48 protein-coding genes and 1 pseudogene (1 of these 49 cut by a window edge) are annotated in these 57,228 nt (G+C 70.1%); 13 read left to right on the top strand and 36 right to left on the bottom strand.

Going from position 1 to position 57,228, the window contains the following annotated elements:
* Positions 1-135 precede the first annotated feature (135 nt).
* Complete coding sequence (locus tag IEY61_RS16760; protein ID WP_189045414.1) at positions 136-1,176, top strand: App1 family protein phosphatidate phosphatase; 1,041 nt, start codon at positions 136-138, stop codon at positions 1,174-1,176.
* A 130-nt stretch (positions 1,177-1,306) separates the two neighbouring features.
* Here the strand turns inward: IEY61_RS16760 and IEY61_RS16755 are convergent, their stop codons facing one another.
* The 4 genes from IEY61_RS16755 to IEY61_RS16740 all read right to left on the bottom strand — a co-directional run bounded on the left by IEY61_RS16755 (position 1,307) and on the right by IEY61_RS16740 (position 6,595).
* Complete coding sequence (locus IEY61_RS16755) at positions 1,307-1,837, bottom strand: hypothetical protein (protein WP_189045309.1); 531 nt, start codon at positions 1,835-1,837, stop codon at positions 1,307-1,309.
* Positions 1,838-1,974: 137 nt separating this feature from the next.
* A complete protein-coding gene (glgB, locus tag IEY61_RS16750) occupies positions 1,975-4,077 on the bottom strand; it encodes a 1,4-alpha-glucan branching protein GlgB (RefSeq protein WP_189045307.1) in 2,103 nt (700 codons plus the stop codon).
* Complete coding sequence (locus IEY61_RS16745) at positions 4,065-6,134, bottom strand: alpha-1,4-glucan--maltose-1-phosphate maltosyltransferase (RefSeq protein WP_189045305.1); 2,070 nt, start codon at positions 6,132-6,134, stop codon at positions 4,065-4,067. The genes glgB and IEY61_RS16745 overlap by 13 nt, the downstream gene beginning before the upstream one ends.
* A 233-nt stretch (positions 6,135-6,367) precedes the next feature.
* Complete coding sequence (locus IEY61_RS16740; protein WP_189045303.1) at positions 6,368-6,595, bottom strand: winged helix-turn-helix domain-containing protein; 228 nt, start codon at positions 6,593-6,595, stop codon at positions 6,368-6,370.
* A 247-nt stretch (positions 6,596-6,842) separates the two neighbouring features.
* On the opposite strand from IEY61_RS16740, the gene IEY61_RS16735 reads away from it, so the two are divergent.
* The 3 genes from IEY61_RS16735 (at position 6,843) to IEY61_RS16725 (ending at position 8,488) form a co-directional block, all read left to right on the top strand.
* Positions 6,843-7,040, top strand: coding sequence for a hypothetical protein (locus IEY61_RS16735; protein ID WP_189045301.1), 198 nt, complete (start codon positions 6,843-6,845; stop codon positions 7,038-7,040).
* On the top strand, positions 7,037-8,230 hold the full coding sequence (locus IEY61_RS16730; RefSeq protein ID WP_189045300.1) for a helix-turn-helix domain-containing protein: 1,194 nt from the start codon (positions 7,037-7,039) through the stop codon (positions 8,228-8,230). Before IEY61_RS16735 ends, IEY61_RS16730 begins: the two co-directional genes overlap by 4 nt.
* A gap of 87 nt (positions 8,231-8,317) precedes the next feature.
* Complete coding sequence (locus tag IEY61_RS16725; RefSeq protein WP_189045298.1) at positions 8,318-8,488, top strand: hypothetical protein; 171 nt, start codon at positions 8,318-8,320, stop codon at positions 8,486-8,488.
* Positions 8,489-8,533: 45 nt separating this feature from the next.
* On the opposite strand, the gene glgA is transcribed toward IEY61_RS16725, so the two are convergent.
* Complete coding sequence (glgA, locus tag IEY61_RS16720; protein ID WP_229705962.1) at positions 8,534-9,730, bottom strand: glycogen synthase; 1,197 nt, start codon at positions 9,728-9,730, stop codon at positions 8,534-8,536.
* A 71-nt stretch (positions 9,731-9,801) separates the two neighbouring features.
* Between glgA and glgC the strand changes: the two genes are divergently transcribed.
* On the top strand, positions 9,802-11,034 hold the full coding sequence (gene glgC / locus IEY61_RS16715) for a glucose-1-phosphate adenylyltransferase (RefSeq protein ID WP_189045297.1): 1,233 nt from the start codon (positions 9,802-9,804) through the stop codon (positions 11,032-11,034).
* A complete protein-coding gene (pgm, locus tag IEY61_RS16710; protein WP_189045295.1) occupies positions 11,031-12,674 on the top strand; it encodes a phosphoglucomutase (alpha-D-glucose-1,6-bisphosphate-dependent) in 1,644 nt (547 codons plus the stop codon). The genes glgC and pgm overlap by 4 nt, the downstream gene beginning before the upstream one ends.
* A gap of 117 nt (positions 12,675-12,791) precedes the next feature.
* Here pgm and IEY61_RS16705 read toward each other — a convergent pair whose 3' ends face one another.
* From IEY61_RS16705 to IEY61_RS16675, 7 genes are all read right to left on the bottom strand, one after another.
* Complete coding sequence (locus IEY61_RS16705; protein WP_189045293.1) at positions 12,792-14,666, bottom strand: nucleoside-diphosphate sugar epimerase/dehydratase; 1,875 nt, start codon at positions 14,664-14,666, stop codon at positions 12,792-12,794.
* A 161-nt stretch (positions 14,667-14,827) separates the two neighbouring features.
* Positions 14,828-16,000, bottom strand: a complete 1,173-nt coding sequence (wecB, locus tag IEY61_RS16700) for a non-hydrolyzing UDP-N-acetylglucosamine 2-epimerase (RefSeq protein WP_229705961.1) — start codon at positions 15,998-16,000, stop codon at positions 14,828-14,830.
* Positions 15,997-17,226, bottom strand: coding sequence for a glycosyltransferase (locus tag IEY61_RS16695; RefSeq protein WP_189045291.1), 1,230 nt, complete (start codon positions 17,224-17,226; stop codon positions 15,997-15,999). The genes wecB (IEY61_RS16700) and IEY61_RS16695 overlap by 4 nt, the downstream gene beginning before the upstream one ends.
* Before the next feature lie 163 nt (positions 17,227-17,389).
* Entirely contained in the window at positions 17,390-18,685 is a 1,296-nt protein-coding gene (locus IEY61_RS16690) for a lipopolysaccharide biosynthesis protein (RefSeq protein ID WP_189045289.1), read from the bottom strand.
* 89 nt (positions 18,686-18,774) lie between these two features.
* Positions 18,775-20,160, bottom strand: coding sequence for a hypothetical protein (locus tag IEY61_RS16685; RefSeq protein ID WP_189045287.1), 1,386 nt, complete (start codon positions 20,158-20,160; stop codon positions 18,775-18,777).
* 69 nt (positions 20,161-20,229) lie between these two features.
* Positions 20,230-21,123, bottom strand: a complete 894-nt coding sequence (locus IEY61_RS16680; RefSeq protein WP_189045285.1) for a dTDP-4-dehydrorhamnose reductase family protein — start codon at positions 21,121-21,123, stop codon at positions 20,230-20,232.
* Between the two features lie 40 nt (positions 21,124-21,163).
* Positions 21,164-22,210: a polysaccharide biosynthesis protein gene (locus tag IEY61_RS16675; protein WP_189045409.1), complete on the bottom strand. Its 1,047-nt coding sequence runs from the start codon at positions 22,208-22,210 to the stop codon at positions 21,164-21,166.
* Between the two features lie 135 nt (positions 22,211-22,345).
* Here IEY61_RS16675 and wecB (IEY61_RS16670) point away from each other — a divergent pair, with 135 nt between their 5' ends.
* Complete coding sequence (gene wecB, locus IEY61_RS16670; RefSeq protein WP_229705960.1) at positions 22,346-23,551, top strand: non-hydrolyzing UDP-N-acetylglucosamine 2-epimerase; 1,206 nt, start codon at positions 22,346-22,348, stop codon at positions 23,549-23,551.
* Here the strand turns inward: wecB (IEY61_RS16670) and IEY61_RS16665 are convergent.
* The 9 genes and pseudogenes from IEY61_RS16665 to IEY61_RS16630 all read right to left on the bottom strand — a co-directional run bounded on the left by IEY61_RS16665 (position 23,499) and on the right by IEY61_RS16630 (position 33,002).
* The gene (locus tag IEY61_RS16665; RefSeq protein ID WP_189045283.1) at positions 23,499-24,848 is read right to left on the bottom strand and encodes a glycosyltransferase family 4 protein; all 1,350 of its coding nucleotides are present in this window, start codon (positions 24,846-24,848) and stop codon (positions 23,499-23,501) included. The two genes, wecB (IEY61_RS16670) and IEY61_RS16665, sit on opposite strands and share 53 nt — an antisense overlap.
* Entirely contained in the window at positions 24,841-25,650 is an 810-nt protein-coding gene (locus tag IEY61_RS16660; protein ID WP_189045280.1) for a GNAT family N-acetyltransferase, read from the bottom strand. Before IEY61_RS16660 ends, IEY61_RS16665 begins: the two co-directional genes overlap by 8 nt.
* The gene (locus IEY61_RS16655; RefSeq protein ID WP_308424576.1) at positions 25,635-26,246 is read right to left on the bottom strand and encodes a sugar transferase; all 612 of its coding nucleotides are present in this window, start codon (positions 26,244-26,246) and stop codon (positions 25,635-25,637) included. The genes IEY61_RS16660 and IEY61_RS16655 overlap by 16 nt, the downstream gene beginning before the upstream one ends.
* A 59-nt stretch (positions 26,247-26,305) precedes the next feature.
* Positions 26,306-27,361, bottom strand: coding sequence for a lipid II:glycine glycyltransferase FemX (locus tag IEY61_RS16650; protein ID WP_189045276.1), 1,056 nt, complete (start codon positions 27,359-27,361; stop codon positions 26,306-26,308).
* Positions 27,358-28,491: a DegT/DnrJ/EryC1/StrS family aminotransferase gene (locus IEY61_RS16645; protein WP_229705959.1), complete on the bottom strand. Its 1,134-nt coding sequence runs from the start codon at positions 28,489-28,491 to the stop codon at positions 27,358-27,360. The genes IEY61_RS16650 and IEY61_RS16645 overlap by 4 nt, the downstream gene beginning before the upstream one ends.
* 171 nt (positions 28,492-28,662) lie before the next feature.
* Positions 28,663-29,220, bottom strand: coding sequence for a hypothetical protein (locus tag IEY61_RS31250; protein ID WP_229705958.1), 558 nt, complete (start codon positions 29,218-29,220; stop codon positions 28,663-28,665).
* 49 nt (positions 29,221-29,269) lie between these two features.
* Positions 29,270-29,479, bottom strand: a pseudogene (locus IEY61_RS32165) (D-glucuronyl C5-epimerase family protein); the annotation flags it as partial.
* 595 nt (positions 29,480-30,074) lie between these two features.
* Positions 30,075-30,506 (bottom strand): hypothetical protein, encoded by a 432-nt coding sequence (locus IEY61_RS16635; protein WP_189045271.1) that lies wholly within the window; start codon positions 30,504-30,506, stop codon positions 30,075-30,077.
* Between the two features lie 90 nt (positions 30,507-30,596).
* Positions 30,597-33,002: a Tex family protein gene (locus IEY61_RS16630; RefSeq protein ID WP_189045269.1), complete on the bottom strand. Its 2,406-nt coding sequence runs from the start codon at positions 33,000-33,002 to the stop codon at positions 30,597-30,599.
* 62 nt (positions 33,003-33,064) lie between these two features.
* On the opposite strand from IEY61_RS16630, the gene IEY61_RS16625 reads away from it, so the two are divergent.
* Entirely contained in the window at positions 33,065-34,576 is a 1,512-nt protein-coding gene (locus IEY61_RS16625) for a deoxyguanosinetriphosphate triphosphohydrolase family protein (RefSeq protein ID WP_189045267.1), read from the top strand.
* A gap of 4 nt (positions 34,577-34,580) precedes the next feature.
* Here the strand turns inward: IEY61_RS16625 and IEY61_RS16620 are convergent, their stop codons facing one another.
* The 6 genes from IEY61_RS16620 to IEY61_RS16595 form a co-directional block, all read right to left on the bottom strand.
* Positions 34,581-35,732, bottom strand: a complete 1,152-nt coding sequence (locus IEY61_RS16620; protein ID WP_189045265.1) for an MBL fold metallo-hydrolase — start codon at positions 35,730-35,732, stop codon at positions 34,581-34,583.
* A gap of 50 nt (positions 35,733-35,782) precedes the next feature.
* The gene (locus tag IEY61_RS16615) at positions 35,783-36,802 is read right to left on the bottom strand and encodes a serine hydrolase (RefSeq protein ID WP_189045263.1); all 1,020 of its coding nucleotides are present in this window, start codon (positions 36,800-36,802) and stop codon (positions 35,783-35,785) included.
* A gap of 93 nt (positions 36,803-36,895) precedes the next feature.
* Positions 36,896-38,080, bottom strand: coding sequence for a zinc-dependent alcohol dehydrogenase (locus IEY61_RS16610; RefSeq protein ID WP_189045261.1), 1,185 nt, complete (start codon positions 38,078-38,080; stop codon positions 36,896-36,898).
* A 181-nt stretch (positions 38,081-38,261) separates the two neighbouring features.
* Complete coding sequence (locus tag IEY61_RS16605) at positions 38,262-39,023, bottom strand: succinate dehydrogenase/fumarate reductase iron-sulfur subunit (protein WP_189045258.1); 762 nt, start codon at positions 39,021-39,023, stop codon at positions 38,262-38,264.
* Positions 39,020-40,957: a fumarate reductase/succinate dehydrogenase flavoprotein subunit gene (locus tag IEY61_RS16600; protein ID WP_189045256.1), complete on the bottom strand. Its 1,938-nt coding sequence runs from the start codon at positions 40,955-40,957 to the stop codon at positions 39,020-39,022. The genes IEY61_RS16605 and IEY61_RS16600 overlap by 4 nt, the downstream gene beginning before the upstream one ends.
* 2 nt (positions 40,958-40,959) lie before the next feature.
* Entirely contained in the window at positions 40,960-41,652 is a 693-nt protein-coding gene (locus IEY61_RS16595; protein WP_268240654.1) for a succinate dehydrogenase cytochrome b subunit, read from the bottom strand.
* A gap of 77 nt (positions 41,653-41,729) precedes the next feature.
* Here IEY61_RS16595 and IEY61_RS16590 point away from each other — a divergent pair, with 77 nt between their 5' ends.
* Positions 41,730-42,662 (top strand): LysR family transcriptional regulator, encoded by a 933-nt coding sequence (locus tag IEY61_RS16590; RefSeq protein ID WP_189045254.1) that lies wholly within the window; start codon positions 41,730-41,732, stop codon positions 42,660-42,662.
* A gap of 32 nt (positions 42,663-42,694) precedes the next feature.
* On the opposite strand, the gene hrpA is transcribed toward IEY61_RS16590, so the two are convergent.
* Positions 42,695-46,681, bottom strand: coding sequence for an ATP-dependent RNA helicase HrpA (hrpA, locus tag IEY61_RS16585; RefSeq protein ID WP_189045252.1), 3,987 nt, complete (start codon positions 46,679-46,681; stop codon positions 42,695-42,697).
* Between the two features lie 130 nt (positions 46,682-46,811).
* Between hrpA and IEY61_RS16580 the strand changes: the two genes are divergently transcribed.
* Complete coding sequence (locus IEY61_RS16580; protein WP_189045250.1) at positions 46,812-47,177, top strand: cytidine/deoxycytidylate deaminase family protein; 366 nt, start codon at positions 46,812-46,814, stop codon at positions 47,175-47,177.
* 13 nt (positions 47,178-47,190) lie between these two features.
* Here IEY61_RS16580 and IEY61_RS16575 read toward each other — a convergent pair whose 3' ends face one another.
* From IEY61_RS16575 to trmB, 5 genes are all read right to left on the bottom strand, one after another.
* Entirely contained in the window at positions 47,191-47,550 is a 360-nt protein-coding gene (locus IEY61_RS16575) for a YciI family protein (protein ID WP_189045248.1), read from the bottom strand.
* Positions 47,551-47,680: 130 nt separating this feature from the next.
* Entirely contained in the window at positions 47,681-48,142 is a 462-nt protein-coding gene (locus tag IEY61_RS16570) for a DoxX family protein (RefSeq protein WP_189045246.1), read from the bottom strand.
* A gap of 126 nt (positions 48,143-48,268) precedes the next feature.
* The gene (locus IEY61_RS16565) at positions 48,269-48,913 is read right to left on the bottom strand and encodes a hypothetical protein (RefSeq protein WP_189045244.1); all 645 of its coding nucleotides are present in this window, start codon (positions 48,911-48,913) and stop codon (positions 48,269-48,271) included.
* A gap of 130 nt (positions 48,914-49,043) precedes the next feature.
* A complete protein-coding gene (locus tag IEY61_RS16560) occupies positions 49,044-51,548 on the bottom strand; it encodes a DEAD/DEAH box helicase (RefSeq protein ID WP_189045242.1) in 2,505 nt (834 codons plus the stop codon).
* Between the two features lie 96 nt (positions 51,549-51,644).
* Positions 51,645-52,268 carry a tRNA (guanosine(46)-N7)-methyltransferase TrmB gene (gene trmB, locus IEY61_RS16555; RefSeq protein ID WP_229705978.1) on the bottom strand — a complete coding sequence of 208 codons (624 nt, stop codon included), beginning with the start codon at positions 52,266-52,268 and terminating at the stop codon, positions 51,645-51,647.
* Positions 52,269-52,493: 225 nt separating this feature from the next.
* On the opposite strand from trmB, the gene IEY61_RS16550 reads away from it, so the two are divergent.
* Together IEY61_RS16550 and IEY61_RS16545 are read left to right on the top strand one after the other, a co-directional pair.
* Positions 52,494-53,180, top strand: a complete 687-nt coding sequence (locus IEY61_RS16550; protein WP_373293165.1) for a hypothetical protein — start codon at positions 52,494-52,496, stop codon at positions 53,178-53,180.
* 343 nt (positions 53,181-53,523) lie between these two features.
* Positions 53,524-54,138: a class F sortase gene (locus IEY61_RS16545; protein ID WP_373293166.1), complete on the top strand. Its 615-nt coding sequence runs from the start codon at positions 53,524-53,526 to the stop codon at positions 54,136-54,138.
* Between the two features lie 62 nt (positions 54,139-54,200).
* Here the strand turns inward: IEY61_RS16545 and IEY61_RS16540 are convergent, their stop codons facing one another.
* From IEY61_RS16540 to IEY61_RS16530, 3 genes are all read right to left on the bottom strand, one after another.
* On the bottom strand, positions 54,201-54,512 hold the full coding sequence (locus IEY61_RS16540) for an antibiotic biosynthesis monooxygenase family protein (protein ID WP_189045236.1): 312 nt from the start codon (positions 54,510-54,512) through the stop codon (positions 54,201-54,203).
* A 17-nt stretch (positions 54,513-54,529) separates the two neighbouring features.
* Positions 54,530-55,327 carry an exodeoxyribonuclease III gene (locus IEY61_RS16535; RefSeq protein WP_189045234.1) on the bottom strand — a complete coding sequence of 266 codons (798 nt, stop codon included), beginning with the start codon at positions 55,325-55,327 and terminating at the stop codon, positions 54,530-54,532.
* Positions 55,328-55,436: 109 nt separating this feature from the next.
* Positions 55,437-56,348 (bottom strand): proteasome assembly chaperone family protein, encoded by a 912-nt coding sequence (locus IEY61_RS16530; RefSeq protein WP_189045232.1) that lies wholly within the window; start codon positions 56,346-56,348, stop codon positions 55,437-55,439.
* A gap of 189 nt (positions 56,349-56,537) precedes the next feature.
* On the opposite strand from IEY61_RS16530, the gene IEY61_RS16525 reads away from it, so the two are divergent.
* Positions 56,538-57,228, top strand: the 5' portion of a protein-coding gene (locus IEY61_RS16525; RefSeq protein ID WP_189045229.1) for an EcsC family protein. Its footprint extends 131 nt past the window's final position; only the first 691 of its 822 coding nucleotides appear in the window; the start codon lies at positions 56,538-56,540; its stop codon lies off the right edge, out of view.

Genomic DNA, 57,228 nt, shown 5'->3' with positions numbered 1-57,228 from the left:
TGTTAACGCCTCGTGTATAGGAAGGGCCCCTTCTTAACAACCGGCGTACCGGGATCGCGGATGCGGCGAAACGGCGCCCGAGCCGGGCGGTACGCTCGCGTGGCCGGGGTCGCCGGGGTGTGGCAGGGTTGCAACGTGCCACCCACTCCCGCAGGCCAACTGGCCGTACCGAACCTGCACCGGGCCGCGCGGATCGAGGACGCCGTACACGCACTGGTGGAACGCCGGCTACGGCGGACCGGCTGGCGGATCAACATCATCGCGTACACCGGCTATGGTGCGCCGGGTTGGCTACGGGTGATGTGCCGGGTGCTGCTGGGACGGCCGGACACCCGCCAGCGGGGCCGGCTGGAGAAGGTACGGGGCTGGCGCAGCTTCGCCACCCTGCCGGCCAAGCACGTCACCGTGACCATCGAGACCGGCGGAGTGCTTCACGAGGCGCGGGCGGACCGCAGCGGCTTCATCGACACGGTGGTGGAGGCGGACCTGCCGCCCGGTTGGGGTTCGGTGCGGCTCAGCATGCCGGACGCCGAGCCGGTCGACGCGCCCGTACGCATTCTGGACCCGCAGGTCCGCTTCGGCGTCCTCTCCGACATCGACGACACGGTGATGGTGACCGCGCTGCCCCGTCCGCTGCTCGCCGCGTGGAACACCTTCGTCCTGGACGAGCACGCCCGGGCGGCGGTGCCCGGCATGGCGGTGCTGTACGAGCGGCTGGTGACCGCCCACCCCGGCGCCCCGGTGTTCTACCTGTCCACCGGCGCGTGGAACGTGGCTCCGACGCTGACCCGGTTTCTGTCCCGGCACCTCTATCCGGCCGGGCCGCTGCTGCTGACCGACTGGGGGCCCACTCAGGACCGCTGGTTCCGTAGCGGGCGGGAGCACAAGCGGGCCACCCTGGCCCGGCTGGCCAAGGAGTTCCCCGACGTACGCTGGCTGCTCGTCGGCGACGACGGCCAGCACGACCCGGAGATCTACCGGGAGTTCGCCGCCGCCCATCCGGACAACGTGGCCGGCGTGGCGATCCGTCGCCTCTCGCCCACCCAGGCGGTGCTCGCCGGTAGCCTGCCCCTTCCGCACGACCGCCCCACCGAGGGGCCGGTGGGGCAGAAGTGGCTCTCCGCCCCCGACGGCGCCGGCCTCTGGACCCTGCTGCGCGGCGCCGACCTGGTCTGAGCCGCCCCCCCAGATGCGGGGCGGGTCTTGCGGTGCGACGGGTCTTGCGGTGCGGGGCGGGCGGGGCCTTGCGTCCGGCCCTGCCTGCCCGCGCTCGTCGGCGTCAGCCGTCGGTCACGTGGGCGTCGGGTCAGCTGCCCGGCGTCAGCTCGACCTCGCCGGTGCAGCCGGCCAGGGTACGCCGCTCTTCGAGCAGGTCGATGACGGCCTGGCGGTTGGCGATCCGCGCCTCCGACAGCGCGTCCGGGTTCTGCCGCTGCCCCGCGATGAAGGCGAGGTTGTTGCGGACCGCACCGTCCAAGCCGTCGCAGTCCTCCGCCGCGCCACCGTTGAGCGCCGCGTTCGGGTCCGCGTCCGGCACCTCCACCTCGCCGGTGCAGCCGGCTGCCGCGCGGCGCTGTTCGAGCTGATCGATCACGGCCTGCCGGTTGGCGATCCGGGCCTCGGAGAGCGCGTCAGGGAACACCAACTGGTCGGCGATGAACGCCAGGTTGTTACCCACGGCGGTGTCGAGACCCTCGCAGCTCTCGCCCGCCTGGCTCGTGCCGGTCGCCACGGCGAAGGCCACTCCCAGAGTCACCCCGATCGCCGCGACCCCGGCGATCTTCCGCTGCCGCGGTGAGGTCCCGCCCCTCCCGGTCGTACGCCTGCTGTTCGCCATCGAACCTCCGCCTCGTCGCGTCCACCTGTTCGCGGTGGTACGGCGCACGGGCCCGGGCGGTTCATCCGGCGGTGTTGATGGCGGTGTTAATAAGGGGCCCTTCCTCTACCCGAGGCGTTAATAAGGGGCCCCTCCTTTCACGTTGGGCGGAGCCAGAGGGCGGCGAGTGGGGGGACGCGGAGCGCGGCGGAGGCGGGTTGGCCGTGCCAGGGGAGGGGCTCGGCGTGGACGGCGCCGAGGTTGCCGACCCCGGAGCCGCCGTAGTGGTGGGAATCGGTGTTGAGGATCTCCGCCCAGGCCCCGGCGGCCGGAAGGCCGAGCCGGTAGTCCTCCAGGGGCAGCGCGGAGAAGTTGGCCACGCAGACCAGGGTCGTGCCGTCGGGCGCGATCCGGATGAAGGAGACGGTGTTGTTGGCGACGTCGTCGTTGGCGAGCCAGCGGAAGCCGGCGGGGGAGGTGTCCTGCGCCCACAGGGCGGGGGTGTCCCGGTAGGCCCGGTTGAGGTCGGTGACGAGGCGCTGCACGCCGGCGCGGGCCGGGTCGTGCAGGAGGTACCAGTCGAGGCCGCGCTCCTCGCTCCACTCCCGGTCGTCGGCCAGCTCGCAGCCCATGAAGAGCAGTTGCTTGCCCGGGTGCGCCCACATGTACGCCAGCAGCACGCGTACGTTGGCCAGCCGCTGCCACTGGTCGCCGGGCATCTTGCCGAGCAGTGACCCCTTGCCGTGCACCACCTCGTCGTGGCTGATCGGCAGCAGGTAGTTCTCGCTGAAGGCGTACGCCAGGGAGAAGGTGAGCTGATGGTGGTGGTGCTGCCGGTAGATCGGGTCCTTCGAGGTGTAGAGCAGGGTGTCGTGCATCCAGCCCATGTTCCACTTGAACCCGAAACCGAGCCCGCCGTCGCTGGTCGCCCGGGTCACCCCCGGCCAGGCGGTGGACTCCTCGGCGATCATCACCACCCCGGGATGGTGCTTGTAGACCGTCGCGTTGGCCTCCTGCATGAAGGCGATGGCCTCCAGGTTCTCCCGGCCGCCGTACTGGTTGGGCGCCCACTGCCCGTCGGCGCGGGAATAGTCCAGGTAGAGCATCGAGGCGACCGCGTCCACCCGCAGCCCGTCGACGTGGAACTCGTCGAGCCAGTACAGCGCGTTGGCGACCAGGAAGTTGCGTACCTCCCGACGCCCGAAGTCGAAGACGTACGTGCCCCAGTCGGGGTGCTCGCCGCGACGCGGGTCGGGGTGCTCGTAGAGCGGGGTGCCGTCGAAGCGCGCCAGGGCCCAGTCGTCCTTGGGGAAGTGCGCCGGCACCCAATCCAGGATCACCCCGATCCCGGCGGCGTGCAGTCGGTCCACCAGGTAGCGGAAGTCGTCCGGGTCGCCGAAGCGCGACGTCGGGGCGTAGTAGCCGGTCACCTGGTAGCCCCAGGAGCCGCCGAACGGGTGCTCCATCACCGGCAGGAACTCCACATGCGTGAAGCCCAACTCGACCACGTACGCGGTCAGCTGCTCGGCCAGCTCCCGGTAGCCCAGGCCGGGCCGCCACGAGCCGAGGTGCACCTCGTACACGCTCATCGGTTCCTGGTGCGGCGTCCGCTTCGCCCGCCGGGCCAGCCAGTCCGCGTCGCCCCACTCGTACGTCGAGCGGTGCACCACGGAGGCGGTGGCCGGCGGCACCTCGGCGTACCCGGCGAGCGGGTCGGCCTTGTCCCGCCAGTGCCCGTCGGCGCCGAGGATCCGGTACTTGTACCGGGCGCCGGCGGACGCCCCGGGCACGAAGATCTCCCACACGCCGGTCGAGCCCAGCGACCGCATCGGCCAGCCGTCGTCGGGCGCCCAGCCGGTGAAGTCGCCGACCACGCGGACGCCCCGGGCGTTCGGCGCCCAGACCGCGAACGCCACGCCGCCGTCGAGCACCCGGGCGCCGAGCGCCTCCCACAACCGCTCGTGCCGGCCTTCGCTGATCAGGTGCAGGTCCAGCTCGCCCAGGCTCGGCGGGAAGCGGTACGGGTCGTCGTGGCGCACGCCGTCGACGTCGAGCCGGTAGTCGAGCACCTCGCCGGGGATGGCCGCCTCGAAGACGCCGGTGTCGCGCACCCGCGTCATCGGGTGCCGCTCCTCGCCGACCAGGACGCTGACGTCGCTCGCGCCCCGGCGCAGGGCGCGGATCAGCGTACGCCCGTCGGCCGGGTGCGCCCCGAGCACGGCGTGCGGGTCGTAGATCTCCCCGGAGATCAGCTGGTCCATCGGGCATCGTCCTTCGTCGCGGAGGCGGTGCCGCCCTGGGGCCCGGCGGTGCTGACCGGCGGCGTCGTGGCGCGGGCGTCCGGCTCGGGAACACCGGGGCGGCGCAGGGTGAAGACGTGGGCGGGTTGCAGGTACGGGTCGAGGCGTACCGTGTTGCGCTGCCCCCAGTCGTAGCTCGCCCCGGTCAGCTCGTCGTGCACGGTGAACCGGTCGTGCCAGTCCAGCCCCAGCGCCGGCATGTCCAGCGTGGTGTTGCCCCACTGCACGGTGTGCGAGTCGAACGAGCAGACCACCAGCACCGTGTTGCCGGTGGTCGGGTCCCGCTTGGACCAGCAGAGCAGCGCCGGGTTGTCGATGTCGTGGAAGACCAGGTTGCGTAGCCGGTGCAGGGCCGGGTTGTCCCGGCGGACCCGGTTGAGGGTGGCGATGAAGGGGGCGAGGGACCGCCCCTGCGCCTCCGCGTCGGCCCAGTCCCGGGGCCGCAGCTGGTACTTCTCGTTGTCGAGGTACTCCTCCGCGCCCGGCCGGGCCACGTGCTCGAACAGTTCGTAGCCGGCGTACATGCCCCAGGAGGGGGAGAGCAGCGCGGCCAGCACCGCCCGGATCTTGAACATCGGCGGGCCGCCGTGCTGCAACGTCTCGTGCAGGATGTCCGGCGTGTTGGGCCAGAAGTTCGGCCGCATGTAGTCGGCCGCCGCCACCAGCTCCGCGCAGTACTCGCGCATCTCGGCGGGCGAGGTCCGCCAGGTGAAGTACGTGTACGACTGGGTGAAGCCGACCTTGGCCAGCCCGTGCATCATCGCCGGCCGGGTGAACGCCTCGGCGAGGAAGAGCACGTCCGGGTCGACCCGCTTGACCTCCCAGATCAGCCAGTGCCAGAAGTCGACCGGCTTGGTGTGCGGGTTGTCCACCCGGAAGATCTTCACGCCCTCGCCGACCCAGTGCAGCACCACCCGCAGGACCTCCGCCCGGACGCCGTCGGGGTCGTTGTCGAAGTTCAGCGGGTAGATGTCCTGGTACTTCTTGGGCGGGTTCTCCGCGTACGCGATGCTGCCGTCGGCCCGGGTGGTGAACCACTCCGGATGCTCGGTCACCCAGGGGTGGTCCGGCGCGCACTGCAACGCCAGGTCCATCGCCACCTCCAGGCCCTGCTGCGCGGCGGCGGCGACGAAGCCGCGGAAGTCCTCCGCCGTACCCAGGTCGGGGTGGATCGCGTCGTGCCCGCCCTCCTCGGCGCCGATCGCCCACGGCGAGCCCACGTCGTCCGGCCCGGCGACCAGGCTGTTGTTGGGGCCCTTGCGGTTGACCCGGCCGATCGGGTGGATCGGCGGCAGGTAGAGCACGTCGAAGCCCATCGCCGCCACCCCGGGCAGGCGCTGGGTGGCGGTGGCGAAGGTGCCGGAGCGGGCCGGTTCGCCGTCCGTGGCGAGGACCGCGCCCTCGGAGCGGGGGAAGAACTCGTACCAGGCGGAGAAGAGGGCGCGCTCCCGGTCCACCCAGATGCGGTACTCCTCGCCGGTGGCGACCAGCTCCCGCACCGGGTGCTCCCAGAGCAGGTCGGCCAGCTCCAGCGCCGGGCCGGTTCGTTCCGACAGCGACCGGTCGGCGTCGCGCAGGGCTTGTGTCGCCTGGTCGAGTCGGGGCCGGTCGGCTTTGGGTACCAGCTCGGCGGCGGCACTCAGCACGCGTACGCCCTCGGCCAGGTCGTTGGCCAGCTCCACCGCGCCCTGGCCAGCGGCGATCTTCTTGGTGATCGCGTTGTGCCAGGTCAGATAGGGGTCGCTGAACGCCTCCACCGCGAAGAGCCACTCGCCGACGGCGTCGGGTGCGATGGTGACGTGCCACCGGTCCTGGCCGGGCTCGCCGGGCCGCATCCGGGTGAACGGTCGTGCCCGCCCGTCCGGGCCGAGCCACACCACGTTGCAGCCGAGCGCGTCGTGCCCCTCGCGATAGGCCAGTGCCGACACCGGCACCAACTCGCCGACGACCGCCCTGGCCGGATAACGCCCGCAGGAGACGACGGGGGAGACGTCTTCGATCGGAAACCGTCCACTCACCCGGTCCAACCTACTGCGACAGCCCGCTTCCCGCTCGTCCGACCACCAAACGAGATCTTGGGCCCTTACCGCCCGGGCGGCGCGATGATCCACACGCGCGGGCGGCGCGATGATCCACACAACTTCGCCGAAGTTGCTGCTTCCCGGGTGGGCTGACACCGCAACTCCGCCGAAGTTGTGTGGATCAACCGCCGCCGGGTCGAGGAGCGCGTGGGTCGGGCGAGTGGGCGGGATCAGGCGGGTGGTTCGTCCGCCACGAACGACCCCTTGCCCTGGTGGACCTCGATCCAGCCTCGCTCGTCGAGGATTCGTAGCGCGAACCGGATCGGCGTGGGGCTGGCGCGGTACTGCTCGCACAGTTGCGCGATGGACGGCAACTTGTCTCCAGGTTGCAGCGCGCCGGACTGTATCGACGCGATCACATCGGCGATGATCTGCTCGTATACGGGTTGTCTGGGCATGGCAACGGCCTCTCGTCAGCGCGTCGAGCATGCCACGCCGATCCTGCATCCTGTGCGTGCAGTGTTGACTGTGTATACACAGCACGCTAGGTTTGCCTTGGGCCTCTCGTCAGCAGCGGAGTGCCTTTCGAGTGGGCGGGGTGGTCTCCGGCTGCCCCGTCCTCACTTGCACCTTCCTTGACCCCGCTGTGGGTGCGTTTCTTGTCGTTCCAGCGACAACAAACGCACCCACAGGAAGGAGGAACAGATGCGTGAACGTCCACACGACGGGCCGTTGCCGTCGGCGAGCCCGGTTCCGGGGGCGCGGCCCCGGCACCCCGACGGCGATCGGGTGCCCTGTCCGCCCCGTCCCGCCCGTGCGCCGCTCACCCGGCGGCGGTACGCCTACCGGCTCGGCGCGATGGTGGTCGTACTCCTTCTGCTCATGATCTGGATCGTGCGGTGAGGAACGAGTTGCCGGTGGGCCGGCGGGTCGCCCAGTGGCGGGTCCGGCGCAACATGACGCAGCAGCAGTTCGCCGACCGCCTCGGCAAGTCCAAGAGCTGGGTCGACAAGGTGGAGCGCGGGGTACGCCGGCTGGAACGGGTGTCCAACCTCCGGGAGATCGCCGACGCGCTCCGGATCGACGTGCAGGTCCTGCTGGCGGAGCGGCCCGCGCATCCGGCACCCGCCGACGCCGGTGTGGAGCGGATCCGGGCCGCCCTGGCGCGGTACCACGTCGAGGGCGCACCCAGGCCGCCCGACCTGGCGCAGTTGCGGGCCAGCCTTGAGCACGCGAAGCAGAGCTACCGGCACGCCCGGTACCCGGTGCTGCTCGCCCTGTTGCCCGGCCTGCTCGACGCCGTGCGGGTGGCCCGACCCAATCGGGCCACCGACGCGCTGCTGGTGCCGGTGTACGGTCTCATCGCGCTGACGCTGGTCAAGGTGGACCAGGGGGAGTTGGCGTGGTTGGCCGCCGACCGGGGGATGGCCGTCGCCCTGGCCACGGAGGATCCGCAGGTGAGCGCCGTCGCCACCGTACCGCTGTGTCAGGCCCTGCGGTGCTGCGGCCGCAACGGGGCCGCGCTGCGGGCCGCCGTCGTGGCCGCCCACCGCCTCGTGCTGTCCGGCTCGGGCGCCGTCGTCGGTCTGGACGGGGCGGCCCCGCGCGGGGCCGGCGCCCGATCATTGCGCGGGACGCTGCTGCTCCAGGCCGCCCTGGCCGCCGCCGACCGGACGGACCACGACAGCGCCCGGAAGCTGGTCGACCAGGCCGCCGAGGTCGCCGAGGTCGGCAGCTACGGCGGCGGGGGATTCGGCCCCGCGGCGGTGCGGGCGGTCCGCGTGCTCGTCGAGGCCGCCCGTGGAGATCTGCCCACGGCGACGGTACGCCACGAGCGGCTGCTGGCCGGCGAAAGCTGGCGGTGGTTGCCGCCCGAGCACCGTGCCGGGTACCTGCTCGACGTGGCCCGGGTGTACGCCTCGACCGGCGAGATGTTCCGGGCGGGCCGGACCCTGCTGGAGGCGGAAGGCACCGCCCGCAGCGAGGTGCACGACCGGCCCGCTGCCCGCGACCTGGTCGCCGCCCTCATGGCCGGCTCCACCACCGCCCCCGCCGCCCTGACCCGCCTCGCCGCCACCCTCGGCGCGACCTGACAGCCGTACAGATCCTGGACCCTTACCGTTTTGACCGGAAAGTGCCCAAGATCTATGAGCATCGAGCGAGGAGCAGGAGGTGGTGCCGTGGAGGACGGCAGCAAGGGCAAGGGTGATGTTCCTGGCCGCGTCGACGAGAGTCGAGGGCAGCGGCTGGTACGGCATATGCGTGGCCTTGGCGGCGGCGTGACGCAGACCGAGCACATGTCCACCGACGCCCTGATGGAGTTGCTGCGTGACGAGCGGTGCCGGTGTTAAGAAGGGGCCCCTTCTCTACCGCAGGCGTTAATAGGGGGCCCCTCCTTACCCGCGCAGGGAGCGGTAGAGGGCGAGGGTGCGGGCGGCGATGGCGTCCCAGGAGAAGTGCTCGACGGCGCGGCGCCGACCGGCCCGCCCCAGCGCCCCCGCGCGGTCCGGATTCGCCAGCAGCTCGTTCATCCGCGCCGCCAGGTCGGCCTCGAAGCGTGCCGGGTCCCGTGGCGTGCCGTCGAGACCGGCCTGGTCGATCGGGACCAGCAGGCCGGTCTCGCCGTCGGCGACCACCTCCGGGATGCCGCCGGTGGCGGTGGCCACCACCGCCGTCTCGCAGGCCATCGCCTCCAGGTTGACGATGCCCATCGGCTCGTACACCGACGGGCAGACGAAGATCGTGGCGTGGGTGAGGATCTGGATCACCTCGGATTTCGGCAACATCGACGCCACCCAGATCACCCCGGAGCGTCCCGCGCGCAGCTCGGCGACCAGCCCTTCCACCTCGGCGGCGATCTCGGGAGTGTCCGGGGCGCCGGCCAGCAGCACGAGCTGGGTGTCGGGCGGCAGGTCGCGGGCGGCGCGCAGCAGGTGCGGCAGGCCCTTCTGCCGGGTGATCCGGCCGACGTAGACCACGCTGGGCAGGGCCGGGTCGATGCCGAGTCGCGCCAGCACGTCGGTGCCCGGGTCCGGGGCGTACTGCGCGGTGTCGATGCCGTTGTGGATCACGTGCACCCGGTCGGGGTCGATCGCCGGGTACGCGGCCAGCACGTCACGGCGCATCCCCGCGCTGACCGCCACGATCGCGTCGGCCGACTCGTACGCCGTCCGCTCGCACCAGGAGGACAGCGCGTAACCGCCGCCGAGCTGCTCGGCCTTCCACGGGCGCAGCGGCTCCAGGCTGTGCGCGGTCACCACGTGCGGCACCCCGTACAGCAGCTTCGCGGTGTGTCCGGCCAGGTTCGCGTACCAGGTGTGGCTGTGCACCACGTCCGCGCCGGCGCAGCCGGCGGCCATCTCCAGATCCACGCCCATCGTGCGCAGCGCCGGGTTGGCGCCGGTCAGGGCCGCCGGTTCGGCGTACGCCCGCACGCCCGGCTCGGTGCGCGGCGCGCCGAAGCAGTGCACCCGCACCTCGGCCAGTCGGCGCAGCTCCCGGGCCAGGTACTCGACGTGCACCCCGGCCCCGCCGTACACCTCCGGCGGATACTCCCGGGTGAGCAGGTCGACGCGCAGCGGGGTGTCGGTCATGCCCGGCACCCTAGTGCAGAAGTGTGCCCGTACGAGTGGTGAAGTGGCACCGGGATGGATAGCGTCTGCTCATGGCTGCCAAGGTGCTCGCGATCGTCCTGGCCGGTGGAGAGGGCAAGCGCCTGATGCCGTTGACCACGGATCGGGCCAAGCCGGCCGTTCCGTTCGGCGGGATGTACCGCATGGTCGACTTCGTCCTCTCCAACCTGGCCAACGCCGGCTTTCTGAAGATCGTCGTGCTGACCCAGTACAAGTCGCATTCCCTGGACCGACACATCACCAAGACCTGGCGGATGTCGACCCTGCTGGGCAACTACGTCACTCCGGTGCCCGCGCAGCAGCGCCGTGGCCCGTGGTGGTTCGCCGGGTCGGCCGACGCGATCTATCAGAGCTTCAACCTGATCTACGACGAGCAGCCCGATCACGTGATCGTGTTCGGCGCCGACCACATCTACCGGATGGACCCCCAGCAGATGGTGGAGGACCACATCGCCTCCGGCGCCGGCGTGACGGTGGCCGGCATCCGGCAGCCGCTGTCCACCGCCGACCAGTTCGGCGTCATCGAGGTCGCCGAGGACGGCCGGCGGATCCGGGCCTTCCGGGAGAAGCCCACCGACGCGGCCGGCCTGCCCGACGCGCCCGACCAGATCTACGCCTCGATGGGCAACTACGTCTTCACCACCCGGGCGCTGATCGAGGCGGTCGAGCGCGACGCGGAGGACAAGACCAGCAAGCACGACATGGGCGGCAGCATCATCCCGATGCTGGTGGAGCGGGGCGAGGCGAACGTCTACGACTTCCGCGACAACGAGGTGCCGGGCAGCACCGACCGGGACCGGGGTTACTGGCGCGATGTCGGGACGCTCGACTCGTTCTACGACGCGCACATGGATCTGATCAACGTGCACCCGGTGTTCAACCTCTACAACTTCGACTGGCCGATCTACACCGAGCAGCCGCCGTACCCGCCGGCCAAGTTCGTGCACCAGTGGGGCGAGCGGGTCGGCCGGGCGGTGGCCTCGATGGTCTCGCCCGGCGCGGTGATCTCCGGTTCGCTGGTGGAGAACTCGATCGTCTCGCCGAAGGTGAAGGTGCACTCCTGGGCGCACGTGGACGGCGCGGTGTTGATGGAGGGTGTCGAAATTGGCCGGCACGCGGTGGTGCGCCGGGCCATCCTGGACAAGAACGTCTACGTGCCCGAGGGCGCCGAGATCGGCGTGGACCTGGAACGGGACCGGCAGCGCTACACCGTTTCCGACAACGGCATCGTGGTCATCGGCAAGGGACAGAAGGTGGAACCATGAGCAGTCATCCCCGGGCCGGCCAGCCGGCCGAGCCCGCCGACCTGGTCGACGTGCCCCGGCTGGTGACCGCCTACTACGCCGAGCATCCCGACCCGGCCGATCCGGCGCAGCAGGTCTCCTTCGGCACCTCCGGGCATCGCGGGTCGAGCCTGCGCAACGCCTTCAACTCCGACCACATCCTCGCGGTCACCCAGGCGCTCTGCGACTACCGGCGGGAGCAGGGCGTCGACGGCCCGCTCTTCCTCGGCCGGGACACCCATGCGCTCTCCGCCCCGGCGACGGTGGACGCCCTGGAGGTGCTCGCCGCCAACGAGGTCACCGTGCTGCTGGACAGCCGCGACGGCTACACCCCCACCCCGGCGGTGTCGCACGCCATCCTCGGCCACAACCGGGGCCGCACCACCGGGCTCGCCGACGGCATCGTGATCACCCCGTCGCACAACCCGCCGGACGACGGCGGGTTCAAGTACAACCCCACCCACGGCGGGCCGGCCGACTCCGACGCCACGAAGTGGATCCAGGAGCGCGCGAACGCGATCCTCGCCGCCGGGCTCAAGGAGGTGCGCCGCATCCCGTACGCGCGTGCCCGCGCCGCCGACACCACCGGCACGTACGACTTCCTCGGCGCGTACGTCGACGACCTGCCAGCGGTGCTCGACCTGGACGCGATCCGCGCCGCCGGGGTGCGCATCGGTGCCGACCCGCTCGGTGGCGCCAGCGTCGCCTACTGGGGTGAGATCGCCGACCGGCACCGGCTGGACCTGACCGTGGTCAACCCGATCGTCGACCCGACCTGGCGGTTCATGACGTTGGACGGCGACGGCAAGATCCGGATGGACTGCTCCTCGCCGAACGCGATGGCGTCGCTGATCGCGATGCGCGCCGACTACCAGGTCGCCACCGGCAACGACGCCGACGCCGACCGGCACGGCATCGTCACCCCCGACGCCGGGCTGATGAACCCGAACCACTACCTCGCGGTGGCGATCGCCCACCTCTTCCGTACCCGTGACCAGTGGGGCCCGGCCGCCGCGGTCGGCAAGACCCTGGTCTCCTCCTCGATGATCGACCGGGTGGCGGCCGACCTCGGGCGCCCGCTGCTGGAGGTGCCGGTCGGCTTCAAGTGGTTCGTGCCCGGCCTGCTGGACGGTGCGGTCGGCTTCGGCGGGGAGGAGAGCGCCGGCGCGTCCTTCCTGCGCCGCGACGGCAGCACCTGGACGACCGACAAGGACGGCATCCTGCTCTGCCTGCTCGCCGCCGAGATCATCGGGGTGACCGGGCGGACCCCGAGCGAGCACTTCGCCGAGCTGGCCGAACGGTTCGGCGCGCCCGCGTACGCCCGCATCGACGCGCCCGCCACCCGGGAGCAGAAGGCGGTGCTCGGCAAGCTCTCGCCCGAGCAGGTGACCGCCACCGAGTTGGCCGGTGAGCCGATCACCGCCATTCTGACCACCGCGCCCGGCAACGGCGCCCCGATCGGCGGCCTGAAGGTGACCACCGAGTCGGGGTGGTTCGCCGCCCGTCCCTCCGGTACCGAGGACGTCTACAAGATCTACGCCGAGTCGTTCCAGGGTCCCGACCACCTGGCTCGCCTCCAACAGGAGGCCCAAAACCTGGTCACCGACGTGCTGTCTGGCTGAGGAGCCCCGACTCCACGCCCGGACGGCGAGCCGGGGGCACGGGCCCGGCTCGACGTCCGCCGCCCGGTCGAAGGGCCGACGCCACGAGACATGGCATCGGCCCCGTACCGGGGAAGATCAGCGGGCCAGCGGTATCCCCGGCACACGCCCGGGAAACGACGCGGGCAGGCTGCCGCAGATTTGGGCGAGCTGGTCGATGACCTTCTCCGGGACGTCGAACGGATCGATCCCACTGACCTCGAGCGGATCCAGCACCGGCACGGGCACGTGCGAGATCAGCGGATGCAGCGGCCGGTGATCATTCTCCCCGTGCCCGAGCAGGTCCTCGTGCAGCTTCTCGCCCGGCCGCAGCCCGGTGTAGACGATCTCCACCGGGGTGGCGGCCTGGGCGATCATCCGGCGCGCCAGGTCGTCGATGCGGACCGGCTCACCCATGTCGAGCACCAGCGCCTCGCCGTCGCGACCGATGTGTGCCGCCTGGAGTACCAGGTGCACCGCCTCCTGCACCGTCATCAGGTAGCGCGTCACGTCAGGATGAGTGACGGTCAACGGCTGGCCTGCCTCGATCTGCCGCTGGAACGCGGTCACCACCGAACCTCGGCTGCTGAGCACGTTGCCGAATCGGACGCTGAGGAAGGTGCCCGGGTAGGTTGCCGCAGCGTGCGCGGTGAGCATCTCGGTGAGGCGTTTCGAGTAGCCGAGCACGCTGATCGGGTTCGCGGCCTTGTCGGTGGAGATGTTGACGAAGCGGGCGACATCCTGGCAGGCGTCGAGCACGGTGAGGGTGCCCCAGACGTTGGTCTTGACCGCCTCACCGGGATGCCGTTGCAGCAGAGTCAGGTGCTTCAACGCCGCGGCGTGGAAGACGATCTCGGGCCGGCGTTCCCGGAAGATGCGCCGGATGGCCTCGTCGTCGCGCAGGTCGGCGAGGATCAGTTCGGAGCCGTCCAGCAGCGCCCGCCCGGTGAGCGACATCTGGAGGCCGTGCAGCGCCGTCTCGTCGCGGTCGAGCATCATCAGCTCACCGGGGTTGGCGCGCATGATCTGCCGGCACAGCTCGGAGCCGATCGAACCACCGGCACCGGTGACGAGGATCCGCCGACCGGTGAGGCCGTTGTCGTCCAACGTCAGATCACCGACCACCTGTCGTCGGCCGAGCAGATCGCCGATCTGGACGTCCCGGACGTCGCTGACCGTGATCCGGTGGTCCACCAGTTCCCGGACCGACGGAAGCACCTTGAACGCCGTACCCGTGCGGAGAGTTGCCTCCCGCATCTGCCGGATCAATGCGGCGTCGGCGTTGGCCACGGCGAAGATCAGGGTCGTCGCGCCGGTGCGGCGAATAGCGTCAGCGACGTCGTGGCGGCCGCCTAGTACGGGGACACCGGCGATTCGCAGGTCCCGCTTGTCCGGGTCGTCATCGAGCGCGCCGACGGGCAGGTAGCGGCCCTTCGGGTCGCTCAGCATCGCGCGTACCAGACCCTGACCGGCCTCGCCGAGGCCGAAGAGCAGCACCGGGGTCGCCGAACGGGCGTCGGGACGCATGGCGCGATCCCGCCGGTGCCGGTGCAGCAGGCGGAAGCTGAGCATCAGCAGCAGGGCCAGAGCGCCACCGACCACGGGGCTACTGGCGGGTATCGGACGGTCGCCGAAGGCGAGCAGCGCGAGTAGAACCGCGGCGGCAGTCGTGGCGGTGGTGCCGGCGAGGCCGCGGACCTCCTCGACGCTACCCAAGGGCTGGCGTCCGGCGTGAGTACGACGGGTGGCGCTGACGCCCACGTGCAGCACGGCGGCCGCGCCGCCGAGCACCAGGGCGTTGATCACCTGGTCGGAACTGAGCCCGTACTCGTATCGCGCCCAACTGGCGACCAGGAACCCGCCCACCCAGGCGAGGGCGTCCGCGCCCAGGAAACCGGCGGTACGACGACTTGCTCTGGCCCGGCTCACGATGACGGATTCCGGCTGCTGCTCGCGGTGTACTTCCGGCGGCATGTAACGACTCCCTGCTCCTGCGCGGCCGAACGAGATGACCTGCGGCAGGTCAGTGGCCACGTGCGTCCATCACCATTTAACTGAGCATCACTCCTTAAGTCCTCTTTTTCATGTTTTTGGACCTGGTATCCGATTGGCTATTTCAGGCGTGGCCAGGAGGCTCAACTTGAGCTGGCCACGCTTTCGCTCCACGGCGCGGGTCGAGGTGCGCCGACGGGCTGGCCTCCAGCCGCCGAGCCGGGATCACCGAGGAACTGTGCCACCACGTCGGCTATGCGTTCTCCGGCCCGGCCGTCCCAGAGGGGAGGTACGGGCAAGCAGGAGGCCTTCTCGGCTGACAGAACCTCCCGTATCGCCGCCGCCAGACCCTCATGGGTCACCAGCCGATTGGTTCCATGCGTGATCGTCACGGGTCGTTCAGTTTCGGGACGCAGCGTCAGGCACGGCACGCCCAGAATCGTCGTCTCCTCTTGCACGCCGCCGGAGTCCGTAACTACCACGTGAGCTCCCCGCACGAGACCGAGGAACTCGATGTAGCCCATCGGTTCGACGACCCGGATCTGGGGATGCCGAAAAAACCCCGCAGCCCTGAGGCGGTCGCGCCCTCGAGGATGCAACGGCACCACGACGATGATCTGGTCGGCCACGTCGTGCATCACCTTGACGAGCTTCGCCGCGTCGTCAGGATCGTCGACGTTGGCTGGTCGGTGCAAAGTGGCCACCGCATACCGCCCTGGTAGCCCCAGCTGTTGTCTGACGGCCGCAGGTTCGAGGAGGTGCAGATTGGCGAGCAATGTGTCGATCATCGGGTTACCGACGAAGAATATCTTTTCGGCGGTGATCCCCTCATTGCCAAGATGTACGAGTGCCTCGGGGCTCGTGGCGAAGAGCAGGTCGGACAACCGATCCGTGACCAGCCGGTTGATCTCCTCCGGCATGGCACGGTTGAAGCTGCGTAATCCTGCCTCTACATGCGCGACGGGAACGGCCAGTTTGGCTGCTACCAGGGTGGCAGCCAGGGTGGAGTTCACGTCGCCGTAGACGACCAGTAAGCGTGGACGGGATGCCAGGATGAGCCGTTCCATCCGCGTCATGATCTCGCCGGTCTGGATGGCGTGACTTCCAGAGCCCACTGCGAGATTCACGTCGGGCGCCGGTAGGCCAAGCTGGCGGAAGAACACCTCGGACATCTGCTCGTCGTAGTGCTGCCCGGTGTGTACCAGCTGCTGTTGTATGCCTCGACTGCCAAGCGCTCGGATGACCGGTGCCGCCTTGGGAAAGTTGGGACGCGCGCCGGTGACGTGCATAACCTGGACCGCGCACCGCTCGCTCATCGCGTTGCTCCGGATGCATTGGCCTGGACCGGCACTGGCCCGACGGCCTCCAACAGCCGCTTCTGCAGTGCGGACGATTCTGTCTCCCAGGTAAATTCTGACTGGCCGGTCCGGTAGCAGTGCTCGGCCATCGCCTGGACTCGAGGTAGGTCCGAGGCCAGTGCGCGTAGTAGTTCAGCGAGTGGTCCGGGAGCGACCGGGACCGACCAGCCGATTCCAAACCGTTCGATTACCGTCCGGTTTTCGGCCAGGTTGCCGGCGATCACCGGCCTTCCGGCGACGACCCCTTCGAACAGCTTGTTCGACAGCGAGTCGTTGGCTGCATCCACCGGCTCGTAGAGCGCCGTGGCGATGTGCGCCCGCTGGATCCGGGCGGGCACCTCGCTGACCGGACATGGGCTCGGCAGCGAGATGTACGACTCGGCTCTGGCGGCTCTGATCCGAGCCAGCAGAGCCTCTCGGTACTCCTGGCTCGCGGGCCCGGTGATTTCCAGTCGTATCCGGGAACCGGCTTCACTGGCCGCGACGACAGCATCGATCAGCGCCTCGATGCCGCGTCCGGTGTAGAGCGTACCGACGCAGGCGATGATCAGCTCGGGGCCTGGTGGGGGCGGCACAAATTCCGGCGCGAAGGAGGCGAGCGGAACGTTGCGAACAACGAGCACATCGTCGAAGCCCAGTTTGCGGAACTCCGCTCCATGGCTCTCACAAACCGCCAGAACCGTCATTGGGGCACGTCGCGCCACCCACCGGAGCAGGACCGGTTCAGCCCGGGAGAACCAGGTGGCCAGCGAACCCGGGGTACGGATGCCACCCGGCCGCTCACGCCCGTTCAGAATGATCTGACTGCCCCAGCGTCGCCGGTGCGCCAAGCCGAGCCAGTACAGGGCGATGTGACCGACAAAGATCGTCTTAGCTGGCGTGGCCAGCACCCGGCGGCGCAGCACCCGCAGCGCTGGAAGGTAGACAGTGAACAGGTTGCGGACCGATGAGCTCAACCGGCGCCGGTCGTCGATGCGGCGTACCGGCACCTGCTCCACCTCGATGCCGTCGACTCGGGACGACCCGGGTTCGTCGGCAGCGCCGTTGCGGCCGACCCGCGCGAGCGTGATGGCGCTAACGGCGCCATAAAGAACGGGCGCTGCTGTCACGGCAATCTTCCGCGTCCTTGTGGAGAGACGAAAGGGCGACAGGTCGCACAGCAGGAGACTCGTCTTGGTGGTCATGCGTAACCAGTTTCTTCTCGGCCCGTCAGTCGCCCATGCGGACACGGCCGCGCGGTAGACGGGATTGGATGCACGCAGGGGCCGGCCCAGCCGGCGACGCCTGGCTCAACGAACCAGGTCGGCGTGGGTTGCGAAGGCCTGGTGGATGCGGCGTCGGAGTGCATCAGTCTCGCGAGCCGCTTGCGAGCGCTGACAGCGCCGGCTCAGGTGTGTCGGCCGGTCGGTGGCGGCGGGCCTGCGTGACCACCCGCAGCGAGAGCAGCCAGCCCGCGGTGTAGACGGCGGCGGCGGACAGTCCGAATGCCCACACCGCCGTCAGGGCCGAGGCACCCGACAGGGCGGTGCCGGCCACTGACGCGACGATCACTATCGCCCGAGCGACGTCCCAGGTCAGTTGTAGGCCCTGGCGCCCGAAGACGACCATGGTCTGGGACAGCGGAGAACTGACGAACTGCGTTGCCGTGAAGATTGCCAGCGCCTGAGCGTAGACGCCGCTGGTGGTCCACGCCGAGCCGAAGACAAGTGCGAACACTGTCGGGGCGCTAAGGCCGATGAGCGCGCCGCCGGCGATGGCAACGAGACCGAGCCGGAGGCTTGTCCGCAGGAACAGTTGCGACGCGCGGGTGCTGTCCGTGCGGGCAACTCGCGCCAACTCGGCCAGATAGACCTGAGCGACTGCCAAGCCGAGCAGCGCGATGGGCAGGGTGAGGATCCGTTGGGTGAACCCGAGCCACCCGGCGACCTCGGCTCCGTAGTAATAGGCGAAGAGCAGGACGGGGAGCTGGAGACCCAGCACGTTGAGCAACCCCGATGGCGCGAGCATCAGGGGAAACCGGTGGTACCGGGCAGCGGCCCGTAACAGCCTGTGCCGACGAACCAGGGTGGGCTTCCCACCAGGATCAGGGCGACGCGCGCCGGACAGGAGGCTGAGCGCACCGGCAGCCTGACCGATTCCCAGACCAAGCACCAGTCCACCGGCACGCAGTCCCGCCGCGCCCGCGCCGAGCTGGGTGAGCAGGGTCACCGCTGCCTGGAGGAAGTTGCGACGTCCTATCGCGTGGTAGCGGCGGTACCGGATCGCTAGTTGATTGAGCACCTGTACCGCGGCCATCGCCGCTGCCGTCCACGGCACAAGCCACAGCCATCCTGTCAGCGCTGGCTGATCGAACGCCGACCCGACCCGGTCACGGCACGCCGCAACCACCAAGGTGCCGATCAGCGCGGTGCCCAGTGCCATCAGCAGTCCAACGGCCACCAGGTCGTGGGCCTCAGAGTCCGGTTCCGGTAGCGGAATCGCGAGTTCGAACCTGCCAGCGGCCACCGCCGCGAGGGCTGCGGTGAGCGTGGTGAGGATGGCGAAGCCCCCGAAATCGGCTGGGCTGTACAACCGTGCGAGGAGGGGTGCGGCGAGCATCAGGAGCAACTGGCCGCAGGCGCTTCCTCCGGCGATACTGAGCACTCCTCGTCGGCTGCCGCTCCGCCAACTCCGGAGGAGGTGGGGTAACGGAGACTTGGCCGGCGATCTGCCGGACTCGGATCGCAAGCCGATCAGGTCCGTCCGGCGAGTTGCCGACCAGATGTTGCTGGCGGCCTGTCTCGACAGGCGTCGAGATGTGACTGTGCGGCGCCAGGCACGGCAGTCGGTCGTGTGTGTGCGGTCCGCTGGCGGTTGCGGTTTCCTATCCGCCCACCCCAGTACCACAATCCCAGATACGCGGCCAGACCGACGTTCAAGGGCGTTTCGATGCCGCCGGCGACCCACGTTCCGAGGACGACGGTGGTCCCGGCGAACCCGACCAGTTGGAGGGAGTTGTACTCCCTGTGCCGAAGGGTGCGTTGAGTGAGGATCTGCAACGACACCCCGAACAGGGCAGCCATGAGGAGAAGCCCGAAGGTGTCGAAGTTGTGGTGGACCGAGCCCCACAACGATGGTGGCGTGGTGCCGCGGGTCGAGCCGTAGATGGTGTAGAAGACCTCCGCGCTCAGGGCACTGCCGCGATGGCTGGGCAGGATGCCGAGCAGGCTCTCCAGCCACTCGCCGCCGTAACGGACCGGTCGCGAGTGGGTGTAGTTGAAGGCCGCGATCCCGGACGCCTGATTGTCGTTCAGGAACCGGTTGCTGAGGTCGGTCAATGCCGTGTGGAGTGGCCCCTCGGTGCTGTTGCGATCACGATTCAGCACGTATGTCGCCAGGATCACCAGCGGCGCCCCGAGCAGTAAGGGCAGTAAGGCAACCGGGGGCAGGTGACGGCGGTGGTGCAGGTATGCGTAGACCACCACCGTGGTCAGGAACATGACCATGGCACCACGTTGGGCGGTTGCCAGCAGCCCGAGCCCAGACAGCCCCAGCAGAACGACCGAGCCGACCCGAGCGGTGAGGCCTCCTCTGGAGAATGACCACACCGCCAGCACGAGCGACAGCGCTGGCAGGATTACGTTCTTGAACTGGTTGACGAAACCTGGGAAGAGATACCGATCACCTGCATACGACTCCAGGCGCAAGGTGGCGATGTCCACTGGTGCGTCACTGAGTTGGCCCTGTAGTCCGAGAAGAAACGCGCTGTATCCGACGGCGAAGAAGTAGGCGATCGTCACCGTGATCGCCACCGCGATGACCACGTAAATAGACCATCTTGGTGCCACCAGTGTGACGGAGTAGTCGGCGAAGCCGGCCCGGCCCGGGATCCGATCGCGCGTGGCCACCAGGCTGGTCGTCAGGCTGGCAACGATGTAGATGGCCACTGCGGCCGCCATCAACTGGACGTAGTACCGCTCGACCTCATCCGAGATGTCCACCAGGCGTGCTGTGCCGTAGAGCATGATCAGTTGACACGCCAAGAATAGTCCATCCGGGCTGAGGATGCCGTACCGGCGGACCGCCACCATGTAGTGGACGGCGGCGAGTGCGAGGACGGGAAGGAGAAGGATGACCATTATGAGTGCTCCGCCTGTCGTGGGCCAGCAAGTCGCGCCGGTCCCTTGCCGGTCGGCGGCGTGCGTGGGTCATCGAGGAGACGTTGACTCATCCGCCCACCGATCTCGGGCGCGCTTGAGGTTGAAGATCATTTCTGGCCAGGCCGGGGGACGGTAACCCGTGGCGTCGGCCAGCGCCTCCGCCGACAACGACCGGTCGCAGACGAAGCCGTCGTACGGCTCGATGTCACCGGTCCACTGGTACGTCGTGGCGATCAGTCGCAGCAGGTCGTACTTGGCGATGGGTGTGGCGGCCACGTGGAACAACCCGGTCAGGTCGGGGTTCGGTAGGACTACTGTCCGCAGCAGCCGGGCGAATTCCACGGTGGTCAGGCCGCTGTAGATCGCCTTGGTGTAGCCCCGCACTGCGGTCTGATCGAGGAACCAGTCGACCAGCGACCGTGCGCTGTCGAGTTCGTGTCCGATGATCGAGGTGCGCAGCGTCAAGGACCCGCCCCTGACGGTCTCACCCAACAACTTCGACCGGCCGTAGAGATCGGACGGATCCGGGAGGTCGCCCTCCGTGTAGCCGCCCTGGTGGCCGGAGAACACACAGTCCGTGCTGATGTGGATGAGCCGAGCACCCACTTCCGCGCACTCTCGGGCGAGATGGTGTGGGAAGAGGGCGTTGATGGAGATCGCCTGGATCGGGTCTTGGGCGTCCGGCCGTTGCTTGATTATCCCGATGCAGTTGACCACCGCGTCCGGCCGCGTCTCGCGGAGCAGACGCCGTATCCCGGTCAGGTCCGACGCTGCTACACCGGTGGTGATCCGGGCGACCAACTCGGCGGGAAAGAGTTCCTCGCGTCCGGCCAGCGACAGCGCAGTGCCGCGGACGTCCAGGTCCGGGCAGTGGCTCAGTTCCCGCATCAGTGTGTGTCCGAGCATGCCGGTGGCACCGAGGACGAGAATGCGTTGACTCATCAAGATTTCTCCGCGCGATTCGGGCCGCCCATCCACCCGGTCATGCCGGCGCCGCCGGCGTCAGTTGGGCAGCGTCGAGTTCAGCCCGAATTTCGGGCAACGTCAGAAGCACGGACATGATTTCGGAAATGTCCAGCCGTCGTGCGTTGTGCGAGTGGTAATCGGTGAGGTGGTCCCGCCCGACATCGCCCTCATCGAAGTACAGGGCGTAGTTGAGGTCCCGGCTGTCGACGGGAACCCGTAGGAACTCGCCAAGATCTTCGGCCCGAGCCAGGTCCTCCCGGCTGGCCAATGTCTCGTACAGTTTCTCGCCGTGCCGCACGCCGAGCACCTCGAACTTGGCGGGAGCGCCGAACAGGTTGCAAAGGGCGATGGCCAGGTCGCCGATCGTGCACGCATCGGCTTTGCGGATGAAGATGTCGCCCGGCTGTCCGTACTGAAAGGCGTGCTCGACGAGTTCCACCGACTGGCTGAGGGACATGAGGAAACGGGTCATCGTCGGCTCCGTCACCGTCGGTGCGAGGCCGTTGCGGATCTGATGGATGAACAGCGGGATCACCGAACCGCGCGAGTACATGACATTGCCGTAACGGACGCAGCAGACCCGAGTGCGAGCCGAGGGGTTGTTCCTGGCCTGTGCCTGGCCGACCTTCTCCATCAGGGCCTTGGTCATGCCCATCGCGTTGACCGGGTAGACCGCCTTGTCGGTGCTGAGGAGCACCAATGTCTCCACACCGTTGCGTTCACAGGCATCCACCACGTTGGCGCTGCCCAACACGTTGGTCCGCACCGCCTCCAGCGGAAAAAACTCACAGGACGGGACCTGCTTCAACGCGGCGGCGTGGAAGACGTACTCCACTCCGCGGCTCGCCTTGACGACGCTGTCCGAGTCGCGGACGTCGCCGACGTAGTAGCGGACGCGTTCATCGCGTATCCGGTGCCGCATCGCGTCCTGCTTGGACTCGTCCCGGCTGAGCACCCGTACCTCACGGGCACCAGCGGCGAGCAACCGGGCGACCATTGTCTGACCGAAGGAGCCAGTTCCGCCGGTGATCAGAAAGCATCGATCAGAAAGCGAGGTTCGCATATGTTCTCCTGCCCCCCCAAGGAAGTGGGAGGGGAGTCGTCGGTTCATGTAAACCGGACCGTACACCCGTATCGGCGGCGACGATGCCACAACTTCGGATTCAATTAATGCGTGTTTTGCTCACGTTGAGCCGACGTGTCCGGCAGCCGGTCCGAATCGTTAAGACGCAGATGTAGCGCAGTCGTTGTCAGGATCGGGTTGTTCGGAGGGGAAGACATGACACGCGTCATGACGGTGGTGGGGACGAGACCAGAGATCATCCGGCTTTCCCGCGTCATGGACCGTCTCGATCGGACGATGGAACATGTCTTGGTGCACACCGGCCAGAACTGGGACCGAACCCTCTCCGACGTCTTTTTTGCCGAGCTGCGCATGCGGGAGCCCGACCGCTTCCTGCGGGTGGATACGTCGTCGCTGGCCAGAGTGCTCGGCGGCGTGCTGATCGGGGTGGAGGAAGCCCTCCGGGAAATCAAGCCGGATGCGCTGCTGGTGCTCGGTGACACCAACAGTGCCATTGCGGCGGTGATCGCCCGCCGGATGCGCGTTCCCGTGTACCACATGGAGGCCGGCAACCGCTGCTTCGACCTCAACGTGCCGGAGGAGACCAATCGGCGGCTCGTGGACCACGTCGCCGACTTCAATCTCGTCTACACCGAGCACGCTCGGCGCAACCTGCTCGCCGAAGGGTTGCATCCGCGCCGCATCCTGCATACGGGCTCGCCGATGCGGGAGGTGTTGGAGCACTACCGGCCGCAGATCGACTCGTCGTCGGTCCTGCGCCACCTCGAACTCGACCCCGGCGGGTACTTCCTGGTCAGCGCTCACCGCGAGGAGAATGTGGACGAGCCGGCCCGGCTGCGCCGCATGCTCGACTGTTTGCGCGCCGTGCGGCGGGAATGGTCCCTGCCCGTACTCGTCTCCACGCACCCGCGCACCCGCAAGCGCCTGGAGTCACTCGCCGGCGAGTCCATCGACCTCGACGGGATCGCCTTCCACGAGCCATTCGGCCTCTTCGACTACGTCAGACTTCAGACTCAGGCGCGCTGCGTGCTTTCCGACAGCGGCACCATCAGCGAGGAATCGGCGATCCTCGGCTTTCCCGCAGTAACGCTGCGTGACTCGATGGAGCGGCCGGAGGCGCTGGACGCTGGTGCCATCATCATGACCGGCCTGGAGCCCGAAGGGGTGGTCGAGGCGATCCGGGTGGCGGTCGACCAGGTCGGCGCGGGTGGTGTGCCCTGCCCGGCCGACTACGAGATCCGGGACACCTCTCGCCTGGTGGTCAACTTCATCCTCTCCACTGTGCGTCGACACCATGACTGGGCGGGCATCCGCCGCTGAGTTGCCTGCGCGGGCCGCCGCTGCGGGCCGCCGCCGTGAGGACGTCGGCGAGGATCTTGGCGTTGACGTCCTCGCTCATGTACGTGTGGTAATGCTCGTGGCCCGACCGTCCCATCGCCCGCAGCTGGGCCCGGGGCAGGGCCCGAGCCTGCCGGATCACCTCCGCCAACCCGACCGGGTCCTCTGGCGGCGCTGCGAATCCGGCCCCGGCGGCGGTCACGATCCGCGCGGCGTCCCCTGGCGCGCAGACGAGCATCGGTAGTCCGCAGGCGAGAAGCGCCTGAACTTTGCTGGGCAGCGTGATGCGGAAGAGCGGCTCGGCCGCCAGGGACACGAGGTGCAGATCCGCCGCCGCCATGATCATCGGCAGGGCCTCGGGCTGGACCGGATCCAGAAAATGCACTCGGTCAAGTCTCAGGTGTCGGGCACGGGTCCGCAGCTCCTGCTTCTCCAGCCCGTCACCGATCAGAACCAGATGTACGTCCGGCAGGTCGACCAAGCGCGCCATCGCATCCATCACGGCGTCGAGCCGTTGGGCCAACCCGTGGTTGCCGGCATACATCAGCACGAAGTCGTCGGAGGTCAGCCCGAGCCGTGCCCGGAACCGGGGATCTGCGTCGGCGGGTTGCATCACCTTCTCGTCCGTCCAGTTGTAGACCACCGAGACCTTGTCGGGGCACACCCCCCGATCGATGATCGTTTCCCGGAGGCCGGGGGCCGGGACAGTGATGTGATCGGCCCACCGGTAGACCCGTTCGGTGAACGCGGTCAAGGCCGCCTCGGCGACTCGTCGGGTCGTTCTCTCGGTCAGGAAGCCGGTCGCGAATACCGAGTCCGGCCAGAGATCCATAACCATCAGGACATATGGCGTACGGCGGCGCAGCCGGGTGGTGATCGCGGGTACTGCGGTGGTGATCGGGGACCCGTAGACGAGTGACACATCGGCGGCGCGGAGCACCGAGGCGCCCAGTGCCGCCGAACTGCCCGCCCAGCTGAGATAGTTGGCCGCCCGTCCCAGCGCACGGCGATCGTGGCTGGGGTACAACGGGGTCCGCACCACCCGGAGCCCGTCGCGCCGCTCCACCCTGCGTCGAACAGCCGAGTAGTCGTCGTAGACCCGGCCGGCCGGATAGTTGGGAATGCCGGTCAGAACCTCGACATCGAGACCCCGGGCCCGCAGGGACCGCGTTATCCCGAGCGCGATGGGTGCCGGTTCCGGGGGAAACCACTGACTGATGAATGCGACCCGAGGTGCCGCTGAGTTGGTTGGTCGGCGCCCCTTCGTTCCTTCACCCATTGGCGTTCTCCGTGAGTGCTCGAGTCATCCGGACAAAGTGGGCGAATGCCTCGCCCGTCGGCTCGGCGGCACTCGTCGACCTGACGGCGAAGGCTCGATCGGCGACGACGGTTGCCGACAGTGTGGCGGCGATCGCGCTACCGTCCTCGTCGGCCGGCACGCGCATCGCTCTGCCCACCACCCGTACGACGAGATCCCGGCTCCCGAGCACGACCCGGAAGTCGCCGAAACCGTACGCCGACCGCTGGGCCGAGAACGACGGCCAGTCGAGCAGCCGCACATCAGGATCATGGCTCGCGACGCCAGGCCGCACGTCGATCCACTCCGCGAAGGTTCGTTCGACGAAGCCATGTCGCTCGTACAGTCGACGGGCCGGCAGGTTCGTGCTGGACACGTCGAGAGCGAGCCGGTCGCACCCGAGTCGCAGGGCCAGCCGCTCGCCGTCGTCGAGCAACCCGCTGCCGTACCTGTAGCCCCGCTCGCGGGGATCCACCACTATTCCGTTGAGAAACAGGCATGTCCCGAGTAGCCGCCAGTCCGCGACCGCACATACCCGTCGGCCGGCCTTGACATGCCGCACGAACACCGTTCGACGGTGGGCCGACGGTGCCAGGGCCGCGCCGAGATAGGCCCCGAAACCGACAGCATGGTACGGCACCAGGCCGGCGCAGCTGTCCGGCAAGGATTGCCTCAGCAGTGCCGTGACCGCATCGAGGTCGACGTCGCTCGGACCTCGAAGGGAGTGCACCTCGGCGACCGTCGCCGCAGCACGCGGACGGACCGCCGTCACAGGCGTACGCACGACGACATCCGCTCCTTGTCCAGGTCCAACATGACAGCCGATGGGTCCGCGGCGACGCCACTGTCGCCGAACACCTTCTGCACCGTGCGAAAGAGAATCCACAGGTCCAGGCGCAGCGACCAGTTCTCCACGTATCGGACGTCGAGGTCCAGGCGCTCGTCCCAGGCCAGGCCGTTGCGCCCATTGACCTGGGCGAGTCCGGTGATGCCCGGCGGGACCGCGAAACGGAGGCGTTCCCGGTCGGTGTACCAGGGGTCGTATCGCGGTAGCAGCGGGCGGGGACCGACCAGGCTCAGGTCACCCCGCAGGACGTTGATCAGTTGTGGTAGTTCGTCGATGCTCGTTCGACGGACGAGGAGGCCGAGGCGCGAACACCGTCGACTGTCCGGAAGGAGGGCGCCCCGGGCATCCCGGGTGTCCGTCATCGTCCGCAGCTTGATGATGGTGAAGTGGCGCCCGCCCTGTCCGGTGCGCTGCTGGCGAAACAGCGCCGGTCCACCGATCTCGAGACGCAGCAGCCCCGCCACGGCCAACAACAGCGGGGCGGAGAGAATGAGCAGGGTGAGACTGACGGCGATGTCCAGCGCTCGTTTCACGAGGCGGCGGTCACCGGTTCTTATGGGCTCCATGCGGTTCTGCTCCACTGTTGACTGATTCAATGAGTCGTAGCTCGATAGGCGGGGAAGAATCCGGCCGACAACAACCTGTGTGCGGACACGCCGAGTTGGCGGGCGCGGGCGGCCACCAGTGCCGAATACCGCTCGGGATCGACGACGGTGGAGCCCGTCCAGAACGGGGTCCTGGATCCACCGAAGGACCGCTTGAAACGGAACAACCCGTCATCGGGCCGCACTCCACCGCCGAGGTGGACGAGACGACAGCCCTGCTCCGCGGCCCAGCAGAGGATCGTCCAGACGAGAAGATTGTTAGCGCCCAGGCGACCAGCCGAGTGATCCGACCCGGCTAGGTGGTAGTGCGCACGGTCCCGATGCCGCATTACGAGCGCGCAGGCCGCTACCATGCCGTCCGCGTTGCGGACTTCCGCGATGGACAGTGCCTTGTCCAGGCCTGCGGCCAGTTGCCGGTAGTAGTCGTCGGGAAAGAGGTACCAGGGCTGGCTCCCGAGCCGGAGCATGGTCGACTCGTACAACCGGCGGAAGGGTGACCCCACCATCAGGTCCGCTAGGTCGGCCGGTCGCACCGTGGCGGTGAGGCCCACGCTGCGGGCCTTGCGGATCGCCGTACGGGAACGCCCCTCCATGCCGTCCCAGACCTCATCCGGCCCCGGCGAGACAGGGATCGTGATCGTGTCCTGCCGCTGGACGAGGTCCACCCGGCCGAGCGCCCGAACGGCCTGCACCGACGTGGGGTCCAGGGGGGAGAAGCGCAAGAAAACGGCGACCGTACGAGTCTGTCGCCAGTGCTCGACCAGCCGGTTCCAGAACTGTGCGAGGTCGGCGGGTGCGCATCCGGGATCGACGTGGACCCCGGCATACCCGTACGGGGTGCTGGCGTCGTGGTCGGACTCGCCGACCGGGCGTGACAAGTAGGGCACGATCAACCGGTCGTGCTCGTGGGCGACCTGCCAGGTGGCCGAATCCGCCGAGGCCGTGGCCGTGCCGTACGCGGAGGTGAAGTACACGTCGGGGCAGTCGGCGTCGAGCAGGCCGCAGCCCCGGCCCGCGCCACCGACGGCGAAGGCCGTGCTCATCTGCTGGCCAGGAATTCGTCGATCGCGTGCTCGACGCGGGCCCGATGGGTCTCCGTCATCGCCGAACCGCTGGGCAGGGCCAGGCCGGTGGAGAAGAGCCGCTCGGCGGCTCCGGTCACAGCGGCCTCGACACCGGCGTGAACCGGCTGCAGGTGCATCGGCATCCAGACCGGCCGGGTCTCGATGTGTTGTTCGGCCAGGTGGGTGGCCAACTCCCCGACCGCCCAGCCTGCCTCGTCCGGGTCGACCACGATGACGGTCAACCAGCAGTTGTCACCAGGATCGCCCTCGCCGAGAAGACGAACTCCAGGTATTGCGGCGAACGTCTTGGCGTAGTTTTCCCGCAGGTCTCGCCGCCGGTCGATCATCGTGTCCAGACGACGTAGCTGGGCCCGGCCGATGGCTGCCAGGACGTTGCTGAGGCGGTAGTTGTAACCGATATCGGTGTGCTCGTAGTGCGCCACCGGCCGGCGGGCCTGGGTCGCCAGATGACGGACCCGATGGGCGATGGTGTCGTCGTCCGTGAGCAGCATCCCGCCACCGGAGGTAGTGATGATCTTGTTGCCGTTGAAGGAGAAAATTCCGGCAGTTCCGAAGGATCCGGCCGCTCGGCCCGCCCGGGACGCGCCCAGTGCCTCGGCGGCGTCCTCCAGGATGGGCACACCCGCCGCGGCGCAGACCGGAAGTATCCGTTCGTAGTCGGCGCAGCGTCCGAACATGTCCACCGGTATGACCGCCGCGACCTGCCTGCCGTCTCTTCGCAGTCGGGTCAGGACCTCGTCGAGCAGGTCCACGTCGATGTTCCCGGTCGACGGGTCGCAGTCGACGAAGTATGGGCGCGCGCCGGTGTAGACGACCGCGTTGGCCGTTGCCGCAAAGGTCAGGGTCGGTACGACGACCACCTGGTTCGGCCCGGCGCCGAGGGCCAGCAGGCCCAGGTGCAGAGCGGCCGTCCCCGAGTTGGTGCCCACCGCGTGAGCCGTGCCCACCCGGCGCGCCACCTCGGCTTCAAAGGCGTCGACCTCTGGTCCCAGGGGAGCCACCCAACCCGACCTGATCGCCAACAGCGCGTACTGCTCCTCCAGTGGGCCGACGTCCGGCGGGGAGAGATAGATCTTGTCGACGGGCACGCCAATCCTCCCGATTCGTCGTCTAATCACCGGTTTTACCAGGCGAATAAGCGCGAAGGTGATGAAACGGCTTAGTTGCCTGGCTCTGGGTGGACAACTGTCGAATCGGGTGGGCGGACACGGGTGCCGTGATCGTGCGGACCTGGCGTGTGCGCAGAGTTTCCTGACCCGCTACGCGGGCACGAGACCGGCCGCTGCGGGGAGCCAGTAGCCAGCGTAGACGCCACCGGTGATCTGGTAGCTGAGTCTTCCGTTCACCCATGCCGTGGCCCCGAAGGGTGCCGCTGACGACCGGGTGAAGGTGAAGGTCTTTTTGGCGGCCACGGCCCAGCCGGCATCGTAGCGGTACCCGGTGTAGGTGCCTGGATTGAAGGCGAGTTTTCGCGGTGGAGCGTACGTGTGCGGCACCACGGCACCTAGCAGGACGCGTTGACCGGGAACCGCAGAGGCCAGGTAGCCCGCCAGTGTGCCGTTCGTGATCCGGTAGTACAGGCCCCGGCCCTGCACCCGGATCCTCAGGTCGGTGTTGGCTGCGGAGGTGCGGGACAGGAACAACGATTTCTGGGCAGTTATCTGACCTGCGGCGTTGAACTGATAGCCGATGTGTGTGCCGGCCGAGAACCGGACGACGCCGGACACCGCCGGTGTCGGATAGTCCTCCCGGAGGAGGTCGGCGAGACGGGCCAGGGCCGGTGCGCGGGTCAACTCGTAGACCTTTGTCGTACACACCGTAGAGGGCGAAGATGTGGCCGTTGAGGACCCGTAGGCCAACGGCCGTGGATGTCGTCGGATACTCCTCCAGCCACAGGCTGCCGCCGGAATCCACCCAGCTGGCCCAGGCAACGCCGGGCGTGGGGCTGAGCAGCAAGCTGATGAAGGCCTTGTCCGCTGCGGTCCGCCACTTCGGGTCTCGGGCTATTTCGTGAAGCCGGACGAAGAGGCTGAGTAGCTGTCCCTGCGCCATCGCGCTGTACCACGGCGCACGCATGTCCGGCTTGCCCGGGCAGAGGGAATGGTTGAACGGGTACGGAAAGAACGAGCCGCCCCGGGAGTCGACCTGCCGGTCCAGATTTCGCTGAGCCTGTGCGATCGCCCGTTCGAGAAAGAGTCTGTCACCGGTGGATCGGTAGGTGCGCAGGTTCACCAACCCCCACTGCGCTTGTGCCACCGGGAGGTCGTATGGCACGCCCTGGTAGATGAACATCCGTACCCCGTGCTCGTCGTGGACGGATGGATCCACCCGAGGTGCCAGCAGGCCCTCGTTGTAGGGCAGGGCTGACTCTGGAACGACCTGTGGACGGAAGCCGTCGCGGGCGTAGCCCGTGACGATCGCCTGGTCAGCTGTTGATTCCGGTCGTGGTGTGGTCGCGCTCCGCGTAGCAGGGAGCAAACCGGTCGACATGACTGCGCTCAGTGCCGAAAGTCCCGCCAACGTGGTGCCAAGCCATGTCCACATGGGGGGCACCATAATGACGTGGATGCGCAACACAGAGTAGTAGTGTCGATGACTTGACAGGATAAGTCCGATTGGTGGCTTGCGGTGGGTCACGGTGCGGTCGCGCGCCGATCGCGCCCGACCCGGGTCAGGCGCCGTCGTCTTCGTGAAGCCGCCGGGCGAGCAGGATTTCCAGCGGCATCGACTCCCCATCACGTCCGCCCGCACCGACGACCAGCGGGGCCGGACTGGGCTGCGGGTCCGCGCCGAACAACCTGGCTCGCAGGCCGCCGGGCACGGTCAGCAGATGGAATCGTCCGTCGAGATCGATCGCCCGGCTCTGCGCCCGGTCCACGTACCATCCGCGCAGCCGGGTCCGGTACCGCCTCCGCCCGTCGTACGACCGCGCGGTCAGTCGCGTGGCCGGCAGCCCACGCCGGACCGCCTCGGCGACGAACTGGGCCACCAGTTCCGCCGCCGCGGCCTGTTCCGCCGCTCGTCGCCGCTCGTCGGCCACCGCGTGCGCCGACACCGCCCGCCGCTGCCGCTCCCGCCAGTCGAGGCCGTCCTGGGAATCCACCACTCGACCGTACGCGATCACCGGCGGCCGCCGCCTCGGCGGCCGCCGGTGGAAGGCTCTCCGGACGGTCGTACCTGCCTCGGCTCGCCCTCAGGCCAAGCCGGCGCGGCGCAGCGCCTCGGCCATGGCATCGTTGGCGGGCGCCGCCCCGCCGCCCCGCCCCTGCCGCGGTCCGCCACGGGAGCCGCGCTGGCCGCCTTGACCACCATCGCGCTGGCCGTCGCCGCGTTGAGCGCTGCCATTGTCAGCGCGCTGAGCTGCGCGATCCCGTCGCCCATCGCCGCCCGCTGGGCGTCCGCCACCGGCTGGCGCGTCGTCGTCCAACCGCAGGGTCAGCGAGATCCGCTTGCGTGGTACGTCCACGTCCAGCACCTTGACCTTGACCACGTCGCCGGACTTCACCACCTCGTGCGGGTCCTTGACGAAGGTGCGCGACATCGCCGACACGTGCACCAGGCCGTCCTGGTGCACCCCGACATCCACGAACGCGCCGAACGCGGCCACGTTGGTGACCACACCCTCCAGCACCATTCCCGGCGTCAGGTCGCTGATCTTCTCGACGCCCTCGACGAAGGTCGCCGTCTTGAACTCCGGTCGCGGATCGCGGCCCGGCTTCTCCAACTCGGTCAGGATGTCGGTGACGGTGGGCAGGCCGAACGTGTCGTCGACGAAATCGGTCGCGCGCAGCCCGCGCAGGATGGCGCTCCTGCCGATGACGGACCGTAGGTCCTGGCCGGTCGAGGCGAGGATCCGGCGCACCACCGGGTACGCCTCCGGGTGCACGCTGGAGGAGTCCAGCGGATCGTCGCCGCCGGGGATGCGCAGGAAGCCCGCGCACTGCTCGAACGCCTTCGGCCCGAGCCGGACCACCTTGCGCAGGTCGGCCCGGGTGCGGAACGGCCCGTTGGCGTCCCGGTGCAGCACGATGTTCTCGGCCAGCCCGGCGCCGATGCCGGAGACCCGGGTGAGCAGGGGAGCCGACGCGGTGTTGACGTCCACCCCGACGGCGTTGACGCAGTCCTCCACCACCGCGTCCAGCGACCGCGACAGCTTCACCTCGGACAGGTCGTGCTGGTACTGCCCGACACCGATCGAGCGCGGGTCGATCTTGACCAGTTCGGCGAGCGGATCCTGGAGCCGGCGGGCGATGGAGACCGCGCCGCGCAGCGACACGTCCAGCCCAGGCAACTCCTGCGCCGCGTACGCGGAGGCGGAGTAGACCGAGGCGCCGGCCTCGGAAACCACGATCTTGGTCAGCTTCAGCTCGGGATGCCGCTTGATCAGGTCGCCGGCCAGCTTGTCGGTCTCCCGGCTGGCGGTGCCGTTGCCGATGGCGACCAGCTCGACCCCGTGCGCCGCGGCCAGCGTGGCGAGAGTGTGCAGGGACGCGTCCCACTGCCGGCGTGGCTCGTGCGGATAGATGGTGTCGGTGGCGACCACCTTGCCGGTGGCGTCCACCACCGCCACCTTCACCCCGGTACGCAGGCCCGGGTCCAGCCCCATGGTGGGCCGGGCCCCGGCCGGCGCGGCGAGTAGCAGGTCCCGCAGGTTGGTGGCGAAGACCCGGACCGCCTCCTCCTCGGCCGCCTGCCACAGCCGCATCCGCAGGTCCGCACCGAGGTGGATGAGGATCCGGGTACGCCAGGCCCAGCGCACCGTGTCGGCCAGCCACCTGTCGGCGGGCCGCCCGGCGTCGCTGACCCCGAACCGGCCGGCGATGGCGGCCTCGTACCGGGTCGGCCCGGTGACCGGCGCGTCGCCGTCGCCGTCGGACTCCGGGTCCATGGTCAGGTCGAGCACGCCCTCCTTCTCGCCCCGGAACATGGCCAGGATCCGGTGCGAGGGCAGCTTCGGGTACGGCTCGGCGAAGTCGAAGTAGTCGGCGAACTTCGCCCCGACCGTCTCCTGTCCCTCGCGTACCTTGGCCACCAGCCGGCCGCGCGACCACATCTGCTCGCGCAGCGTGCCGATCAGGTCGGCGTCCTCGGCGAACCGCTCGATCAGGATGGCCCGCGCCCCGTCCAGCGCTGCGGCGGCGTCGGCCACCCCCTTGTCGGCGTCGACGTAGCCGGCAGCGGTCTCGCGCGGGTCCCGCGTCGGGTCCCCGAGCAGCGTGTCGGCCAGGGGCTCCAACCCGGCCTCGCGGGCGATCTGCGCCCGGGTCCGCCGCTTCGGCTTGTACGGCAGGTAGATGTCCTCCAGGCGGGACTTCGAGTCGGCCGCCATGATCTGCGCTTCCAGGGCCTCGTCCAGCTTCCCCTGGGCGCGGATCGACTCCAGCACCGCCGCCCGCCGCTCGTCCAGCTCGCGCAGGTAGCGCAGGCGCTCCTCCAGGGTGCGCAGCTGGGTGTCGTCGAGCAGCCCGGTGGCCTCCTTGCGGTAGCGCGCGATGAACGGCACGGTGGCGCCACCGTCGAGCAGCTCCACGGCAGCGTGTACCTGGCGCTCGGCGACGCCGAGTTCCTCGGCGATGCGCTGATGAACAGTGAGGGTCACGTCTTCGCTCCGCCTTCTGATGTGGGTTCCGTGGTGCATTCTGCCGGGCTACCGTGGCGATCATGGAACCACCTGTTGAGCCGCGCGCCCGACGGCTGTTCGGTGGCAGCGCCCGGGCCCTCGGCGACCTCGCCACCAACCCGTTCCGGGCCGACCGGGACCGCATCGTCGGCTCGCCGTTCTTCACCCGGCTGGGCGGCGTCACCCAGGTGGTCAGTCCGGGCGGGTCCGGGCTGCTGGTGCACAACCGGCTCACGCACAGCCTGAAGGTAGCCCAGGTGGCTCGGGCGATCGCCGAACGGCTCACCGCCGACGGGCGGCAGCGCGACCTGATGGAGAAGCTGGGCGGCTGCGACCCGGACGTGGTGGAGGCCGCCGCGCTCGCCCACGACCTCGGTCACCCGCCCTTCGGGCACCTGGGGGAGCGGGTGCTGGACCGGCTGGCCCGGCAGCGGCTCGGCCTGGCCGACGGGTTCGAGGGCAACGCCCAGTCGTACCGCATCGTCACCTCCACCGAGATCCGTGGCGCGGCCACCACCGGGCTGGACCTGACCGCGGCGGTGCGGGCGGCGATGCTGAAGTACCCGTGGACCCGGCTCGACCACCCCGACCCGCATCCGCGCCTGATGGATCCGCCGCCGCGCGGGGCCACCGCGCCGTTCGACGACCCGGACAGCGGCTCGGTGAAGTTCGGGGCGTACCGCACCGAGCTGGACGACCTGCGGCAGGCCAGGGCCCCGTTCGCCGGACGGATCGCCGACTGGCAGCAGACCGTCGAGGCGTCGGTGATGGACACCGCCGACGACATCGCGTACGCCATCCACGACGTGGAGGACTTCTACCGGGTCGGCGTGCTCCAGCAGGGCGCGGTGGCCGCCGAGCTGATGGCCTGGCAGCGCGAGGGGGCTAGCCTGCGCGCCATCACCGACGCCGCGCTGACCACCTCGGCCCGCCGGCCCGGCGCGGCGATCGAGCGGCTGCGCCGCCAACTGCACCGCAAGGACGGCTGGATCGCCGACGACGACGCGTTCGCCGCCGCCGTCGAGCATGTCCGCGGGGAGCTGGTGGAGGGGCTGCTCGCCCTGCCGTTCGACGGCTCGATCGAGGCCGAGCAGTACGTGACCCGCTTCTCCGCCCGCTGGACCACCCGGTTCGTCGACGCGATCACCGTCGTCGAGCAGCCGTCGGTGCGCTCGGGGCACGTGCTGCTCGGCCCGGCGCAGTGGCACGAGGTGCAGGTGCTCAAGTTCGTGCACCACCGCTTCGTGCTGGCCCGCCCCGACCTGGCGCTACATCAGCGCGGTCAGGCGCGGTTGCTCGGCACGCTGATCGAGGCGCTGCTGGAGTGGCTGCTCGACCCGGAGGAGGAGTCCCGGCTGCCCCGGCGGCTGCACGACCTGGTGGAGCTGGCCGAGGCGGAGCTGCACCCGCGCACCCCGGACCGGATCGGCAAGGCCCGCGGCCGGGCCATCGTGGACTTCGTGGCCCAGCTCACCGACGGCCAGGCGGTGGCGATGCTGGATTCGCTCTCCGGCCGCTCCGGCGCCCTCTGGACCGACGCCTTCGTGCTGTGAGGGCTCAGGCGATCGACTGCCACCAGCCGTCGACCGGCGGCGGATCGTCGACCACCACCCGCTCGCCGGGGCGCGGCACGGCCAGCCGGACGTCGCGCGCCTTGGCCTCGGCCCAGAGCCGGTCCACCGGCTCGGACCAGTCGTGCAGGGCGAGGTTGAACGTGGCCCAGTGCACCGGCAGGAACAGCCCGCCGCGCAGGTCCAGGTGGGCGGTGACCGCCTCCTCCGGGAACATGTGGATGCCCGGCCAGGCCCGGTCGTACGCGCCGATCTGCATCAGCGTCACGTCGAACGGCCCGTGCGCCGCGCCGATCTCGGCGTACCCCTCGAAGTAGCCGGAGTCGCCGGTGTAGTAGACCCGGCGCTGATGCCCGGCCACCACCCAGGAGTTCCACAGGGTGCCGTTGCGGCGCAGCCCACGGCCGGAGAAGTGCTGGGCGACGGCGCAGGTGATCTCCAGGTCGGCCACCCGGTGGGTCTGCGACCAGTCCAGTTCGACGATCCGGTCGGCCGGCACGCCCCAGCGGTCGAGGTGGGCGCCGACACCGAGCGGCACCAGGAACGGTGCCGACTGGCGGGCCGTCAACTCCCGCACCGTGGCCATGTCCAGGTGGTCGTAGTGGTCGTGCGAGATCAGGATCGCGTCGAGCCGGGGCAACTCGTCGAGGCGTACCGGCGGCTCGTGCAGCCGACGCGGACCGATGGTCGCCGACGGGGAGCACCGCTCGCTCCACACCGGGTCGAGCAGCACCCGCCGGCCCTCGATCTCGACCAGCACGGAGGCGTGGCCGTACCAGACGATGTTCAGCTCGCGCGCCGGATCGACCTCCGGCGCGCGGGTCGGCCGGACCAGCGGCACCGCGACGCTCGGCCGGCGCTTCTGCTTGCCGAAGATCAGTTCCCGGAGCAGGTTGCGGTCGGGGGCCGGGGCCATCGTCCGGGTGGCCGCCCGGTTGTGGAACGCGTCGCCGCGGAACTGCGGTGACCGGGCGGCCCGTTCGGCCCGCGCCCCGGCCAGTCGGCCACCGAGGGCGGCCGGAATGTCCCGGGCCGCCCAGACCAGCCCGGCCAGCCCCGCCAACGCGGCCAGGCCGGCCACCGACCCACTGATCCGCTGGCCGGTGGTCGGCCGCCCCGGCTCCCTCGGCGCCCGCATGATCCCCCCTCAACTGCTCCCCGGGACCACGTTAGTCGCCGCCCGCCGAATCAGCCGCCGTTGCTCGGCCGGTGGAGGTGAGCGCGGTGCGCGGTGCCGGCGCCGCCGAGGCCGGCGGTCAGAGTCAGGAACCGCCGCCCCAACCGGGCCCGGGCCTGCACGGCGGGGTGGGTGGCGCCGAAGTCGTCCGCGCCGGCCTGGCCGTCGGCGAAGAGGGCGTACGTCACCAGGGGCGCCCCGGCGGCGTCGAAGATCACTCCGGCCTCGTGCCGGGCGTCGGCGAACCAGCCCGCCTTGGTGGCGATCCGGGCCCGCTCGGCCGAGGACATGTCGCGCCGGATGCCGTCGGTGAACGCCACCGGTGAGCGCAGCATCCGCAGCACGACCTCCGTCGAGGCGGGGGAGAGCAGCGCGCCGCCGACGAGCGCCCGGAGCAGGTCGTGGGTCTCCCGTGGCGTGCTGGTGCCCAGGAAGAACCGGTTCGGGTTGGCGACCGGCTGCACCTGGGTGTTGGGGAAGCCCTTGGCCACCAGGATCTGGTTGAGCTCGGCGGCCGGGCAGACCAGCCCGCACAGCCGTACGGCGGTGTCGTCGGAGACGGTCAGTAGGTTGGCCAGCACGTGCCCGAGGGTGACCAGGCTGGGGTAGGCGCCGTCCAGGCTGAACATGCCGTCGCCACCCGGCACGATGATCCCCGCCGTCACCTCCACCTGCTGGTCGAGCGTGAGCAGGCCCCGGTCGACCTTGTCCAGCACCGCGACCGCCACGGCGATCTTGTTGACGCTGTACGCCTCGATCCGTCGGTCCGCCGACTCGCTCACCGCCTCCAGCGGGTCGCCGCCGGCCGGGCCGGCGAGGCTGACGTACGCCTGCCAGTTTCCTCCGGCCCGGCCGCTCTCCCGGCGGTAGGCGGCCCCGATGCGGGCCGCGATCCGCCTGGGGTTGCCGCCGGCCCCCGCCCCGGCGGCCGGCGCGACGCGGCCGGGGTCAGCGGCGGCCGGCACGGCCGCTCCGAACACGGTGCCGGCCGTGGCCACGGTGCCCAGACCGAGCGCGGCCCTGCGGTTCATCCGGATCGTCAAGTGTCTCTCCCGTCAGTCCCTGATGGTGTCCTCCGAACACCCTAGGCCGACTGATCGAGAATTGTGTGCCCCTCGATGTGCTCACGGGGCGAGGACGACCTTGATGCAACCCTCCTGCTTGCGTTGGAACATCTGGTACGCCTGCGGAGCCTGGGCCAGCGGCAGCCGGTGGGTACGCAGGTCCGCCACGCCGAGCGGGTCGGCGTCGTCGGCGAGCAGAGGGATGATCTCGTCGGTCCAGCGGCGGACGTGGCACTGGCCCATTCGCAGCTGGATGCCCCGGTCGAACATCTCCATCAGCGGCAGCGGGTCGACCTCGCCGCCGTACACCCCGGAGACGGAGACGGTGCCGCCGCGCCGGACGGCCTTCATCGCGGCCTTGAGCACGACCAGCCGGTCCACCCCGATTTTGTCGATCATCGGTTGGGCGAGCCGGTCGGGCAGCAGTCCGGCGACGGTCTGGGCGGCCTTGGCCAGCGGCGCGCCGTGAGCCTCCATACCGACCGCGTCGATCACCGCGTCCGGCCCGCGCCCGTCCACCAGGTCGATCAACGTGCCGGGCACGTCGTCGAGCTGGGAGACGTCGAGCACCTCCACGCCGTGCCGGCGGGCCATCGCCAGCCGCTCCGGCACGAGGTCCAACCCGATCACCCGCTCGGCGCCGAGATGCCGGCCGACGCGGGCGCAGAACTGCCCGACCGGGCCGAGCCCGAAGACGGCCAGGGTCCCGCCGCGCGGGACGTCGGCGTACTGCACCGCCTGCCAGGCGGTCGGGAGGATGTCGGAGAGGTAGAGCCACCGCTCGTCGGGGCCGTCGTCCGGCACCTTGATCGGGCCGAACTCGGCATACGGCACCCGCAGGTACTCCGCCTGCCCGCCGGGCACGGAGCCGTACAGCGAGGTGTAGCCGAACAGGGCGGCGCCCTTGCCCTCGGCGGTGACCTGGGTGGTCTCGCACTGTGCGTACAGCTGCCGTTGGCACATCCAGCAGCTGCCGCAGGAGATGTTGAACGGCACCACCACCCGGTCGCCGGGCCTGAGCCGGGTCACCCCCGGGCCGACCTCCTCGACGACCCCGATCGGCTCGTGGCCCAGCACGTCACCGGGCTTGAGGTACGGCCCGAGGACCTCGTAGAGATGCAGGTCCGAGCCGCAGATCGCGGTGGAGGTGATCCGGACGATCGCATCGGTCGGCTCCTCGATGCGGGGATCGGGCACCTCCTCGACTCGTACGTCCCGTTTACCGTGCCAGGTGACTGCCCGCATGGCGACTCTCCTCCTTGTCTCGGGTGAGAAACCGCTACCCGAGACAAGGAGCTTCAACCGACCCGCTCGCGTACGGGTCCACCTCGCTCGCCTCTTGATCGTTGACGCCGCAGCCACTCGACACGCCGAGTAGGCGACCGCGCAAGCGTCAACGATCAAGGGCGCACGTCGTGCCGCGGGGTCAGGTGCCGGGAGTGTCGCCCCGCTTGGCGGTGGCGGCCAGGTAGTCGCGGTTGAGCCGGCCGATGGTGCTCAGCGGGATGCCCTTCGGGCAGACCACGGTGCACTCACCGGCGTTGGTGCAGCCGCCGAAGCCCGCCTCGTCGTGCGCGTCGACCATGCCGATCACCCGGGTGTAGCGCTCCGGTTGGCCCTGCGGCAGCAGGGACAGCTGGGTGACCTTGGCGGCGGTGAAGAGCATGCCGGAGCCGTTCGGGCAGGCCGCCACGCAGGCGCCGCAGCCGATGCAGGCAGCCGACTCGAACGCGGCGTCCGCGTTGGCCTTGGCCACCGGTACGGAGTGTGCCTCGGGCGCGCTGCCGGTCGGCGCGGTGATGTACCCGCCGGCGGCGATGATCTCGTCGAAGGCGTTCCGGTCGACCACCAGGTCCTTGATGACCGGGAAGGCCCGGGCCCGCCACGGCTCGATGTCGATCGTGTCGCCATCGGAGAACTGCCGCATGTGCAGCTGGCAGGCGGTGGTGCCGCGCTGCGGCCCGTGCGCGTTGCCGTTGATCATCAGCCCGCACATGCCGCAGATGCCCTCGCGGCAGTCGTGGTCGAAGGCGACCGGCTGCTCGCCGTCGAGGATGAGCCGCTCGTTGAGTACGTCGAGCATCTCCAGGAACGACATGTCGGGCGAGACGTCGTCGACCTGGTAGGTCACCATCCGACCCTTGTCCTGTGGGCCGGACTGGCGCCAGATGCGCAGGGTCAGGTTCACTTGTAGCTCCGCTGCGTGGGGTGGACGTATTCGAAGTTGAGGTCTTCCTTGTGCAGCACCGAGGGCTGCCCGGTCGCGGTGAACTCCCACGCGGCGACGTACGCGAAGTGCTCGTCGTCGCGCTCGGCCTCGCCCTCGGCGGTCTGGTGCTCGGCCCGGAAGTGGCCGCCGCAGGACTCCGCCCGGTGCAGGGCGTCGATGCACATCAGCTCGGCCAGCTCGAAGAAGTCGGCCACCCGGCCGGCCTTCTCCAGCGACTGGTTGAGCCCCTCGCCGTCGCCCGGTACCCGCACCCGCTGCCAGAACTGGTCACGCAGGTCGCGGATCTCGTCGATCGCCTTGCGCAGCCCGGCTTCGGAGCGCTCCATGCCGCAGTGCTCCCACATGATCTGGCCCAGCTCCCGGTGGAACGAGTCCACCGTCCGGTCGCCGTTGACGGCGAGCAGCCGCTGGATGCGGTCCTCGACGTCGCGGCGCGCCTCGACCGCCGCGGGGTGGCTGCCGTCGACCGTGTCGAACGGGCCGTCGGCCAGGTAGTTGGCAATCGTGTTGGGCAGCACGAAGTACCCGTCGGCCAGGCCCTGCATCAGCGCCGAGGCGCCGAGCCGGTTCGCGCCGTGGTCGGAGAAGTTCGCCTCGCCGATCACGAACAGGCCGGGGATGGTCGACTGGAGGTCGTAGTCGACCCAGAGGCCGCCCATCGTGTAGTGCACGGCAGGATAGATCCGCATCGGGACCTCGTACGGGTCCTCGCCGGTGATCCGCTCGTACATCTCGAACAGGTTGCCGTACTTGGCCTCGATGGCCTTGCGGCCCAGCCGGTCGATGGCGTCGGCGAAGTCGAGGTAGACGCCGAGCTTGGTCGGGCCCACCCCACGACCCTCGTCGCAGACGTTCTTCGCGGCCCGGGAGGCGATGTCCCGGGGCACCAGGTTGCCGAAGGAGGGGTAGATCCGTTCCAGGTAGTAGTCCCGCTCGTCCTCGGGGATGTCCCGCGGGCTGCGGTCGTCGCCCTTGGCCTTCGGCACCCACACCCGGCCGTCGTTGCGCAGCGACTCGCTCATCAGGGTCAGCTTCGACTGGTGGTCGCCGGAGACCGGGATGCAGGTCGGGTGGATCTGCGTGTAGCAGGGGTTGGCGAAGTACGCGCCCTTGCGGTGCGCCCGCCAGGTGGCGGTGACGTTGCAGCCCTTGGCGTTGGTGGAGAGGTAGAAGACGTTGCCGTAGCCGCCGGAGGCGAGCACCACGGCGTCGGCGAACTCAGATGTGATCTCGCCGGTGACCATGTCCCGGACCACGATGCCCCGGGCCTTGCCGTCGACGACGATCAGCTCCAGCATCTCGTGCCGGGCGTTCATCTCCACGTTGCCCAGGCCGATCTGCCGCTCCAGCGCCTGGTACGCGCCGAGCAGCAACTGCTGGCCCGTCTGGCCGCGGGCGTAGAAGGTGCGCTGCACCTGGGCGCCGCCGAAGGAACGGGTGTCGAGCAGGCCGCCGTACTCGCGGGCGAACGGCACGCCCTGGGCGACGCACTGGTCGATGATGTTGGCCGACACCTCGGCCAGCCGGTGCACGTTCGACTCGCGGGAGCGGAAGTCGCCGCCCTTGACGGTGTCGTAGAAGAGCCGGTGCACCGAGTCGCCGTCGTTGCGGTAGTTCTTCGCGGCGTTGATGCCGCCCTGCGCGGCGATCGAGTGGGCCCGGCGCGGGCTGTCCTGGTAGCAGTACGACCTGACCTGGTAGCCCTGCTCGGCGAGGGTGGCCGCGGCGGAACCGCCGGCCAGGCCGGTGCCGACCACGATCACCGTCATCTTGCGGCGGTTGGCCGGGTTGACCAGCTTGGCCTCGAAACGGCGACGGTCCCAGCGGGTCTCGATCGGGCCGTCGGGAGCTCGGGTGTCGGCGATCGGGTCGCCCTCGAGGTAGAGATCCATGGTCAGGACACCAATCGGGTGAGTACGGCGAACGGGACCACGAGGTAGCCGACGCAGAGCGCGACGGCGAAGACCAGCGCCACCGCGCGGGCGCGCTGCTCGCCGCGCGGGGTCTGCTGGCCGAGGCTGCGCAGCGCGCTGAACACGCCGTGCCGCAGGTGGAAGCCGAGGGCGACGATCGCCAGGGTGTAGAAGAGGGTGACGTACCAGCGTCCCGGGGCGAAGTCGGCGACGACGTTGGCGTACGGCCGGGCCGGGTCGCCGACCGGGTTCAGCGTGCCGGTGGTCAGGTCCAGGATGTGGTAGATCACGAAGAGCAGGATGATCACGCCGCCCCAGCGCATGGTGCGGGCCGCGTAGCTGCCCTGGACCTTCTTGCGGTGGGCGTAGCGCACCGGGCGGGCGGCGCGGGCGCGCAGCGCGAGCACCGTGGCGGCCCAGATGTGCAGGAGTACGGCCACCAACAGCCCGACCCGCTGGAGCCACAGGAACCCGGCGCTGGGCAGCAGCGGGGCGCCGATCTCGCGCAGCCACTCGGCGTAGTGGTTGAACGACACGGCGCCCGTGAAGATCTTCAGGTTGCCGAGCATGTGTGCGATGAGGAACAGCACCAGGAGGATGCCCGTCACCGCCATGACGGCCTTGAGGCCGACGTTGGATCGGATGGGCGACCGCGTTCTCGTTGTGACTACCACGTGACCGACGCTAGGAGCACTTCGATCAGTCGTCCAATGCATCGACACCGCAGTCTTGATAGCCATAGGCTATGTAGATGCAACTCCATCAGCTGAGGTACTTCGTCGCGGTGGCCGAAGTACGACATTTCACCCAGGCGGCCGACATGGTCGGGATAACTCAGCCCTCCTTGAGTAAGCAAATTCACGCGCTGGAGGGCACCCTCGGCGCCCCGCTGTTCGAGCGGGTAAGGGGCAACATCACGCTCACCGCCGCCGGGGAGGTGCTGCTGCCGCTGGCCAAGCGGATCCTCGCCGACGTCGAGACCGCGACCCGTGAGGTGCAGGAACTGGTCGGTCTGCGGCGCGGTCGGGTCCGCCTCGGTGCCACCCCCAGCCTGGCCACCTCGCTCGCACCGCCGGTGCTGCGCCGGTTCCGGGACGCCCACCCCAGCGTCGATCTGCGGGTGGAGGAGGGTGGTTCCCAGGACCTGGTCCGTGACCTGCTCCGGGGGGGCCTGGACCTGGCGCTGATCATCATGCCGGCGCAGGGCGCCGACCCGGGGCTGCGCGCCGACCCGATCCTGGCCGAGAGCCTGGTCGTCGCCTCGGTCGACCCGCTGCCGACCACCTCGCCCAGCGGCGAGCTGCGGATCACCGACCTGCGTGACCAGCCGCTGGTGATGTTCCGCGAGGGTTACGACCTGCGCGACGCCACGCTCCAGGCGTGTCGGGAGGCCGGCTTCGAGCCGCGCCTGTCGGTCGACGGTGGCGAGATGGACGCCGTGCTCAGCTTCGTCGAGGCCGGGCTGGGCGTCGCCCTGGTCCCCGGCATCGTGGTGGCCCGCCGGCCCGGTATCCGGGTCACCCGGCTCGCCCCGCCCGGCGTACGGCGGACCATCGCGGTGGCCCGCCGCCGCGACGTGGTGCCCACCCACGCCGGCCGCGAACTACGGCGCATCCTGCTCGACTACGTGGACACCGCCACCGCCACCGACGTCCTTCCGCCCGGCGTGGAGCCCCTGAGCTGACGCGCCCCCTCCCGCGATCCCGCACTTCCGGGTCAGGTGGCCTCGGCGTCGTCCATGGCCCGGTAGATGCGCTGCTCGGAGACCGGGTACGGGGTACCCAGCCCCTGGGCGAAGACGTTCACCCGCAGCTCCTCGATCATCCAGCGGATCTGCCGTACGGCGGCGGAGTTCCGTCGCGACGCGGGCAGCGCGGCGAGCATCTCGTCGTACTCCCGCTGGACCACCGCGATGCGGTCCTGCTGAGACTTGTCCCGGGGCGGGTTGCCGGGCAGCCGGTCCAGCCGCCGTTCGATCGCGGTCAGGTAGCGCAGCAGGTCGGGCAGGCGGGCGTAGCCGGTCTCGGTGATGAACCCGGCGTGCACCAGCCCGGTGAGCTGGTTGCGGATGTCGGCCAGCGCGGCCACCACGGCCAGGTTCCTCGTCGCGCCGAGCCGCTGCTGCACCGCGTACGCGGCGGCGAGCACCGCCCGGACCCGGTCCATCACCTCCACCACGGTGTCCACCAGGCCGGCGCGGACCTTGTCGCGCAGCGCGGCGAAGCCCTCGGCGTCCCAGGCCGGGCCGCCCGCGTCGGCGATCAGCTTGTCGATCGCCGCGCCGGCCGTGTCCTCGATGAGCGCCTGCACCCCGCCGTGCGGGTTGCGCGACAGCGCCAACTTCGCCTCGTTGCTCAGCCGGCCCTGGAGGAACTTCGCCGGCGACGGCACGGTCAGCCGCAGCAGTCGCCGGGTGCCCGCCCAGTGCGCGGCCTGCTGTTCGTCCGCCGAGTCGAAGACCTGCACCCCGACCGTGGCGCCCTCGTCCGTCAGGGCCGGGTACGCGGTCACCGCGTACCCGGCGCGGACCTGCTCGATGGCGCGCGGCAGGGTGCCGAGGTCCCACGTCGTCAGGCCGGTGCGGGCCACGTCCGGCGCGGCGGCGGCCACCACCTGGCGTACCTCGGCCTTGAGCTGGCGTTGCAGGGTCGGCAGGTCCTTGCCCTCGGCGACCGGTTTGTCGTCCGCACCGAGCACCCGGAAGGTGACCCGCAGATGCGGCGGCAGCTTGCCCGGATCCCAGGCGTCCCGCGGCACGGTCACCCCGGTCATCCGGCGCAGCTGCCGGGTCAGCGCGTCCAGCAGCGGCTCCTCGCCGGCTGTGATCTCGGCCAGGGCGGCGCGGGCGTAGTCCGGCACCGGCACGAAGTTGCGCCGCACCGGCTTCGGCAGCGACCGGATCAACGCGACGACGAGTTCCTCGCGCAGCCCGGGTACCTGCCAGTCGAAGCTCTCCGCCGGCACCTGGTTGAGCAGCGGCAGCGGGATGTCCACCGTCACCCCGTCGGCCGGGGTGCCCGGCTCGAACGTGTACGTCACCGGGAGCGCGACCCCGTCGGCTCGCCACTGATCCGGGTAGTCGGTCTCGTCGACCCCGCCGCGGCCGGAGTTGACCAGCAGCTCCCGGGTGAAGGTGAGCAGCTCGGGCCGCTCCCGGCGGGTCTTCTTCCACCAGGTGTCGAAGTGCCGTCCGGAGACCACCTCGGCGGGGATCCGCTCGTCGTAGAACTGGAAGATCGTCTCGTCGTCGACCAGGATGTCCCGTCGCCGGGCCCGGTTCTCCAGCTCCGCCACCTCGGCCAGCAGCCGCTGGTTGTCCCGCCAGAACTGGTGATGGGTGGACCAGTCGCCCTCGACCAGGGCGTGCCGGATGAACAGTTCCCGGCTCAGCGCCGGGTCGATTTGGCCGAAGTTCACCTTGCGGGCGGTGACCAGCGGCACGCCGTACAGGGTGACCTTCTCGTACGCCATCACCGCCGCCGGCTTCTTCTCCCAGTGCGGCTCGCTGTAGCTGCGCTTGACCAGGTGCTGGGCGAGCGGCTCGACCCACTCCGGCTCGATCCGCCCGTTCACCCGGCCCCAGAGCCGGGCGGTCTCCACCAGTTCGGCGGCCATCACCCAGCGCGGCGGCTTCTTGAACAGCGCCGAACCGGGGAAGATCCCGAACTTCGCCCCCCGGGCGCCGAGGTACTCGTGCTTCTGGGCGTCCTTGAGGCCGATGTGGGAGAGCAGGCCGGGCAGCAGCGACTGGTGCACCCGGGGGGTGTCGATCTCCTCGGGCAGGTCCGCGTTCGTGGTACGCAGCACCTGGCGCAGCTGGCTGACGATGTCCTGCCACTCGCGGACCCGCAGGTAGTTGAGGTACTCGGCCTTGCACATCCGCCGGAACGCGCCGGAGGACAGCTCCCGCTGCCGTTCGCGCAGGTACCGCCAGAGGTTGAGGTACGCGACGAAGTCCGACTCCTTGTCGGCGAAGCGGGCGTGCGCCTGGTCGGCCTGGGCCTGCTTGTCCGCCGGTCGTTCCCGCGGATCCTGGATCGACAGCGCGGCGGCGATCACCATCACCTCGGTGGCGCAGCCGTTACGCTCGCCTTCCAGGACCATCCGGGCCAGCCGGGGGTCGACCGGGAGTTGGGCCAGCCGCCGACCGAGCGGAGTGAGCCGTTTCGTCGGCTCGTTCTCGGTGGGGTCGAGCGCGCCCAGCTCGTGCAGCAGGTTGACGCCGTCGGTGATGTTGCGACGGTCCGGCGGGTCGATGAACGGGAAGGCGGCGATGTCGCCGAGACCGATGGCGGTCATCTGGAGGATGACCGAGGCCAGGTTGGTACGCAGGATCTCCGGATCGGTGAACCCGGGGCGGGATTCGAAGTCCTGCTCGTCGTAGAGCCGGATGCAGACGCCGTCCGACGTACGCCCACAGCGACCCTTGCGCTGGTTGGCACTGGCCTGCGAGACCGGCTCGATGGGCAGCCGCTGCACCTTCAGCCGCTGGGAGTAGCGGGAGATCCTGGCCGTGCCGGGGTCCACCACGTACTTGATGCCGGGCACGGTCAGCGAGGTCTCCGCGACGTTGGTGGCCAACACCACCCGGCGACCGGAGTGCGGGGCGAAGACCCGGTGCTGTTCGGCGACGCTCAGCCGGGCGTACAGCGGCAGGATCTCGGTGTTTCGCAGCGCGGGGCGATTGTCCACCAGCTTGCCGAGTGCGTCGGCGGTGTCCCGGATCTCCCGCTCGCCGCTGAGGAAGACCAGGATGTCGCCGGGCCCTTCGGCGGCCAACTCCTCGACGGCGTCGCCGATGGCCTGGACCTGGTCGCGGACGTTCTCCTCGTCCGCGGCCTCCTCCTCGTCGGCCTCGACGACGGCGATCAGCGGTCGGTAGCGCACCTCGACCGGGTAGGTCCGTCCGGACACCTCGACCACCGGCGCCGGTACGCCCTCGGGATGCTCGGCGGTCGGCGGACCGGCGAAGTGCTTCGCGAACCGGTCGGTCTCGATGGTCGCCGAGGTGATGATCACCTTGAGGTCGGGCCGGCGGGGAAGCAGCTGCCTGAGGTAACCGAGAATGAAGTCGATGTTCAGGCTGCGCTCGTGTGCCTCGTCGATGATCAACGTGTCGTACTGGCGCAGCATCCGGTCGGTCTGCAACTCGGCCAGCAGGATGCCGTCGGTCATCAGCTTGACCAGGCTCTGGTCGCTGACCTGGTCGGTGAAGCGCACCTTGTAGCCGACCACGTCGCCCAGCTCGGTGCCCAGCTCCTCGGCGATCCGGTCGGCGACCGTACGGGCGGCCAGCCGGCGGGGCTGGGTGTGCCCGATCAGCCCGGTGATCCCGCGTCCCAGCTCCAGGCAGATCTTCGGCAGCTGGGTGGTCTTGCCGGACCCGGTCTCGCCGGCCACGATCACCACCTGGTGGTCGCGGATCGCGGCCGCGATGTCGTCCTTGCGCTCGCTCACCGGCAGTGCGGGCGGATAGGTGATCGCCGGCAGCGCAGCCCGGCGGCGCTCCAGCCGATCCTCCGCCGCGGCCACCTCGGTGGCGATTTCGGTCAGCGCGGCCTCGCGCCGCTGCGGGTCGTGTAGCCCGCGCAGCCCGTCGAGCCGCCGCCGCAACCGGCGCTGGTCGCGGTACATCAGGCTCCGCAGGCGGCGGTGCAGGTCGCGGGCGGTGTCGGGCGCGGCGGAGGTGGGTGGATTCTGCATGTCGTCGCCAAGGATAGGCAGCCCGCTGCCGGCCCGCCTCTGGGTTACCCCCGCCGGTCTTGGTGCACTGGTGCGGCGAGCGGCGGTCTATCGTTGCTCACCGACCGGGAGCGAGCACGGGGGGACGACCATGCGGGACACCGACCGGGCGCTGGTGCAGGCCGCCAGCGCGGTGGCCAAGTTGCGGTGCCGCAGCGCCGCCCACACCCTCGCCACGGCGGCCCGGACCGCCGAGGGACGGGTCGTCTCCGGCGTGAACGTGGTGCATGACAGCGGCGGCGCCTGCGCCGAGGTGATCGCGGTCGGCACCGCCGCGACCCAGGGCGTGCACGACCTGGAGACCATCGTGACGGTCGGGGATCGTGGCCGCAGCCTGGTCACCCCCTGCGGACCGTGCCGTCGACTGCTGGCCGAGCTTTTTCCGGAGCTGCGGGTGATCGTCGGGCCGGTCGACGACCCGCGGGTCGTACCAGTCACCGGGTTGCTCGAGCCCTGAGGCCGGGCCGGCTTCAGTCGCCGGCGGCGACCTCCAGCATCGAGCGGGGAACCGGCACGTTCTCGAAGCGGACGTTGCCCTCTGGCACCATCCACGAGAACACGTGCGCGACCAACTGGCCCGCTCGGACGGCGGGGTCGTCGTGAAACAGCTCGCGAGCCATCGCCGGGTCGACCGAGAGCACGGCCACGCCCCGGATCTGCTCGTCGTCGTGGTCGACGAAGGGCCCGGCCGCGAGCACCGCCCCCTGCTCAACGAGCCCGGCCTGATGGGCCAGGTGCGCGTTCTCCAGTAGATCGGCCGCGTCCTGCGGCAACTCGGGAGCGCCTGCCGGCCGGAGCAGGAGCACGATGGTGTGCTGGTCGAATCGCATGCTCGCACCGTATGACCGAAATGCGGTTCTGCTCGCCGGTTGGTTCGCTGGTCACGCTCTTGGGTCGGCCTGCACCGGCCGGGCGGTCCACTCCGGAGGGCGGACCGCCCGTGCCGACTCGGTGAACGGGTCAGGCGCGGCCGGCGGCCGCCAGCTCGGCGGAGTCCGGGGCGCCGCTGCGCCGGCGGTCGGACAGGAGGTGGTCCAGGCTGAAGCGCCCGGCCCCGACCGCCACCAGCAGGAGGCTGGCTGCGCCGAGCGTGAGGACGAGCTCGTAGCCGCCCTGGTCGACGAAGAGGCCGTTGCCGGCGTGGACGAAGGCGAACGCGCCGATCATCTGCAGGGTGAGCAGGGCCCCGACGACCGGCACGGCCACGCCGAGGATGAGTGCCGCGCCGCCGAGTAGTTCGACGCCAGTGGCGAACCAGGCCGAGGCGGTGGGCATGGGTACGCCGACCTGGCCGAAGAAGGCGGCCGTCCCGTCGACTCCGTTGGTGACCAGCTTCTGCCAGCCGTGGGCGAAGAACACGATGCCGACACCGATCCGGGCGAGCAGTACGCCGACGTCACGGATGGAAACTGGCAGGGTCATGGGTTTCTCCTCAATCCTGATTAATTCGCCCGAAATCGGTCGGGCTGCCGCCGCGACCAACCGTACCCAGAAATGATTGAGGGTTCAACCTTTGATTCTGAAAGTTTTTGGTGGGTGGGATGGTGGTCAGGCGGCGGCGGACCAGATGGTGCGGAAGGCGGCGGCCTCGCCGGCCAGCCAACGCTCGATCTCGCCGGGCTTCACCCCGTCGGGCATCCGGTGGGTGGCCCCCCGGCGGACGTCGACCAGGACCGGCTCGGCGTGCGGCAGGACCGCGTCCATGTGGCGGGCCATCAGGTGCAGGGTGGCCAGGGCCGCCTCCTCGCTCGGCGGCGCCTCGTCGAAGTGCAGGCGAACCGCCTCGGCTCGGCCATCGGCGTACCGGACCCCGAAGTGTGGGTTGATCTTGACAGGCAGGTCGCCGAGCATGGCCAGGGCGTCGCGGGTCTGCGCCAGGTCGACGCCGGTCGGCTCGCCGAGCGAGTGCAGCCAGGCCGTGGCGCCGGGCACCAGGGCCTGGTAGAGCGGCCGCCAGCGGGGCTTGACCACGTCGACGACCTGGGACAGGTGTGCGCCACCCGTGTGGAAGGCGATGTCGGCCTTCAGCGCCTTGACGAACTGGCCGTGCGGGTTGAAGCCGGACCGGCTGGCCCGCTGACGGCGCAGGCCGCCGACGAAGTTGGCCTTGGTCGGGCCGGTGCGGCCGACGTACCGGGTGAAACCGAGGAGGGTGGCATAGGGCGTGAGAGGGGCGGAAGTGGGTGCGGTCACGAGCATCCTCCCAGGTCAGGAACCTGATTAGTACATACATTCTAATCGACGACCCTGACATCGCCCAGGGAAGATAAGGGGCCACCCGGACACTCCGGATGGCCCCTGAAGAAGGGATTTTTCCCCGGCGTCAGAGCTGGCCGACGCCGGTGACCCGGACGACCGCGGCGCCGGCCTCGTCGGAGGCGGCCAGGTCCACCTCGGCGCTGATGCCCCAGTCGTGGTCACCCTCGGGGTCGTCGAGGATCTGCCGCACCGTCCACCGCTCCCGGCCCTGCTCGATCATCAGCAGCGCCGGGCCCCGGGCGTCCGGCCCGGTCCCGATGGCGTCGTACGACTCGAAGTACGGTTCCAGCGCGTCGGCCCACGCGTCGGCGTTCCAGCCGGCGTCGGAGTCCAGCTCGCCGAGGGCGTCCCAGTGCCGCAGCGCGGCCAGCTCCACCCGGCGGAACAGGGCGTTGCGGACCAGCACCCGGAACGCCCGCGCGTTGCGGGTCACCGCCGTGGGGCGGTCGTCCAGGGCGGCGGCGACCTCCGGCAGGTCGGTGGGGTTGCGCAGCCGCTCCCACTCGTCGATCAGGCTGGAGTCGACCTGCCGGACCAGCTCGCCGAGCCACTCGATCAGGTCGACCAGTTCCTCGGTCTTGGCCTCCTCGGGCACGGTCTGCCGCAGCGTCTTGTACGCGTCGGCCAGGTAGCGCAGGACCAGGCCCTCCGAGCGGGACAGCCCGTAGAACTGCACAAACTCGGTGAAGGTCATCGCCCGCTCGTACATGTCCCGCACGACCGACTTGGGAGACAGTTGATGGTCGGCCACCCACGGATGGCCCTGCCGGTACATCTCGTACGCGTTCTCCAGCAGCTCCGCCAGGGGCTTGGGCCAGGTCACCTCGTCGAGCAGTTCGAGGCGGGCCTCGTACTCGATGCCCTCGGCCTTCATCGCGGCGACCGCCTCGCCGCGGGCCTTGAACTGCTGCGCGGAGAGCACCTGGCGCGGGTCGTCGAGGATCGACTCGATCACCGACAGCACATCCAGGGCGTACGACGGGGAGTCGGCGTCCAGCAGCTCGATGGTGGCCAGCGCCAGGGGCGACAGCGGCTGGTTGAGCGCGAAGTCGAGCTGGAGGTCGACGGTGAGCCGGACCCGCCGGCCGGTCTCGTCCGGCTCGGGGAGTTCCTCCACCACGCCACCGGCCCGCAACGCCCGGTAGATGGCGATGGCCCGGCGGATGTGCCGGCGCTGGGCGGCGGCGTCCTCGTGGTTGTCGGTGAGCAGGTGCCGCATGGCGGCGAACGCGTCACCGGGACGGCCGATGACGTTGAGCAGCATCGAGTGACTGACCTGGAAGCTGGAGGTCAACGTCTCCGGTTCGGCCTCGACGAGGCGCTCGAAGGTGGGCTTGCCCCAGCCGATCGACCCCTCCGGCGGCTTCTTCCGGACCACCTTGCGTCGCTTCTTCGGGTCGTCACCGGCCTTGGCGAGGGCCTTCTCGTTCTCGATGACGTGCTCGGGCGCCTGCACGACGACCCGGCCGAGGGTGTCGAAGCCGGCCCGCCCGGCCCGGCCGGCGATCTGGTGGAACTCGCGGGCCTTGAGCAGCCGGGTGCGCACCCCGTCGTACTTGGACAGTCCGGTGAACAGCACGGTGCGGATCGGCACGTTGATGCCGACGCCGAGGGTGTCGGTACCGCAGATGACCTTGAGTAGCCCGGCCTGGGCCAGGGTCTCCACCAGCCGGCGGTACTTGGGCAACATCCCGGCGTGGTGCACCCCGATGCCGTGCCGGACCAGCCTCGACAGCGTCTTGCCGAACCCGGAGGTGAACCGGAAGCCCCCGATCGCCGCCGCGATCAGGTCCTTCTCGGCGCGGGTACAGACGTTGACGCTCATCAGCGCCTGGGCCCGCTCCAGCGCGGCCGCCTGGGTGAAGTGCACGACGTAGACCGGGGCCTGCTTGGTCTCCAGCAACTCCTCGAGTGTCTCGTGCAGCGGCGTCATCGCGTACGAGAAGAGCAGCGGGACCGGCCGCTCGGCCGAGCGGACGACGGCGGTCGGCCGGCCGGTACGCCGGGCCAGGTCCTCGACGAACCGGGTGGTGTCGCCCAGCGTGGCCGACATCAGGATGAACTGCGCCTGGGGCAGCTCGATCAGCGGCACCTGCCAGGCCCAACCCCGGTCGGGCTCGGCGTAGAAGTGGAACTCGTCCATGATCACCTGGCCGACGTCGGCCCGGGTGCCCTCGCGCAGCGCCAGGTTGGCCAGGATCTCCGCGGTGCAGCAGATGACCGGGGCGTCGGCGTTGACGCTCGCGTCGCCGGTGAGCATGCCGACGTTCTCGGCGCCGAAGACCTCGCAGAGCGCGAAGAACTTCTCCGACACCAGGGCCTTGATCGGCGCGGTGTAGAAGGTGGTCCGGTTGTCGGCCAGGGCGGCGAAGTGCGCGGCGATCGCGACCAGGCTCTTGCCGGAACCGGTCGGCGTGTTCATGATCAGGTTCGCGCCGGAGACGATCTCGATGACCGCCTCCTCCTGGTGGGGGTAGAGGTCGAGGCCGCGCTCGGAGGCCCAGCCGGCGAACGCGTCGTAGAGGGTGTCGGGGTCGGCGGTCTTCGGCAGCGCAGCGGTAAGTGTCATGGCCGGTCCATGGTGCCTGGATCATGCCCTCCGACGCCAACCGCTTGTTAAGAAGGGCCCCTTTCAATGCACCAGGCGTTAATAGGGGCCCCCTCCTTACACCTTCCGGTAGAGCAGGTCGGCGATCGGGCGGCCGGCGGCCAGCGCCCGCCGCTCGAACCGGGTCACCGGCCGGTGTGCCGGCCTGGGCGCGTAGCCGCCGTGCGGGTTGACCAGCCCCGGGTCGCCGTCGAGAGTCACCCGCATCGACTCGGCGTACTCCGCCCAGTCGGTCGCGCAGTGCAGCGTGCCGCCGACCGCCAGCCGGGAGCGCAGCAGGGCGACGTGCGCCGGCTGGATCAGCCGGCGCTTGTGGTGCCGCAACTTCGGCCACGGATCCGGGAAGAAGACGTGCACCGCGTCCAGCGAGTCGGGCGGCAGCAGGCCGACCAGGTCCAACGCGTCGCCCTCGGCGATCCGGACATTGCCCAGGCCACGGCGGTGGACGAGGTCCAACAGGTTCGCGATTCCCGGCGTGTGCACCTCGACCGCCAGATAGTCTCGATCCGGGTCGACGGCGGCCATCTCGACCGTCGTGTCGCCCATGCCGGAACCGATCTCGAGCACCAGGGGAGCGCGGCGGCCGAACAGGCCGACGGGATCGAACGGCGCGGCATCGGCGACCCGCAGGCCGTACGCCGGCCAGAGCTGCTCCAACGCCGCCGTCTGCCGGCCGCTCATTCGGCCGCGGCGGGGGTGGAAGGTACGGATCGGCCGCGCCGGGTGCGGCGCGGCGACGGCGGGAAAGGGTTCGGTCGTGGTCACAGCGAACCGAGCCTACGCGAGCTTCGCGGCGGATCGGATGTGATGTACGACCAGGGGTGAGACCATCATCCCGTACGGCAGACCGGGTGTCCGGCGGCGCCCGGCGACTGCCTCGGCGCGCCGGGAGGGGGCATCGTGTCAGTGACCCGCACACGTCCGGCGCTCCGGGCCGCCTCGTTCGCCGCTCCGCTGCTCGCCCTCGCGACCGCCGCCGCGCTGGCCGCCGCCGCGCTGCCCGGGCTGCTGCTGGCGACCCCGGCGCGGGCCGCGGCGCCGGGCGAGACAGCCGCCCGGCAGCAGCCGGCGACGTCGCTCGCCGCCCGACAGTCGGTCTCCGTGGCGCAGCCGTTCGCCCGTCCCGTCGCCGTCCCGTTGGCCGAGCGGGAGCCGGTGCCCGGCCCGAACGTCTTCATCGAGGTCAGCCCGAGCATGGTGGAACCGGGACACCTGGTTGGCCTTAAGGCGAGCTGCCACGACAACTCGGTGGGGGCCATCGTCGTCTCGGACGCCTTCGGGCGGGTCGCCGTGCACCCGCAGCGCGGATTGTTGACGGGCACGGCCCAGGTGAAGGATCGGGTGCTGCCCGGCAGTTATCGGGTCAAGCTGGAGTGCCGGGGCGGCGAGACCGCGTCGACCGTGGTCCAGGTGGTACGCATCGTCAAGCCCACCATCAAGCCCACCATCAAGCCCAGCCGGGGGCCGGCGACCGGCTTCGGCGGCGGCTCCGGCGGTTTCACCTCCGGCCTGCTGCTCCCCGGCGGGCTCGCATTGACCGTCTCCGGCATCGTCGTGTGGGCCATGGCGCGCCGCCGCGGCGCGCGTTGGTGAGTCGGCCATGCCCGCCGCCGGTGCACCTCGACCAAACGGCTCCGCCCGTGTCGCGCGACCTGCCGGCTCCGCTGGTACCCCACGATCGACCGGCAGCCCGCCCCGCCCTGCACCTCGCCCCAAGGGATTCGTGCCGCACTCTGGCGGCTCCGCGCGCCGTCCGGCTGGCTTCGTAGCTCGCCCCGAGATTTTCGTGCCACCCGTCGACGGCTCCGCGCGGGGATCCGCCGGCCCTGCGGGTTCGCCCGATCCTGCGCGCGGGGCTGGCCCCGCTCGCTCGGCTCGTTCCGGCGGGCGCGCTCGCCGCCTCGGGCGATCCGGCCGCAGCCCTTGGTCGACACCGCTGGCGGTGGTGCTGGTGCTGGCCGGTGTCTTCGCCACCGGCGCCGGGCTGGGGCGTACGGTCGGCGACCCGCTGGAGTGGGCCGCCGCTGCCGCCGGTGACGAACAGTCGTCGGCTGCCGCGCCCGCCACACATGCGGCGGCCCGGCCGGTCAGCCTCGCCGTCCCGGCGATCGACGTCTCCGCCCGGGTGAAGCCGGTCGGTGAGGCACCGGACGGGACGATCGCCGTACCGCCGCTGAGCCGGCACCAGGAGACCGGCTGGTACGACCGGGGGCCGGTCCCGGGTGACCCGGGACCCGCGATCATCGTCGGGCATGTGGACACGAAGAGCGGCCCGTCGGTCTTCTACCACCTGGGCAAGCTGCGGGCCGGCGACAAGATCGAGGTGATCCGGGACGACGGTTCGGTGGTGGTCTTCACCGTGGATTCGGTGGAACGCTTCGCCAAGGACCAGTTCCCCGCGGATCGCATCTACGGCCATGACGGCCCGGCCGAGCTGCGGCTGATCACCTGCGGCGGCACGTTCGTCGGCGGCCGGACCGGCTACGAGGACAACGTGATCGTCTTCGCCACCTTCACCACCCTTCGCGTCGGAGCAGCGCCGCAGCGGTGAAGCCGGTTCGCAGCGATGACCTCGCCCGTGGAGGTCGGGTGCCCGCGAGCAGGCGGCCGTGATCAGGGGACCTGCTGGACCACCTCGAACTCGAGGAGGGCGGCGCCGGAGGCGACCGGGGGGCGCTGCTCGGCGCCGGGCGGGGCGGCGTGGGCGGCTCGGGCCGGCCCGCTGGCCCATGCCTGGTAGGCGTCCTCGCTCTCCCAGCGGGTGTAGACGAAGTAGCGGCTCTCGCCGGCCACCGGGCGCAGCAGCTCGAAACCGAGGAAACCGGGGGAGTTCTCCACGGCGCGGGCCCGGGCGGCGAACCGCTTCTCCAACTCCTCGCCGGCACCGGGCGGAACGTCGATCGCGTTGATCTTCACGACTGCCATGGCTTCACCATACGACGTCAGAAGGACTCGACGGCCGGGACCAGGTCGGCGTCGACCACGATCGGGGCATGGTCGGAGGGGCCCTTGCCCTTGCGGGCCTCCCGGTCCACGTACGCGGAGCGGACCGCGCGGGCGAACGGGGCCGAGGCGTACACCAGGTCGATCCGCATGCCCTTGTTCTGGTGGAACATCCCGGCCCGGTAGTCCCAGTAGGTGAAGGGGTGCGGCCCCTTCATCGGAGTGGGCACCACGTCGACGAGGCCGAGGTCGCGCAACGCGGCGAGGGCGGCCCGCTCGGCCGGGGTGACGTGGGTGGAGGTCGCGAACAGCGCGGGATCCCAGACGTCGTCGTCGGTCGGGGCCACGTTGAAGTCGCCGCAGACCGCGAGGGTCGTGGCGGTGGTCAGTTCCGCGTCCAGCGCGTCGCGCAGCGCCGCCAGCCACGCCAGTTTGTACGCGTAGTGCGGGTCGTCGGGAGTGCGGCCGTTCGGCACGTACACCGACCAGACCCGCAGCCCGCCGCAGGTGGCCGCGATGGCGCGGGCCTCCGGCTCGGGGAACCCGGGCTCGTCGGGGAACCCGACGGCGACGTCGGCCAGGCCGACCCGGGACAGGATGGCGACGCCGTTCCACCGTCCGTCGCTGTGGCTGGCCACGGTGTATCCCAGCTCGCCCACCTCGGCGGCCGGGAAGGCGCCGTCGGGGCACTTGGTCTCCTGCAGGCAGACCACGTCCGGCCCGGTGCCGGCCAGCCAGTCCAGCAGCCGGGGCAGGCGGGCCTTGACCGAGTTCACGTTCCAGGTGGCCAGGCGCATGGTGTCAGCCTGCCGCATTTCCGGCCGACGCGCCCGGCGGGGGCCGGCCGGGAAGTCGTGTTAACAGGGGGCCCCTCCTATGCACGAGGCGTTAAAAGGGGCCCCTTCCTTACTGCTCGTTGTTCGGGCGGGTCTGTTCGGCGAGGAAGCGTTCCAGCTCGGCGCCGAGTTCCTCCGCCGTCGGCAGCGGCCCGCTCTCCGCGGCGAGCAGGTTCTCACCACTGCCCCGGGCGAACGAGTCGTACTGCTCCTCAAGGGCCTGGACCAGGCTGGTTGCCTCGTCGCTCTGCGCCACCTGCCGGTCGATCTCCACCCGGATCGCCTCGGCGGCCGAGCGCAGCCCGTCACGGGGCAGCAGCAGGCCGGTGCTGCGGGACACCGACGCCAGCAGCACCTCGGCGGCGGCCGGGTACTCGGCCTGTGCCACGTAGTGCGGCACGTGTGCGGCGAAGCCCAGCGCGTCCCGGCCGGCCTTGCCCAGGCGGAACTCCAGCAGGTGGCCTACGCTGCCGGGCACCTGGACCCGTTGCAGCCACGGCTCGTAGCCGACGATCAGCTCCCGCCGGGTGCCGTGCGCGGTCACGCCGGTCGGCCGGGTGTGCGGCACCGCCATCGGGATCGAGTTCAGCCCGACGGTGAGGCGTACGTCCAGCCGGGCGGCGAGCCCGGCGACGGCGGCGATGAACCGCTCCCACTGCAGGTCCGGCTCCGGTCCGGTGAGCAGCAGGAACGGGGTCTCGTCGTCGTCGTGGAGCAGGTGCAGCACCAGCTCTGGCTCGTCGTAGCTCTCCCAGTGGTCCTCCACGAAGGTCATCACCGGGCGGCGGGAGCGGTAGTCGAAGAGCTGGTCCAGGTCGAAGCGGGCGATCGGGCGCGACTCCAGCGAGGTGAGCAGCTGTTCGCGGGCGAGCCGGCCGGCGTTGCCGGCGTCGACGAATCCCGTGAGGGCCTGGATCAGGACCGGCTGACCGAGGTCGGGCAGATCGTCGGTGAGTTCGTAGAGCTCGTGTGGGTCGAGCACCGGTGCGGCCTCCCTCGATGCGGGTAACGGGTCGCCGGCCGGCGGCGCCCCGATCGCCAGAACGTACCCGTTATCCTGGCGCATTCCTGTTTCGCCGGCCCGCCCGGGCCGGCATCGGTTCGCGCTGACCCCGGTAGGTCGTTGCCGCGCCCGGGTACATATGGATGAGCGCGATCGAAGGGAGAGGCCATGAGTGATCCCGCCCCCGCCGATGGCCAGCCGGTGCCGCCCGCCCCGCTCCCGTCCGCCCCGATCCCGTCCGCCCCGCCCCCGCCCGACTCGCCCCCGCCCGACTCGCCCACACCGGGCTCGCCGCCGCCAGGTCCGGCCGCCGACGCGACCGAGGCCCCGCCGGCCACCCTCTGGGACCGGATGCGCCAGGATCCGCAGTACGCCCCCGAGCACCTCGCCCTCGAGGCGGTCCGCCGGCTCGGGCCCGAGGCGGCGGCGTGGATTCGGCAGGCCCGCGCCGAGCAGCCGAAGGCCACGACCGAGGCCTTGGCGGAGCAGGCGGTGCGCCGGTTCGTCAACCGGGCCCGACTCTCCGGTGCGGTCTCCGGGGCTGCCGGGCTGCCCGGCGCGGTGATCGACGTGGGAGTGCTCGCCTGGACCCAGGCCCGCATGGTGCTGCACATCGCCGCCGCGTACGGGGTGGACCCGGCCCACCCGGACCGGGCCGCCGATCTGCTGGTCCTGCAGAAGGTGCACAAGGTCGCCTCGGGTGCCCGGTTGGCGCTGGGCGTGGCGGCCGGGCGCGAGCGCGCCGAGGCGTTGTTCGGTGGCGGCGAGCGGGCGCCACTCGGTCGGGCGATGCTGCGGCTCGGCGTCCGGCTGGCGCAGATGGCCGGCGTACGCGCGGCGAAACGCGCCTTCGCCAAGG

The sequence above is a fragment of the Micromonospora sonchi genome, assembly GCF_014646235.1.
Lineage (GTDB): Bacteria > Actinomycetota > Actinomycetes > Mycobacteriales > Micromonosporaceae > Micromonospora > Micromonospora sonchi.
Note: the sequence above shows the minus strand (reverse complement) of the source record. Positions and strands in the feature narration are given on the sequence as shown.

What these genes read in the sequence shown, in the direction of transcription:
- IEY61_RS16755 (WP_189045309.1), bottom strand. Translation starts at nt 1,837, where the DNA reads ATGGCGAACAGCAGGCGTACGACCGGGAGGGGCGGGACCTCACCGCGG.
- glgB (WP_189045307.1), bottom strand. Translation starts at nt 4,077, where the DNA reads ATGGACCAGCTGATCTCCGGGGAGATCTACGACCCGCACGCCGTGCTC.
- IEY61_RS16740 (WP_189045303.1), bottom strand. Translation starts at nt 6,595, where the DNA reads ATGCCCAGACAACCCGTATACGAGCAGATCATCGCCGATGTGATCGCG.
- IEY61_RS16735 (WP_189045301.1), top strand. Translation starts at nt 6,843, where the DNA reads ATGCGTGAACGTCCACACGACGGGCCGTTGCCGTCGGCGAGCCCGGTT.
- glgA (WP_229705962.1), bottom strand. Translation starts at nt 9,730, where the DNA reads ATGACCGACACCCCGCTGCGCGTCGACCTGCTCACCCGGGAGTATCCG.
- glgC (WP_189045297.1), top strand. Translation starts at nt 9,802, where the DNA reads ATGGCTGCCAAGGTGCTCGCGATCGTCCTGGCCGGTGGAGAGGGCAAG.
- pgm (WP_189045295.1), top strand. Translation starts at nt 11,031, where the DNA reads ATGAGCAGTCATCCCCGGGCCGGCCAGCCGGCCGAGCCCGCCGACCTG.
- IEY61_RS16705 (WP_189045293.1), bottom strand. Translation starts at nt 14,666, where the DNA reads ATGCCGCCGGAAGTACACCGCGAGCAGCAGCCGGAATCCGTCATCGTG.
- wecB (WP_229705961.1), bottom strand. Translation starts at nt 16,000, where the DNA reads ATGAGCGAGCGGTGCGCGGTCCAGGTTATGCACGTCACCGGCGCGCGT.
- IEY61_RS16695 (WP_189045291.1), bottom strand. Translation starts at nt 17,226, where the DNA reads ATGACCACCAAGACGAGTCTCCTGCTGTGCGACCTGTCGCCCTTTCGT.
- IEY61_RS16685 (WP_189045287.1), bottom strand. Translation starts at nt 20,160, where the DNA reads ATGGTCATCCTTCTCCTTCCCGTCCTCGCACTCGCCGCCGTCCACTAC.
- IEY61_RS16680 (WP_189045285.1), bottom strand. Translation starts at nt 21,123, where the DNA reads ATGAGTCAACGCATTCTCGTCCTCGGTGCCACCGGCATGCTCGGACAC.
- IEY61_RS16675 (WP_189045409.1), bottom strand. Translation starts at nt 22,210, where the DNA reads ATGCGAACCTCGCTTTCTGATCGATGCTTTCTGATCACCGGCGGAACT.
- IEY61_RS16665 (WP_189045283.1), bottom strand. Translation starts at nt 24,848, where the DNA reads ATGGGTGAAGGAACGAAGGGGCGCCGACCAACCAACTCAGCGGCACCT.
- IEY61_RS16650 (WP_189045276.1), bottom strand. Translation starts at nt 27,361, where the DNA reads ATGAGCACGGCCTTCGCCGTCGGTGGCGCGGGCCGGGGCTGCGGCCTG.
- IEY61_RS16625 (WP_189045267.1), top strand. Translation starts at nt 33,065, where the DNA reads ATGGAACCACCTGTTGAGCCGCGCGCCCGACGGCTGTTCGGTGGCAGC.
- IEY61_RS16620 (WP_189045265.1), bottom strand. Translation starts at nt 35,732, where the DNA reads ATGCGGGCGCCGAGGGAGCCGGGGCGGCCGACCACCGGCCAGCGGATC.
- IEY61_RS16615 (WP_189045263.1), bottom strand. Translation starts at nt 36,802, where the DNA reads ATGAACCGCAGGGCCGCGCTCGGTCTGGGCACCGTGGCCACGGCCGGC.
- IEY61_RS16610 (WP_189045261.1), bottom strand. Translation starts at nt 38,080, where the DNA reads ATGCGGGCAGTCACCTGGCACGGTAAACGGGACGTACGAGTCGAGGAG.
- IEY61_RS16600 (WP_189045256.1), bottom strand. Translation starts at nt 40,957, where the DNA reads ATGGATCTCTACCTCGAGGGCGACCCGATCGCCGACACCCGAGCTCCC.
- IEY61_RS16590 (WP_189045254.1), top strand. Translation starts at nt 41,730, where the DNA reads ATGCAACTCCATCAGCTGAGGTACTTCGTCGCGGTGGCCGAAGTACGA.
- hrpA (WP_189045252.1), bottom strand. Translation starts at nt 46,681, where the DNA reads ATGCAGAATCCACCCACCTCCGCCGCGCCCGACACCGCCCGCGACCTG.
- IEY61_RS16580 (WP_189045250.1), top strand. Translation starts at nt 46,812, where the DNA reads ATGCGGGACACCGACCGGGCGCTGGTGCAGGCCGCCAGCGCGGTGGCC.
- IEY61_RS16575 (WP_189045248.1), bottom strand. Translation starts at nt 47,550, where the DNA reads ATGCGATTCGACCAGCACACCATCGTGCTCCTGCTCCGGCCGGCAGGC.
- IEY61_RS16570 (WP_189045246.1), bottom strand. Translation starts at nt 48,142, where the DNA reads ATGACCCTGCCAGTTTCCATCCGTGACGTCGGCGTACTGCTCGCCCGG.
- IEY61_RS16560 (WP_189045242.1), bottom strand. Translation starts at nt 51,548, where the DNA reads ATGACACTTACCGCTGCGCTGCCGAAGACCGCCGACCCCGACACCCTC.
- trmB (WP_229705978.1), bottom strand. Translation starts at nt 52,268, where the DNA reads ATGAGCGGCCGGCAGACGGCGGCGTTGGAGCAGCTCTGGCCGGCGTAC.
- IEY61_RS16540 (WP_189045236.1), bottom strand. Translation starts at nt 54,512, where the DNA reads ATGGCAGTCGTGAAGATCAACGCGATCGACGTTCCGCCCGGTGCCGGC.
- IEY61_RS16535 (WP_189045234.1), bottom strand. Translation starts at nt 55,327, where the DNA reads ATGCGCCTGGCCACCTGGAACGTGAACTCGGTCAAGGCCCGCCTGCCC.